Annotated in this window: 51 protein-coding genes (2 of these 51 cut by a window edge); 49 read left to right on the top strand and 2 right to left on the bottom strand. The window is 59.7% G+C overall.

Annotated elements, in window-relative coordinates; genetic code table 11:
- The 46 genes from flgK to ACYZT2_RS09540 all read left to right on the top strand — a co-directional run.
- A protein-coding gene (gene flgK, locus ACYZT2_RS09315; protein ID WP_461971567.1) for a flagellar hook-associated protein FlgK crosses the window boundary here: on the top strand, window positions 1-250 show its final stretch. It extends 1,811 nt beyond the left edge of the window; the window shows 250 of its 2,061 coding nt (coding positions 1,812-2,061); the start codon falls outside the window, past its left edge; its stop codon occupies window positions 248-250.
- 13 nt (window positions 251-263) lie between these two features.
- Window positions 264-1,829, top strand: coding sequence for a flagellar hook-associated protein 3 (locus ACYZT2_RS09320; RefSeq protein WP_461971568.1), 1,566 nt, complete (start codon window positions 264-266; stop codon window positions 1,827-1,829).
- 95 nt (window positions 1,830-1,924) lie between these two features.
- Window positions 1,925-5,497, top strand: coding sequence for a glycosyltransferase (locus tag ACYZT2_RS09325; protein WP_461971569.1), 3,573 nt, complete (start codon window positions 1,925-1,927; stop codon window positions 5,495-5,497).
- Between the two features lie 267 nt (window positions 5,498-5,764).
- Complete coding sequence (gene rfbF, locus ACYZT2_RS09330) at window positions 5,765-6,538, top strand: glucose-1-phosphate cytidylyltransferase (RefSeq protein ID WP_461971570.1); 774 nt, start codon at window positions 5,765-5,767, stop codon at window positions 6,536-6,538.
- Complete coding sequence (rfbG, locus tag ACYZT2_RS09335; protein WP_461971571.1) at window positions 6,520-7,602, top strand: CDP-glucose 4,6-dehydratase; 1,083 nt, start codon at window positions 6,520-6,522, stop codon at window positions 7,600-7,602. The genes rfbF and rfbG overlap by 19 nt, the downstream gene beginning before the upstream one ends.
- Window positions 7,599-8,159: a dTDP-4-dehydrorhamnose 3,5-epimerase family protein gene (locus ACYZT2_RS09340; protein ID WP_461971572.1), complete on the top strand. Its 561-nt coding sequence runs from the start codon at window positions 7,599-7,601 to the stop codon at window positions 8,157-8,159. The genes rfbG and ACYZT2_RS09340 overlap by 4 nt, the downstream gene beginning before the upstream one ends.
- Window positions 8,156-9,382 (top strand): methyltransferase domain-containing protein, encoded by a 1,227-nt coding sequence (locus ACYZT2_RS09345; protein WP_461971573.1) that lies wholly within the window; start codon window positions 8,156-8,158, stop codon window positions 9,380-9,382. The genes ACYZT2_RS09340 and ACYZT2_RS09345 overlap by 4 nt, the downstream gene beginning before the upstream one ends.
- Window positions 9,379-10,236, top strand: a complete 858-nt coding sequence (locus ACYZT2_RS09350) for an NAD-dependent epimerase/dehydratase family protein (protein ID WP_461971574.1) — start codon at window positions 9,379-9,381, stop codon at window positions 10,234-10,236. The genes ACYZT2_RS09345 and ACYZT2_RS09350 overlap by 4 nt, the downstream gene beginning before the upstream one ends.
- Window positions 10,226-11,296, top strand: a complete 1,071-nt coding sequence (locus ACYZT2_RS09355) for a class I SAM-dependent methyltransferase (RefSeq protein WP_461971575.1) — start codon at window positions 10,226-10,228, stop codon at window positions 11,294-11,296. The genes ACYZT2_RS09350 and ACYZT2_RS09355 overlap by 11 nt, the downstream gene beginning before the upstream one ends.
- Window positions 11,297-11,313: 17 nt before the next feature.
- A complete protein-coding gene (locus ACYZT2_RS09360) occupies window positions 11,314-12,051 on the top strand; it encodes a cephalosporin hydroxylase family protein (protein WP_461971576.1) in 738 nt (245 codons plus the stop codon).
- Between the two features lie 52 nt (window positions 12,052-12,103).
- The gene (locus tag ACYZT2_RS09365) at window positions 12,104-15,037 is read left to right on the top strand and encodes a TIGR00180 family glycosyltransferase (protein WP_461971577.1); all 2,934 of its coding nucleotides are present in this window, start codon (window positions 12,104-12,106) and stop codon (window positions 15,035-15,037) included.
- 30 nt (window positions 15,038-15,067) lie between these two features.
- Window positions 15,068-16,069, top strand: a complete 1,002-nt coding sequence (gene pseB / locus ACYZT2_RS09370) for a UDP-N-acetylglucosamine 4,6-dehydratase (inverting) (RefSeq protein ID WP_461971578.1) — start codon at window positions 15,068-15,070, stop codon at window positions 16,067-16,069.
- Complete coding sequence (gene pseC / locus ACYZT2_RS09375; protein WP_461971579.1) at window positions 16,066-17,238, top strand: UDP-4-amino-4,6-dideoxy-N-acetyl-beta-L-altrosamine transaminase; 1,173 nt, start codon at window positions 16,066-16,068, stop codon at window positions 17,236-17,238. Before pseB ends, pseC begins: the two co-directional genes overlap by 4 nt.
- 13 nt (window positions 17,239-17,251) lie before the next feature.
- Window positions 17,252-17,947, top strand: coding sequence for a pseudaminic acid cytidylyltransferase (gene pseF, locus ACYZT2_RS09380; RefSeq protein WP_461971580.1), 696 nt, complete (start codon window positions 17,252-17,254; stop codon window positions 17,945-17,947).
- Window positions 17,944-19,443: a UDP-2,4-diacetamido-2,4,6-trideoxy-beta-L-altropyranose hydrolase gene (gene pseG / locus ACYZT2_RS09385; protein WP_461971581.1), complete on the top strand. Its 1,500-nt coding sequence runs from the start codon at window positions 17,944-17,946 to the stop codon at window positions 19,441-19,443. Before pseF ends, pseG begins: the two co-directional genes overlap by 4 nt.
- Window positions 19,440-20,492 carry a pseudaminic acid synthase gene (pseI, locus tag ACYZT2_RS09390; protein WP_461971582.1) on the top strand — a complete coding sequence of 351 codons (1,053 nt, stop codon included), beginning with the start codon at window positions 19,440-19,442 and terminating at the stop codon, window positions 20,490-20,492. The genes pseG and pseI overlap by 4 nt, the downstream gene beginning before the upstream one ends.
- 228 nt (window positions 20,493-20,720) lie before the next feature.
- Complete coding sequence (locus tag ACYZT2_RS09395) at window positions 20,721-21,647, top strand: ketoacyl-ACP synthase III (protein ID WP_461971583.1); 927 nt, start codon at window positions 20,721-20,723, stop codon at window positions 21,645-21,647.
- A gap of 96 nt (window positions 21,648-21,743) precedes the next feature.
- Window positions 21,744-23,036 (top strand): motility associated factor glycosyltransferase family protein, encoded by a 1,293-nt coding sequence (locus tag ACYZT2_RS09400; protein WP_461971584.1) that lies wholly within the window; start codon window positions 21,744-21,746, stop codon window positions 23,034-23,036.
- Window positions 23,033-23,302, top strand: coding sequence for a hypothetical protein (locus ACYZT2_RS09405; protein WP_461971585.1), 270 nt, complete (start codon window positions 23,033-23,035; stop codon window positions 23,300-23,302). The genes ACYZT2_RS09400 and ACYZT2_RS09405 overlap by 4 nt, the downstream gene beginning before the upstream one ends.
- A 253-nt stretch (window positions 23,303-23,555) precedes the next feature.
- Window positions 23,556-24,407 (top strand): flagellin domain-containing protein, encoded by an 852-nt coding sequence (locus ACYZT2_RS09410; protein WP_347803248.1) that lies wholly within the window; start codon window positions 23,556-23,558, stop codon window positions 24,405-24,407.
- A gap of 72 nt (window positions 24,408-24,479) precedes the next feature.
- Complete coding sequence (locus ACYZT2_RS09415) at window positions 24,480-24,845, top strand: flagellar protein FlaG (RefSeq protein ID WP_347803249.1); 366 nt, start codon at window positions 24,480-24,482, stop codon at window positions 24,843-24,845.
- Between the two features lie 82 nt (window positions 24,846-24,927).
- Window positions 24,928-26,358, top strand: a complete 1,431-nt coding sequence (gene fliD, locus ACYZT2_RS09420) for a flagellar filament capping protein FliD (protein WP_461971586.1) — start codon at window positions 24,928-24,930, stop codon at window positions 26,356-26,358.
- Window positions 26,359-26,485: 127 nt separating this feature from the next.
- Window positions 26,486-26,881 carry a flagellar export chaperone FliS gene (gene fliS, locus ACYZT2_RS09425; RefSeq protein WP_461971587.1) on the top strand — a complete coding sequence of 132 codons (396 nt, stop codon included), beginning with the start codon at window positions 26,486-26,488 and terminating at the stop codon, window positions 26,879-26,881.
- Window positions 26,882-26,891: 10 nt separating this feature from the next.
- Window positions 26,892-27,188: a hypothetical protein gene (locus tag ACYZT2_RS09430; protein WP_052966715.1), complete on the top strand. Its 297-nt coding sequence runs from the start codon at window positions 26,892-26,894 to the stop codon at window positions 27,186-27,188.
- A gap of 172 nt (window positions 27,189-27,360) precedes the next feature.
- The gene (locus ACYZT2_RS09435) at window positions 27,361-28,836 is read left to right on the top strand and encodes a sigma-54 dependent transcriptional regulator (protein ID WP_007894189.1); all 1,476 of its coding nucleotides are present in this window, start codon (window positions 27,361-27,363) and stop codon (window positions 28,834-28,836) included.
- Window positions 28,837-28,964: 128 nt separating this feature from the next.
- Window positions 28,965-30,170 carry a sensor histidine kinase gene (locus ACYZT2_RS09440; RefSeq protein WP_461973050.1) on the top strand — a complete coding sequence of 402 codons (1,206 nt, stop codon included), beginning with the start codon at window positions 28,965-28,967 and terminating at the stop codon, window positions 30,168-30,170.
- A 5-nt stretch (window positions 30,171-30,175) separates the two neighbouring features.
- On the top strand, window positions 30,176-31,561 hold the full coding sequence (locus ACYZT2_RS09445; protein ID WP_461971588.1) for a sigma-54-dependent transcriptional regulator: 1,386 nt from the start codon (window positions 30,176-30,178) through the stop codon (window positions 31,559-31,561).
- 266 nt (window positions 31,562-31,827) lie between these two features.
- Window positions 31,828-32,157, top strand: a complete 330-nt coding sequence (fliE, locus tag ACYZT2_RS09450; protein ID WP_010456962.1) for a flagellar hook-basal body complex protein FliE — start codon at window positions 31,828-31,830, stop codon at window positions 32,155-32,157.
- 15 nt (window positions 32,158-32,172) lie between these two features.
- Entirely contained in the window at window positions 32,173-33,960 is a 1,788-nt protein-coding gene (fliF, locus tag ACYZT2_RS09455; RefSeq protein ID WP_461971589.1) for a flagellar basal-body MS-ring/collar protein FliF, read from the top strand.
- Window positions 33,953-34,972, top strand: coding sequence for a flagellar motor switch protein FliG (gene fliG, locus ACYZT2_RS09460; RefSeq protein WP_461971590.1), 1,020 nt, complete (start codon window positions 33,953-33,955; stop codon window positions 34,970-34,972). Before fliF ends, fliG begins: the two co-directional genes overlap by 8 nt.
- 7 nt (window positions 34,973-34,979) lie before the next feature.
- The gene (gene fliH / locus ACYZT2_RS09465; RefSeq protein WP_461971591.1) at window positions 34,980-35,789 is read left to right on the top strand and encodes a flagellar assembly protein FliH; all 810 of its coding nucleotides are present in this window, start codon (window positions 34,980-34,982) and stop codon (window positions 35,787-35,789) included.
- Entirely contained in the window at window positions 35,779-37,137 is a 1,359-nt protein-coding gene (fliI, locus tag ACYZT2_RS09470) for a flagellar protein export ATPase FliI (RefSeq protein ID WP_461971592.1), read from the top strand. The genes fliH and fliI overlap by 11 nt, the downstream gene beginning before the upstream one ends.
- Before the next feature lie 6 nt (window positions 37,138-37,143).
- On the top strand, window positions 37,144-37,593 hold the full coding sequence (gene fliJ / locus ACYZT2_RS09475) for a flagellar export protein FliJ (protein WP_461971593.1): 450 nt from the start codon (window positions 37,144-37,146) through the stop codon (window positions 37,591-37,593).
- Window positions 37,594-37,749: 156 nt separating this feature from the next.
- On the top strand, window positions 37,750-38,055 hold the full coding sequence (locus ACYZT2_RS09480) for an STAS domain-containing protein (RefSeq protein ID WP_461971594.1): 306 nt from the start codon (window positions 37,750-37,752) through the stop codon (window positions 38,053-38,055).
- A 2-nt stretch (window positions 38,056-38,057) separates the two neighbouring features.
- The gene (locus ACYZT2_RS09485; protein ID WP_461971595.1) at window positions 38,058-39,776 is read left to right on the top strand and encodes an ATP-binding SpoIIE family protein phosphatase; all 1,719 of its coding nucleotides are present in this window, start codon (window positions 38,058-38,060) and stop codon (window positions 39,774-39,776) included.
- A 15-nt stretch (window positions 39,777-39,791) separates the two neighbouring features.
- A complete protein-coding gene (locus tag ACYZT2_RS09490) occupies window positions 39,792-40,151 on the top strand; it encodes an Hpt domain-containing protein (RefSeq protein ID WP_461971596.1) in 360 nt (119 codons plus the stop codon).
- Window positions 40,152-40,234: 83 nt separating this feature from the next.
- Complete coding sequence (locus ACYZT2_RS09495; protein ID WP_461971597.1) at window positions 40,235-41,596, top strand: flagellar hook-length control protein FliK; 1,362 nt, start codon at window positions 40,235-40,237, stop codon at window positions 41,594-41,596.
- 227 nt (window positions 41,597-41,823) lie between these two features.
- Entirely contained in the window at window positions 41,824-42,327 is a 504-nt protein-coding gene (gene fliL, locus ACYZT2_RS09500) for a flagellar basal body-associated protein FliL (RefSeq protein WP_461971599.1), read from the top strand.
- Window positions 42,328-42,336: 9 nt separating this feature from the next.
- Entirely contained in the window at window positions 42,337-43,305 is a 969-nt protein-coding gene (gene fliM / locus ACYZT2_RS09505; protein ID WP_008072629.1) for a flagellar motor switch protein FliM, read from the top strand.
- A 67-nt stretch (window positions 43,306-43,372) separates the two neighbouring features.
- Window positions 43,373-43,831, top strand: coding sequence for a flagellar motor switch protein FliN (fliN, locus tag ACYZT2_RS09510; protein ID WP_095634473.1), 459 nt, complete (start codon window positions 43,373-43,375; stop codon window positions 43,829-43,831).
- Window positions 43,832-43,900: 69 nt separating this feature from the next.
- Complete coding sequence (gene fliO / locus ACYZT2_RS09515; protein ID WP_461973052.1) at window positions 43,901-44,305, top strand: flagellar biosynthetic protein FliO; 405 nt, start codon at window positions 43,901-43,903, stop codon at window positions 44,303-44,305.
- Window positions 44,305-45,063, top strand: a complete 759-nt coding sequence (gene fliP, locus ACYZT2_RS09520) for a flagellar type III secretion system pore protein FliP (RefSeq protein WP_030130550.1) — start codon at window positions 44,305-44,307, stop codon at window positions 45,061-45,063. Before fliO ends, fliP begins: the two co-directional genes overlap by 1 nt.
- The gene (fliQ, locus tag ACYZT2_RS09525) at window positions 45,060-45,329 is read left to right on the top strand and encodes a flagellar biosynthesis protein FliQ (protein WP_007938648.1); all 270 of its coding nucleotides are present in this window, start codon (window positions 45,060-45,062) and stop codon (window positions 45,327-45,329) included. Before fliP ends, fliQ begins: the two co-directional genes overlap by 4 nt.
- A 3-nt stretch (window positions 45,330-45,332) precedes the next feature.
- Window positions 45,333-46,115 (top strand): flagellar biosynthetic protein FliR, encoded by a 783-nt coding sequence (gene fliR / locus ACYZT2_RS09530; RefSeq protein WP_461971602.1) that lies wholly within the window; start codon window positions 45,333-45,335, stop codon window positions 46,113-46,115.
- Between the two features lie 3 nt (window positions 46,116-46,118).
- On the top strand, window positions 46,119-47,258 hold the full coding sequence (gene flhB, locus ACYZT2_RS09535; RefSeq protein ID WP_461971604.1) for a flagellar biosynthesis protein FlhB: 1,140 nt from the start codon (window positions 46,119-46,121) through the stop codon (window positions 47,256-47,258).
- A gap of 140 nt (window positions 47,259-47,398) precedes the next feature.
- Entirely contained in the window at window positions 47,399-47,635 is a 237-nt protein-coding gene (locus tag ACYZT2_RS09540) for a hypothetical protein (RefSeq protein ID WP_461971606.1), read from the top strand.
- Between the two features lie 356 nt (window positions 47,636-47,991).
- Here the strand turns inward: ACYZT2_RS09540 and ACYZT2_RS09545 are convergent, their stop codons facing one another.
- The gene (locus tag ACYZT2_RS09545; RefSeq protein ID WP_461971608.1) at window positions 47,992-52,794 is read right to left on the bottom strand and encodes a hypothetical protein; all 4,803 of its coding nucleotides are present in this window, start codon (window positions 52,792-52,794) and stop codon (window positions 47,992-47,994) included.
- Between the two features lie 315 nt (window positions 52,795-53,109).
- A complete protein-coding gene (locus ACYZT2_RS09550; protein ID WP_461971610.1) occupies window positions 53,110-53,469 on the bottom strand; it encodes a DUF6124 family protein in 360 nt (119 codons plus the stop codon).
- Between the two features lie 582 nt (window positions 53,470-54,051).
- Here ACYZT2_RS09550 and flhA point away from each other — a divergent pair.
- The 3 genes from flhA to fleN form a co-directional block, all read left to right on the top strand.
- On the top strand, window positions 54,052-56,181 hold the full coding sequence (gene flhA / locus ACYZT2_RS09555) for a flagellar biosynthesis protein FlhA (RefSeq protein WP_461971612.1): 2,130 nt from the start codon (window positions 54,052-54,054) through the stop codon (window positions 56,179-56,181).
- Window positions 56,182-56,192: 11 nt separating this feature from the next.
- Window positions 56,193-57,518, top strand: a complete 1,326-nt coding sequence (gene flhF, locus ACYZT2_RS09560) for a flagellar biosynthesis protein FlhF (RefSeq protein WP_461971614.1) — start codon at window positions 56,193-56,195, stop codon at window positions 57,516-57,518.
- A 116-nt stretch (window positions 57,519-57,634) separates the two neighbouring features.
- Window positions 57,635-57,671, top strand: partial view of a flagellar synthesis regulator FleN gene (fleN, locus tag ACYZT2_RS09565; protein WP_008001746.1) — the 5' portion only. It continues 794 nt past the right edge of the window; only the first 37 of its 831 coding nucleotides appear in the window; its start codon is at window positions 57,635-57,637; its stop codon lies beyond the right edge, outside the window.

Below are 57,671 nucleotides of genomic sequence, written 5' to 3' on the forward strand. Positions count from 1 at the left end.
TATTTCCCTGAACGACGCCTACGGCAAACTGGTCTCGGGTGTTGGCGCCAAGGCTGCCCAGGGCAAGCTCGACAGCGCTGCGACCGACGCTATCCTGGCGAACGCCAAGGGCGCGCGCGACTCGCTCTCGGGTGTCGACCTCGATGAGGAAACCGGCAACCTGGTCAAGTATCAGCAGTACTACACCGCGTCTTCGCAGATCATCAAGGCTGCGCAGGAAATCTTCAGCACACTGATCAACAGTCTTTAAGGAGTCGTAGCCCATGCGCATTTCTACCGCCCAGTTTTACGAGTCCTCTGCTGCCAACTATCAGAAGAATTTCGCCAACGTGGTCAAGAGTAGCGAAGAGGCCAGCAGCCTCATTCGCGTCAATACCGCGGCCGATGATCCGGTCGGTGCCGCGCGTTTGCTGCAATTGGGTCAGCAGGCTTCGATGCTTGATCAATTTGAAGCTAACGCCACCACCATCAAGGCGACCCTGGGTACTACCGAAGCGGTGATGACCAGCATCAATAACGTGCTGCAGCGCGCCAAGGAATTGGCCGTGGGCGCCGGTAACGCCGGTTATACCGATGCCGACCGCCAGGCCAACGCAGCGGAGCTGGGGCAGATTGAAGAGCAGTTGCTGAGCCTGATGAACAGCAAGGACGAGAACGGTAAATACATCTTCGCCGGTTCCAAGGGCGATACCGTGCCGTTCACACGCAACAACGACGGCACCTACAGCTACAACGGTGACCAGGTGACGCTTGACCTGGCGATCGGCGACACGATGTCGATGGCCACCAACAGCACCGGTTGGGATGCTTTCCAGCAGGCGATCAACACCAGCCGCAGCGAGGTCACCCGGACCGCTCCGGTCGTGGATGACGGCCGCGTAACCCTGTCCAACGGCCAAGTGTCGTCGAACGTCACCTACAACGCCAAGTTCCGCAGCGGCGAGCCGTATACCGTGGACTTCGTCAGCGGCACCCAGCTGAAAATCACTGACTCGGGCGGCAACGACGTGACTGCCGAAGCCAGTCAGGGCGGCGCTTTCAATCCTGCCAACAAGGCCGGCCAGGCCGTCACTTTCCGTGGCGTCGAGCTGACCCTGAACATCAACCTGAGCGCTGGTGACACGGCGGCGACTGTCCTGCCTGGCCACACGTTTACCCTGGCGGCCAAGCCGGACACCTTCAGCGCAACCGCCAGCCCGGGCAACCCTTCGGCGGCGCAGGTCACCAGCAGCAGCATCACCAACCCGGTGAATTACCACGCCAGTTTCCCTACCGGTTCGGCGATCCTCAAGTTCACCAGCGCCACCGCCTTCGAACTGTACGCAGCGCCTTTGACGGCCAGCAGTAAGCCAGTGTCTAGCGGCACCATGGCCGGCAGCGTCGCCACCGCATCAGGTGTGAGCTTCAACCTGACCGGTACGCCGGCTGCCAACGATCAGTTCAGCATCGCGGTCAATACACACGAAACCCAGAACATCCTGGATACCGTGAGTCAGTTGAAAACTGCATTGAATACGCCAACCAACGGTGACCCGATCGCTACTCAGAAACTGCAAGCGTCACTGGCTTCAGGCATTGCCAACCTGGCCAGCGGCACCGATCAGCTGTCCAGTGCGTTGAGTTCTGTCGGTGGTCGCGGTGCTGCTCTGGATACTCAGAGCGATACCAACCAGAGCCTGAAGCTGGCCAACGCCCAGACCCAGTCGTCGATCCGCGATTCCGATCCGGCGGAAGTGATGACCCGGCTGACCTTGCAACAAACCATGTTGCAGGCCTCGCAACTGGCCTTCAGCAAGATTGCTCAGCTGGGCCTGTTCAACAAGGTCTGAGCCTGCGCCTGCCGAGCTGCCAACCGTCTTTTTGTAAGCGGTTCCGGGGCCTCTGCCTGAAAGGGTAGAGGCCCGCCGCTCGAGAGTTTCCTGCCGTGAATCAACGCCCCCTCGTCAGCATCGTCATCCCAGCCTTCAATCCGCGCTTCTTCAGTCAGGCATTGGAAAGTGCGCTCGCCCAGACCTACGAGAACATCGAGATCGTCATCTGTGACGATTCGCCCGACGATGAAATCCAGAATATCGTTGAGAGCTTCGCCGAGCCGGCTCATCCGGTTCGCTACTTGCGTAACCCGAAGAGTCTGGGGTTGCAGAAGAACGTACTGCGTTGTGTCGAAGAAGCCCGTGGCGAATTCATCAAAGTGCTGTGCGATGACGACCGTCTGTTTGCGCCAAGCGTTGCCTTGCAGGCGCAGGTGTTGATCGACCACGCGGACGTGAATGTGGTGTTCGCCCTGCGGATGCTCAGCGACGCCGGTAACTTCATTTTGCCGCCTCGGGTCGATAACTGCCGGTTCTCGCCGAACGACGCATTGCTCAAGGGCGATGACATGCTGGCGATCTTCGAAGGCACGCCGAAGAATTTTCTTGGTAACTTCAGTTCGACCTTGATGCGTCGCACCGATGTGCTGGAGCTGTTGCCGGCCCTGATTCAGGAAGGCGCCGGTTTCGTCGCCATGCTCGATTTCGCCTTGTTCGTGTGCCTGATGCGTCGCGGTAACCTAGTGTCCCTGAGCACTGTGCTGAGCACCGAACGCCTGTACCCGGAGCGTCTGAGCAAAACCCCGGAGATGGTCAAGGCTGCGGCGGTGGAGTGGAGCTGGCTTTCGCAGATGCTCGCGGCGCGCAGCGGTGAATCGGCCCCGGCGTCGGATTGGGTGCGCTACATCGAGCTGGCCAAAATCACCGACCAGCCCCACGCCTGGGAAGAGTTGTGCGTGGTACGCATTCTGGGCAACCGCAACACGGTGGTGAATGGCCGGGTGGGCGGGGAGAGCGAGAGTTACGCCGACTTCTATCGTGAGTGGCTGGCCATCCGCAGGTTTTCCGATGTGGAGCAGCGGCTCATGCCGCAGCGCATTGACAGTTGGGCGTTCCGTCCGCAGATCGTGCCGATAGTGATCGACAGCGGCGCCGACAGTGCTGCGCTGAAAACTACATTGGAAAGCATCGGCCGTCAGCTTTACACGCCGCAAGCGGTGGTGGTGCTCTCCGATGCATTCTGCGTCGCCGACGATCACGTCGTGCAGTTACCGTTTCAGTCTGACTGGGCGCAACAGCTCAACGCCGTGGTACCGCAACTGGAAGGCACCCACTGGTTTTACCTGTTATGCGCTGGCGACACCTTGCGTGAATCGGCGCTGCTGATTCTGGCAGAGCGTATTGCCGGTTCCGCGGGCATGCTTTGTGCCTACAGCGACGAGGGTGCGCTGGTCGATGGCGAGTCGGTCGATCCGGTGTTCAAACCCGATTTCAACCTTGACCTGATGCGCGCCTATCCCTACGTCGGCCGAACCCTGGCCTTCGAACGTCAGCGCTTCATGGCGCTGGGCGGTTTCGATCCGGCTCACGGTGAGCTGGCGCCGCACGATCTGTTATGGCGCCTGGTGGAAGAAGCCGGGCCGCAAACCATCGAGCACATCGCCGAAATTCAGGTGGAGTCGAGCCAGTCTTTCGCCGCCTGGCTGTCGTTGCACGAAGTGATCGAGAGCAACGCCGGCATGGTCGGCGCGCATCTGGACCGTATCGGCGTGGCGCACGTTATCCGGCAGGAAGAATTGCCGTTGATCAATCGGGTCGACTACCACCATGAGGCGCGTCCGCTGGTGTCGATCATCATCCAGACCGGCGATTCGCTGTACGCGTTGCAGCGTTGCATCGAAGGTTTGATCGAGCGAACTTCCTACACCCAATACGAAATCCTGATCGTCGACAGCGGCACTGACGACCCTGCGATGCTCGACTGGCTGGCCGCCATGGCGCAACTGGGCGCTGCGATGCTGCGGGTGCTGCGTTACGCCGGTGACGCCAACGACGCGGCGATCCGCAACTTCGCCGCGAGCCTGGCTTATGGCGAGTATTTGCTGCTGCTCAGTGCGCAGGCGGTGATCTGCGACAGCGACTGGCTGGACGAGTTGCTCAATCACGCCCAGCGCCCCGAAGTGGGCGTGGTCGGTGCCCGCATCCTCAGCCCCGAAGGTTCGATCGTCAGTGCCGGGTTGATCCTCGGCCTGGCGGGGCCGGTCGGTTCACCGTTTTATGGTGAGGCGGCCGGTTCGCGTGGCTACATGCAGCGTTTGCACGTGACCCAGAACTGGAGCGCGGTGAGCAATCACTGCCTGATGATGCGCAAGCAAGTGTTCGATGAACTTGAGCAGTTCGATGAAGTGACTTTCACCCAGGGGCTCAGCGACGTCGATTTGTGTTTGCGGGCGAACAAGGACGGTTACCTGGTGGTCTGGACGCCTTACTCCAGCGTGGTACTGGCGCCGCACGATGTCGCACCGGCGCAGCCTTCAATGCTGGCGTTGCGCGAGGGCGAGCAGGAAGCCTTCTATCGCAAATGGCTGCCGAAGATCGCCAAGGATCCGGCCTACAGCCCGGCGCTGAGTCTTGGGGGGTCCAGCTTCAGTCTGGAACCAACGCTGCGCAATAACTGGAGTCCGTTCTGCACCCGCGCGTTGCCGTTGATTCTCGGTCTACCGGTCAACAGCAGCGCCGTCGGCCACTACCGGGTGACCGCGCCGCTGGCCGAGCTTGAAGCGGCCGGGCGGGTGATCGCGCGGGTGGCCTATGAGTCGCCCTCGACCGTGGAGATCGAGCGTCTGTCTCCGGACACGATCATTCTGCAAGGGCGTTATAGCGAAGGCGCAGCCGGCGACATTCTGCGGATGAAAAAGTATTCCAGTGCGCTACGGATTTTCGAACTCGACGATTACGTCGTCAGTGCGCCGAAGAAAAATACCCACGCCCGTAACATGCCGGTCAACACCGAGCAAATGCTGCGTGAAGGCATCGGCCTGTGCGACCGCGTGGTGGTCACCACTCAACCGCTGGCAGATGCCTTGTCGAGCATGCACGGCGAGATCCGCGTGGTACCGAACATGCTGTCGCCGGACCCATGGGCGACGCTGAGCAGTCGTCGTCGCACCTCTAGCAAACCACGAGTCGGCTGGGGTGGCGGCACCAGCCATACCGGTGACCTGGAGATCATTGCCGAGGTCGTGCGCGAGCTGGCGAACGAGGTCGAGTGGGTATTCTTCGGCATGTGCCCAGACGTCTTGCGCCCGTATGTTCACGAGTTTCACTCCACCATCGGCTTGCAGAGCTACCCGTTCAAACTGGCGAGCTTGAACCTTGACCTGGCGCTGGCACCGCTGGAATTCCACATCTTCAACGACTGCAAAAGCAACCTGCGTTTGCTGGAATATGGCGCCTGCGGTTACCCGGTGATCTGCACTGACACCGAGGCCTATCGCGGCCACTTGCCGTGCACCAAGGTCTACAGCAACAGCGCGGACGAATGGCTGCAAGCGATCCGCATGCACCTGGCCGACCCGGATGCGAGTTACCGCATGGGCGATGAATTGCGTGAAGCAGTGCATCGGGATTTCATGTTGCGCGGCGACAACCTCAATCACTGGTTGTGGGGCTGGTTGCCGGACTGATTCCGTTATTACCTTCTGAACATCAAAAGATTGCAGCCTTGGGCAGCTGCTACAGGGATGTACTGACACCTGTCGCAGCAGCCCAAGGCTGCAATCTTTTTTGTCCTGCGCAATTGGCTCACTTCCTGCAAGTCACCCATATATCGCCATAAAACCTTCATCCCCATGGGCGTGAACGGCTCAATGGCTGCGGGTAAATGATGTGCATCTGACGGTTCGCGACCCTTGCGGGGGTTGCCGAAACGCGCGAAGAGCAAGAGGACAGCGATGAAGGCAGTAATTCTGGCAGGTGGTCTCGGCACGCGGATCAGCGAAGAGTCGCACCTCAAGCCCAAGCCGATGATCGAGATCGGTGGCAAGCCAATTCTTTGGCACATCATGAAACAGTACTCCGCCCACGGGATTCATGACTTCGTGATTTGCCTTGGCTACAAGGGCTATGCGATCAAGGACTTCTTCGCCAACTACTTTCTGCACACCTCCGACGTCACCTTCGACATGCGCAACAACCGCATGGACGTGCACCAGAACTACAGCGAGCCGTGGAGCGTCACGCTCATCGACACCGGCGAGGAAACTATGACTGGTGGCCGCTTGCTGCGCGCCGGTCGTTACCTCAAGGATGAAGAGGCTTTCTGCTTTACCTACGGCGACGGCGTCTCCGATATCAATATCCATCAACTGGTGGACTTCCACACCGCCCACGGTCGTCTGGCGACCGTCACTGCCGTACAACCGCCCGGCCGATATGGTGCCCTGGAACGTCACGGCGATCAGGTGCTCGGTTTCACCGAGAAGCCCCGTGGTGACGGCGGCTGGATTAATGGCGGTTTCTTTGTGCTTTCGCCGAAAGTGCTACCGTACATCGCCGGTGATGACACCACTTGGGAAGCCGAGCCCCTGGCGCGTCTGGCCCAGGATGAACAATTGAAGGCCTTCGAGCACGAAGGTTTCTGGCATCCGATGGACACCTTGCGTGACAAGAACCACCTCGAAGCGTTGTGGCAGAGCGGGGAGGCCCCATGGAAGCAATGGGCCTGAGTCCGGAGTTCTGGCGCGGCAAAAGGGTTCTGCTGACCGGCCACACTGGTTTCAAGGGCAGCTGGCTGACGTTGTGGCTGCAAAGCCTAGGTGCCGAGGTCAGCGGGTTTTCGCTCGATCCGTCGACCGAACCGAGCTTGTTCGAACTGGCCCGGGTGCGCGAGGGCATCAACGATCAGCGCGGCGACCTGCGTGACCTTGGCGCCTTACTGGAATTGATTGCCGACACCCAGCCGGAAATCGTCCTGCACCTGGCGGCTCAGCCGCTGGTGCGCGAAGGTTATCGCGATCCGCTCGGCACCTATTCCAGCAACGTGATGGGCACCCTTAATCTGCTCGAAGCGATCCGCCAAGTCGGCGGTGTGCGCGCCTGCGTGCTGGTGACCACCGACAAGGTCTACGCCAACAGGGAATGGTTGTGGCCGTACCGCGAAGACGAAGCCCTCGGCGGTCATGACCCTTACAGCAGCAGCAAGGCTTGCTGTGAATTGCTGGCACAGTCTTACGCCGCGTCGTTTTTCCCGGCTGACAAGTACGCGGAACACGGTCTGGCGTTGGCCACCGCGCGCGCCGGTAATGTGCTGGGCGGCGGGGACTTCGCGCCTGAGCGCTTGATACCTGACGTGCTCAAGGCCTGGTCGGCAGACGAGCCCGTGACCCTGCGCTACCCGCAAGCCGTGCGCCCGTGGCAGCACGCGCTTGAGCCTTTGGCGGGTTATCTGCAATTGGCCGCCGGCCTCTACGAGCAAGGTCCCGAGTTTGCCGGCGCGTGGAACTTCGGCCCGAGCGAAGCGGACATGTGCAGCGTCGGCGAAGTGGTCGAGTTGCTCGCCAGCCGCTGGCCGCAAGCGCGCGGCTTACGCATCGAACCGAGCGATCTGCATGAAGCCGGCCTGCTGCGCCTGGACAGCAGCCGTGCCCGTCAACTGTTGGCCTGGCAACCGCGCTGGTCATTGCAGCAATGCCTGACCCAGACCCTCGATTGGCACCTGGCATGGCAGAACGGCGATGACATGCGTGAAGTCACCTTGGGCCAGTTGAACCTGTACCGAGGCGCGTTGTGAGCGAGTTTCTATTGAAAGCCTTGCCACTGGCCGGTCTGTTCAGCGTGCAGCACAAACGCGTCGAAGATGATCGCGGGCACTTCGCCCGGCTGTTCTGCGAAGGCAGCCTGAGCGCTTTCGGCCAGCCGTTTCATATCCGCCAGATCAACCATTCCTGCACCGGCGAACGGGGGAGTGTGCGCGGTCTGCATTATCAGAACGCGAGCGCGCCGGAGGCCAAGTTGATCACCTGCCTGCGCGGTGAGGTCTGGGATGTAGCGGTGGACCTGCGCCCGGATTCGGAGACCTTTTTGCATTGGCACGCCGAGCACTTGAAGGCCGGTCAGGGCCGCAGCCTGCTGATCCCGGCCGGATTCGCCCATGGTTTCCAGACCCTCACCGACGACGCCGAATTGCTCTACCTGCACAGCGCCGATTACACCCCTGCGCATGAGGGCGGGTTGTCGGTGAACGATCCACGGCTGGCGATTGCCTGGCCGTTGCCTGTCAATAATCTGTCGGCCAGGGATTCCAGCCATCCCTTGCTCGATGAATACTTCGCTGGAGTGCATCTATGAACTGCCGTGGTTGCGGTACTCCGCTGGCCTTGCCGCTGATCGATCTCGGTACCTCGCCGCCGTCCAATGCCTACGTGCGCGCCGATCAGCTGGAGCAAGCCGAGCAATGGGTGCCGTTGAAGGTTGCGGTGTGTGAACAATGCTGGTTGGTGCAGACCGAGGATTACACCAGCGCCGACAGCCTGTTCGACGCCGAGTACGCCTATTTCAGTTCGTTCTCCAGCACCTGGCTGGCCCATGCCGAGCGCTATGTGGCCGAGATGGTCGAGCGCTTCGGCCTGACCGCCGACAGTCGCGTGGTGGAAATCGCCGCCAACGACGGTTACCTGTTGCAGTACGTGGCGGGGCGCGGCATCCCATGCCTGGGCGTCGAACCGACCCGCAGCACTGCGCAAGCGGCGCGGGAAAAAGGTCTGGAAATTCGTGAGCTGTTCTTCGGTCGTGAAACCGCCGCGCAGCTGAACAGCGACGGCTGGCCCGCCGACCTGATGGCCGCCAACAATGTGTTGGCCCACGTGCCGGACATCAATGATTTCCTCGGTGGTTTCGCGACGCTGCTCAAGCCCACTGGTGTGGCGACGTTCGAGTTTCCGCAACTGCTGACGCTGATGGCCGGGCAACAGTTCGATACGCTGTATCACGAGCATTATTCCTACCTGTCCCTGACCGCCGTGCAGACCTTGTGCGAGCGCAATGGCCTGGAAGTGTTCGACGTCAGCCAATTGTCGACTCATGGCGGTTCGTTGCGGGTGTTCGTCCAGCGTGCCGACGGTGTTCGCCGTGAGGTGCAGCCAGCCGTTCAACAGCAGTTGCAGGCCGAACTTGAAGCGGGAGTGAAAACCCCCGAGTACTACGCGACCCTGGCGCGAGCGGCCGAGGGCATCAAGCACGAATTGCTGCGTTTCCTGTTGCAGGCCAAGGCTGACGGCAAGCGAGTGGTCGGTTATGGCGCGGCGGCCAAGGGCAACACCTTACTCAACTACGCCGGGGTCAAACCGGACCTGTTGGCCTGGGTGGCCGACGCCAATCCGCACAAGCAGGGCAAGTACTTGCCGGGCAGCCGCATTCCGATCGTTTCGCCGGCGCAGATCGATCTGGAAAAACCGGATTACATCCTGGTCCTGCCGTGGAACCTGCTGCATGAAGTCAGTCAGCAACTGGCCCAGGTGCGCAAGTGGGACGGCCGATTCGTAATCGCCGTGCCTGAGTTGACCGTACTGTGAGGGTTTTGGTCACCGGGGCGACCGGGTTCGTTGGCCGGCATCTGGTCGAGGCTTTGCTCGACCGTGGCTGCCAGGTACGGGCCGTGGCGCGCAACGCCGAGACCGCTGCGAACTTGCCGTGGATCAATGCAGTGGAATTCGTTGCGGCAGATATTCACGCCGCCGACCTCGATATCGCCGCGCTGACCGCTGGCATCGATGCCTTGGCGCACTTGGCCTGGCCGGGGTTGCCGAACTATCAAGCGCTGTTTCACTTCGAGCATAACTTGATGGCCGATTACCGGTTCATCAAGGGCGCGGTCGAGGCGGGTGTGTCGCAGGTGTTGGTCACCGGGACCTGTTTCGAATACGGCCTGCAGAGCGGACCGCTCAGCGAGCAGACCGCGCCGCAGCCGAGCAATCCTTACGGGTTGGCAAAAAATACGCTGCGTCTGTTCCTCAAAAATTTGCAGCGGGTTCAACCATTCACCCTGCAATGGGCGCGTCTGTTTTACCTGCACGGCGCCGGGCAAAACCCCAGCAGTTTGCTGGCGGCACTGGACCGGGCGATTGAGGCCGGAGACGACAGCTTCAACATGTCGGCCGGCGAACAGTTGCGCGATTACCTGGCGATCGACACGGCCGCCGGCTACCTCGCCGCAATCCTGCAACAGCGCGAATTCGACGGCGTGATCAATTGCTGCAGCGGCCAGCCGATATCGGTCAGAGCGCTGGTCGAACAACGGTTGCGTGAACGCGGCGCATCGATCGATTTGAATCTGGGTCATTACCCATACCCGACCCATGAACCGATGGCGTTCTGGGGCGTGGCGGACCGCTTGCAACAGCTACTGGGAGCAGAGCATGAGGCATGAGTTGTATCGGGTCGCCGACCTGCCGGTGTTGCAGAACCGTACCTTCGCCGATTCAGCGTCGGCCCGGGCTTCGGCCTGCGCCGACATGGTGTTGGTGCAAGACGACACGAGCGGGTTGATCTTCAATCAGGCCTTCGATGCCGACAAGCTCAGCTACGACGCCGACTACCAGAACGAGCAGGCACATTCGGGCCAGTTCCAGAAGCACCTGAGTGATGTCGAAGGCATCATTGCCCGCCACTTCAAGGGTCAGGAACTGATCGAAGTTGGCTGCGGCAAAGGCTACTTTCTCGAACTGCTGAAAGGCCTTGGCTACGCCATCACCGGCATCGACCCGGCTTACGAAGGCAACAACGCCGATGTGATCAAGGCACCGTTCACTCGCGGCCTGGGTCTGTCGGCGGACGCCATCATATTGCGCCATGTGCTGGAACACATTCAGGACCCGGTGAGCTTTCTGGCCGAGATGGCCGAGGCCAATCAGGGCGGGAAGATCTACATCGAAGTGCCGTGCTTTGACTGGATCCTCGAGCACCGTGCCTGGTTCGACCTGTTCTATGAGCACGTCAATTATTTCCGCCTCGACGACCTGCGCCGGATGTTCGGCACGGTGCATGAGGCCGGTCACCTGTTCGGTGGCCAATACCTGTACATCGTCGCCGACCTGACGACATTGCGTCTGACGCCGGAACAACCGGTGCCGCGCCTGGCATTGCCGGACGGTTTCACCAGCAGCCTCGACCGCGCGGTGCAGATCATCCGGGCCGCGCCTGAGCAAGGTTCGGCGATCTGGGGCGCGTCGTCCAAAGGCGTGATCTATTCGCTGTTCCTGCAACGGGCGGGCGTGGCGGTGGATCGCGTGGTGGATATCAACCCGGCCAAACAGGGCCGATATCTGCCCTTGAGCGGCGCGCGGGTGTCCTCGCCGCAAGAGGCCATGGATGCCTTGCCCGAAGGCGCCAATCTGTTTGTGATGAACTCCAACTACCTCGAAGAAATCAAGCGGATGACCGGTGGACGCTACGTCTATCACGCCGTCGATAGCGCTTCGTTCCAGTGACCATTGAGATTTTGAAAATGACCGACGACAGCATCAACAAAGCCTTCGAAGCCGAATGCCGGGAACAGATCGCCCAGCAAGGTGACGACCAGAAACTCACTGGCCTGGCCCAGGAGTTCTTCAACGAATCGGCGAAGCACAAATACAGCTACCACTTCTCGTGGATGGGCCGTCCAATCATCCAGCTGCCGCAAGACATGATGGCGATGCAAGAGATCATCTGGCAGGTCAAGCCGGATCTGGTCATCGAGTGCGGCATCGCCCACGGCGGTTCGATCATTTACTACGCCTCCTTACTGGAGCTGCAAGGCCACGGCGAAGTGCTGGGCATCGACCTCGACATCCGTGCGCACAACCGCGAAGCGATCGAAAGCCACCCGATGAGCAAGCGCATCAAGATGATCGAAGGTTCGAGCATTGATCCTGCGATCGCCGCACAAGTGCGCGCCGCCGCCGAAGGCAAGAAAGTCATTCTGGTGCTGGACTCCAACCACACCCACGATCACGTGCTCGAAGAGCTGCGTCTCTACGCACCGCTGGTGTCGGTGGACAGTTACTGCGTGGTCATGGATACCGTGGTTGAAGACATGCCGGCCGATTTCTTCCCGGATCGTCCATGGGGCCCGGGTGACAACCCGAAGACCGCCGTGTGGAAGTACCTGGAAGAAAACCAGGACTTCGAGATTGACCAGCAGTTGCAGAACAAGCTGCTGATCACCGTGGCGCCGGACGGTTATCTGCGTCGCGTTCGTTAATCAAAAAACAGTTTCAGGTTCTTGGCGATTGGCCGGTTGTGGGGATAGAAAGATGCAGGTTCAAAACAGTGCTCAAAACAACGTTGCGCCGCTGAACGAGCGGTTTACGGTGGTGGTGATTTCCCACAACCGGAACGCGTTCCTGCGGCGCACCTTGCAGTACTACAGCAGCTATCCCTGCACGGTTCTGGTTCTGGACTCGTCCGTCGAGGGTGATGAAAACATGGCCCGGGACTTCCCGTCGGTCGACTATCGCCACTTGCCGCAGTACACCTACAAGGGCTTGCAGGAAAAACTCACTTACGGTGTCAATCAGGTCACCACGCCGTACATGGTGTTCGCCGCCGATGACGACTTCCTGCTGCACCGCGCACTGACCGAGTCGGTGGAGTTTCTTGAAGCCAATCCCGACTACGGCCTGTGCCATGGCTACGGGATCATGTACCTGAGCCGCGCCACTGAAGTGAACTATTTCCGTCGCGATCGCAAGGTGCATGAGGACTACAACTCAGAGCTGGCCGAGGACCGGGTCGTGCGGTTCATGGACAATTTCCTGCCGCCGTTCTATGCGGTGACCCGTACCGATTTGCTGCAACAGTGGTACAGCCTGCTACCACCAGGCACCGGTTTCGAATGGCAGGAAATTGGCCACACCTTCTACCTGCTAGCCTGCGCCAAGGCGCGGATTCTGCCGATTCCGTTCGCCGTGCGGGAAATGAATTACGGCGCTTCGGACCACAACACCAACGTGTTGACGGTGCTGACGTTCAAGGATGCGAAAACCGTCGCCGAGCGCGAGCAGTTTGCCGAGTTCCTGGCCTCTATCCCGACGCCGCTCAGCGACAAGGGGCCGGTCCAGGCCAAGCAGATCGCCCTGGACAGTTTTGCCGCCATGGCCGATTGTCTGATCGAAGGTCGCTCGCTCAAAGGCACCATGATTATTCGCTCGGCCTGGCGCGGGGCGGGGGAAGAGCCGATTCGCTCGTTCGGCCCTGAGCAATTCGTCGAAATGCCGTTCTACAACAAACGGGTGTTCGATCTGCTGACCGAGTTCGAATTCCTGCTGCACGCCATGCCTGCCGGTCGCCTGCAAATTCAGGAGCTGGAAGGCATCCTGCTCAAGCAGCATGAGCTGATGCGCGTTCACCCCAACGACACCGATCGCACCCTGCGCAGCCGGTTGTGGGAGGCCTTGAGCCTGAACGTGTTCAATCGGGCTGTGGTCAAGCGCCTGGCGGAGTCGTTGAAGGACAGCGAAGAGCCGGAAGAAGGCCTCAAGCTGCAAGCCTGGGCCGAGCGACTGGACGCTGTACCGGGTCAGCAAGACCGCCGGCTGTTCGAAAACATGCCGTCCGGCCGGTTGCTGAACTGGCTCGACGCGCGCAACCCGGATGCTGCGCAGCTCAAGGCGATTGCCGCGCATTTGGCCAAACACAACGGTGGTCCGCAGTTCGGCATTCTGTTGCTGGATCTGGACGCCGACATGGTCAAGTTGCAGGCGACCTTCGACAGCCTGGTCGGTGGCCACTGCAAGGCGTTCAACCTGGTGGTGTTCACCACCGGTGATTTACCGGCGACCACCACCGTGCGTGACACCGTGCACTTCGTCAAAGTCACCAGCACCAATTACGTCGAGCGCATCAACCAGATCGTCGCTCAGTCCGCTGCCGACTGGCTGCTGCTGGCCGAGGCCGGTGACCAGTTCATCGCTAGCGGGTTGCTGCGCACCAGCCTTGAACTGACCGGCGCCGAGGGTGTGCGTGCGGTGGCGATGGACGAAATTCAGCGTCAAGCCAACGGTGCTCTGGTGGATGTGTTCCGCCCCGGGGTCAACTTCGACCTGCTGCAAACCGTGCCGTCGCTGATGGCGCGGCACTGGTTGATTCAGCGTGATGTGTTGGCTCAGGCCAAAGGTTTCTCGACCGAGTACCCTCAGGCTCTGGAGTTCGATCTGTTGCTGCGTCTGATCAAGGACGGTGGCCTGGCAGGGCTGGCGCATCTGGCTGAGCCCTTGCTGATTTGCGAGGCCCCGGTGGAGCAGGAAAATGTTCAGGAACGCCAGGTGCTGACCCGCTCTCTGGGCGCGCGGGGTTATCGCGCTCAGGTCAGTTCGGCACTGCCGCTGACTTACCAGATCGACTATCAACACGCCGGGCGACCGCTGGTGTCGATCATCCTCCAGAGCCAGGACAACCTTGAGTCTCTGCAACGAGCATTGGTCAGCGTGCTGCAACGCACCCGCTACCAGCGCCATGAAGTGCTGATCGCCGACAACCACAGCCAGTCTGAAGAACTGGCAACCTGGTTGAGCAGCCTTGAAGGCAAGGGCGATCGTATCCGCGTCCTGCGTAGCGGTCATCGCTTGAGTACATCGGCACTGAACAACTTCGCGTGCGCCGAAGCCAAGGGTGATTACCTGGTGCTGTTGTCGGCCGAATCCGAAGTGGTCAATGCCAACTGGCTCGAGAGCCTGGTCAACCAGGCCCAGCGCCCGGAAGTCGGCATCGTTGGCGCCAAACTGATGGACATTCGTGGCGTCACCACCCACGCCGGGTTGGTCCTCGGTTTGAATGGCGATATCGGCTCGGTCTTTGTCGGCGAACGTAAAGACGCCAAGGGCTACCTCAATGGCCATCAAGTGGAGCAGAACTATTCGGCGGTTTCCGGTGCATGCCTGATGATTCGCAAGGATTTGTATGAGGCGGTCGGAGGCCTGGACGAAGAGCATTTCGACGAGGACTTCGCTGATGTCGACCTGTGCCTGAAAGTCGCCGATGCCGGTTACCTCGTTGTCTGGACGCCACAAGCGCAACTGCTGCACCCGGGCGTGCTGCCTGAGGCAACCCAGGCTCGTGCCGCCCTGCGTGACAAGTGGCAGGCGCGCTTCGAGCAGGACCCGGCCTACAACCAGAACCTGGCCTTGACCGGCAAGGGCTTTACTCTCAGCGAACCGACCAGCGTGAACTGGGCGCAGTTGCTCGCATAAGCCTGGCTGACAGGTAAAAGGACTCAAGGCATGTTCAACGGTAAATCGATTTTCATCTCCGGCGGCACCGGCTCGTTCGGGCGCAACTTCATCCGCCGGCTGCTGGAGCAATACCAGCCCAAGCGCGTGGTGGTGTTTTCCCGCGATGAGCTCAAGCAGTACGAGATGCAGCAGACGTTCAACGCACCGTGCATGCGTTACTTCATCGGTGATGTGCGCGACGCCGAGCGTTTGCGCCAGGCCATGCGCGGTATCGATTACGTGGTGCATGCCGCAGCCTTGAAACAAGTGCCGGCGGCGGAATACAACCCCACCGAATGCATTCGCACCAACGTCAACGGCGCGGAAAATATCATTGCCGCGGCCATCGATAACGGCGTGAAAAAAGTCGTCGCGCTGTCCACCGACAAGGCCGCCAGCCCGATCAACCTGTACGGCGCGACCAAGCTGCTGTCAGACAAACTGTTCGTGGCCGCCAACAACATTGCCGGCGAACAGCAGACCCGTTTTGCCGTGGTGCGCTACGGCAACGTCGCCGGCTCACGGGGTTCGGTGGTGCCGTTCTTCAGCAAACTGATTGCCGAGGGCGCCAAAGAGCTGCCGATCACCGATGAGCGCATGACGCGCTTCTGGATCACCCTCGATCACGGTGTGAAGTTTGTGCTCGACAGTTTCGCCCGCATGCACGGCGGTGAAGTGTTTGTGCCGAAGATCCCGTCGATTCGCATCGTCGATCTGGCACTGGGCATGGCTGAACATTTGCCGCACAAGAACGTCGGCATTCGTCCGGGGGAAAAACTCCATGAACTGATGGTGCCGCTGGACGACGCGCGCATGACCCTGGAATTCGATGATCACTACACCATTCAGCCGTCGATTCGTTTCACCAGCGTCGACGTGGATTTTGCCGTGGACAAACTGGGCGAGCAGGGTCGGCCGGTGAGCGAAGATTTCGAGTACCGCTCCGACACCAACCCGCACTTCCTGTCGGTCGGCCAGATCGCTGACCTGCACGCGGAGCTGTCGGCATGATTCCGTATGGTCGGCAAAGCCTCGATCAGGCAGACATCGACGCGGTGGTTGCCGTGTTGCAGTCCGACTGGCTGACGCAAGGGCCGACCATCGAGCGTTTCGAACAGGCCATGGCCGAGCGTTGCCAGGCCGATTTCGCGGTGGCGGTGTGCAATGCCACGGCGGCGTTGCACATTGCCTGTCTCGCCGCCGGCCTCGGGCCGGGCGATCGGTTATGGACCACGCCGAACACCTTTTTGGCCTCGGCTAATTGCGGTCGCTACTGCGGTGCCGAGGTCGATTTTGTCGACATCGATCCGCTGACCTGGAACCTCGACGCCTACACCTTGGCGTCGAAGCTTGAGATCGCCGAGCGCGACGGCAAACTACCGAAAGTGTTGGTGGCGGTGGCGTTCTCCGGGCAGAGCTGCGATATGCGCATGATCGCCGAATTGGCCGAGCGCTATGGTTTTACGGTGATCGAGGATGCCTCCCACGCGGTCGGCGCGTCCTATGCCGGGCGTCCTGTGGGTTGCGGCGAATTCGCCGCCATGACGGTGTTCAGTTTCCACCCGGTGAAGATTATCACCAGCGCCGAAGGCGGCATGGTGCTGACCAATCGCCCGGAACTGGCCGAACGCTTGCAGCGCCTGCGCAGCCACGGCATGACCCGTGACCCCGAGCAGATGACTGAACCCAGCCATGGTCCCTGGTACTACCAGCAAGTGGAGCTGGGCTTCAATTACCGGATCACCGACCTGCAAGCGGCTCTCGGTCTGTCACAGCTGAACAAGCTCGATGGTTTCACCGAGCGTCGGCGTGAGCTGGCGGCGCGTTATGAGCGGTTGCTGGCGTACTTGCCGCTGACCTTGCCCGGCGCGCAGCCGGAGGCCGAGTCGGCGTGGCATCTGTACGTGGTGCGCTTGCAGCCGGAGCGAATCAACCTCAGCCATCGACAGGTGTTCGAAGGCTTGCGAGCGGCCGGGGTGGGTGTGAACCTGCACTATATTCCGCTGCACTTGCAGCCGTACTATCGCGACTTGGGTTTTGCCGAGGGGGATTTCCCCCAGGCCGAACGTTATTACGCCGAGGCCATCAGCCTGCCGCTGTTTCCTCTGCTGAGCGATGAACAACAGGATTATGTGGTCGAGCAATTGCGACGGCTGATCCTTGAGGGCGTAGCGACTTGAGGAGTAGTGACTCTTGAGCAGTGTTGCGATCATTCCGGCCCGCGGTGGCAGCAAGCGAATCCCGCGCAAGAACCTCAAGCCGTTCGACGGTGTGCCGATGATCGTCCGTTCGATTCGCACGGCGCTGGAGTCGAACCTGTTCGACCAGGTGATCGTCAGCACCGACGATGAAGAGATCGCCGAGGTCGCACGGGCCCATGGGGCTCAAGTGCCGTTCATGCGCCCCGCGGCGCTTGCCGACGATTTCACCGGGACCGCAGCGGTGATCGTGCATGCCTTGAAGCAATTGCCAGCGTTCGACTATGCGTGCTGCATCTACGCGACGGCGCCGTTGTTGCAGGCACGTTATCTGCGTCAGGGGCATGAGTTGCTCGTGCAGCATCCAGAAAAGTCTTTTGCGTTTTCAGTCGCCGGTTTTGGCTTCCCGTTACAACGGGCCTTGACCCTGGACGAGCAGGGCGCCTTGACTTCGCTCTACCCGGAATTTCGCGAGACCCGTTCCCAGGACTTGCCCGAAGCCTTTCAAGACGCCGGCCAGTTCTACTGGGGGCGCAGCGAGGCCTGGTTGCGTGGCGATGTGCTGTTCTCGCCGGCAAGCCTGCCGGTGATTCTGCCGCGGCATCTGGTGCAGGACATCGACACGCTTGAGGACTGGACGCGTGCCGAATACCTTTACGCCGCTCTCAAGGCCGGTGGAGAACTGCAATGAGAGTGCTGATCCGCGCCGACGCGTCGCCGACCATCGGCAGCGGCCATATTGCCCGTTGCCTGACCCTGGCCAGGGTGTTGCGCAAGCAGGGCGCGCACGTTGCTTTCGCCTGTCGTCTGTTGCCCGGGCATCGACTGGACAGCCTGCAAGCCGAGGGTTTCGCGACGTTCGCGCTGGCGCAGCGTTATCCCGATGAAGACCCACAGCAGGCCATCGAGTCGATGCTGCCGTGGCAGGCGGACATTGCAGCGCTGGGGCAAGCATTGGAAAGTCATCCGGCTTTCGACTGGATCATCGTCGACCACTATGGACTCGACCATCATTGGCAGACCGCCGCGCGCCGCTGGGCTCCACGAATCGCGGCGGTGGACGATTTGGCCACTCGGCAATACAGCGTCGATCTGCTGCTCAATCAAAATCTGTCGGGCACACCAGAGGCTTATGCCTCACTGCTGACGCCCGATTGCCAGACTTTGCTCGGCCCACGGTTTGCCTTGCTGCGCGATGAGTTCTGTTGCCCGGCGATCGAGATCAAACCTCGAGCCAGGCGCGTGCTGGTGAACTTCGGCGGTTTCGATGCGGCCATGCAGACCCACCACGCGATGTTGGCGCTGGCGGACTTCCATGAGCTGGAAATCGATTTCGTGGCGGGGGCCGACAATCCGGCCCTGGAGCAGATGCAGAGTCTGGTGGACTATCGCCCGAACTGGCGCCTGCACAGTTTTGTCAGCGATTTCTACCAGTTGATGACCGAGGCCGACCTGTTTATCGGTGCCGGTGGCGGTACCAGTTGGGAGCGGGCGGCGATGGGGCTGCCGACGATCTGCATTGCGGTCTCGAATAATCAGCAGGCCAACGGCGAGGTGATGGCGGCCTCGGGTGCTCATGTGTTCATGGGCAACCGCGAGCAGGTCAGCGTCGAGCATTTGCGCCAGGCCATCGTTTTTGTCATGGGCAATCAGGGGATTCGTCAGAGTCTGGCCGAGCGCTCGCGGCAGTTGGTCGATGGCCGTGGGGCGCAGCGGGTGGCGGCAGCGCTGGCAGGGGCGGTGTTGCAGGTTCGTCAGACCACTCAGGATGATGCGCAGTTGTTGTTCGACGGGCGCAATGCCGAAGCGGTACGGCGTTGGTCGCTGGACACGCACGTCATCGACTGGCAACGGCATCAAGCCTGGCTGGCCGCGAGCCTGAACGATCCGCGGCGGTTGCTGTTGATCGCCGAGACGGATGACGGCCCGGTCGGTGTGCTGCGTTATGACCTCGACGAGGCTCGGGCCGAAGTCTCGATTTATCTATTCGAAGGCCGATTTGGCCTGGGCTGGGGCAGGGCGCTGCTGGCGCGGGGCGAAGCCTTCGTCACCGCTCATTGGCCGCGACTGGAAACGATCACCGCTCAGGTGCTGCCGGCCAACCAAGCGTCGCTGAAAGTTTTCCGCGAGGCAGGCTTCACTCAGAGTGCTTGTGCGTTCACACGCGTTTTAAAGGATCACCCATGACGAGTTTCAAGATCGGCAACCGCTCCATCGGTGCCGATGCGCCGCCGTTCATCATTGCCGAGATGAGCGGCAACCATAACCAGTCGCTGGACGTTGCGCTGCAAATCGTCGAAGCCGCGGCCAAGGCCGGCGCGCATGCCTTGAAGCTGCAAACCTATACCGCCGAGACCATGACCCTGGACCTGTCCGAAGGCGAGTTCTTCATCAAGGACCCTAACAGCCTGTGGGCCGGTTCTTCGCTGTACGCGCTGTACGAGAAGGCCCATACGCCATGGGAATGGCACGCGCCGATTTTCGCCCGGGCCAAAGAGCTGGGCATGCTGGCGTTCTCCACACCGTTCGACGACACCGCGGTCGACTTCCTCGAAAGCCTGGACGTGCCGGCCTACAAAATCGCCAGTTTCGAGAACACCGATCTGCCGTTGATCCGACGAGTCGCTGCCACCGGCAAGCCGCTGATCATCTCCACTGGCATGGCCAACATCGCCGAACTCGACGAAACCGTGCGCGCCGCCCGTGAGGCCGGTTGCAAGGACCTGGTGTTGCTCAAGTGCACCAGCACGTACCCGGCGACACCAGCTAATAGCAATGTGCGCACCATCCCTCATCTGCGCGAGTTGTTTGGCTGTGAAGTCGGTTTGTCCGATCATTCGATGGGCGTCGGAGTGTCCGTCGCCGCGGTAGCGCTGGGGGCGACGGTGGTGGAAAAACATTTCACCCTCGACCGTGCTGCCGGTGGTGTGGACGCCAGTTTCTCCCTGGAGCCGGCTGAACTCGCCAGCCTGGTGATTGAAACCGAACGCGCCTGGCAGGCGATGGGCCAGGTGCATTACGGCGTGACCGAGGCCGAGCGCAAGTCTCTGGTATACCGCCGTTCGCTGTATGTCACTCAGGACATGGCCGCCGGTGAGCCATTCACCGTCGCCAATCTGCGGGCCATCCGTCCTGGCCTGGGGCTGGCCCCCAAACACGCTGAAACCCTTCTGGGCCGCCGCGCCCGCCAGGCCATCAAGCGCGGAACGCCGCTGGACTGGTCGCTGGTCGAATAACGCTTGGGGGGCTGATTCGGCGAAATAGCGTGACCTGCGAGTCATAACGCGCATCTTCACTGTATTGTATAAAAAGGGGAGATGGCGCCTGGACTGTTTTTAGCCCAGTGATGGCCTTTTATTCTTCCCGCTGTCACCCCGTTGAGGGCGACGTTATTCGTTGTTTGTCGGCGCCCCTCGATTCCTTGCGAGCGGTGGTATTGGGCTGTTTATTATTGGGAAGCCGTAATGATTGGCATAAAGAGCATTGCGAGCTACGTTCCTGTAGCCGGCGTGGACAATTACGCACAAGGTGCAAAATTCGAAAAGGATGAAGAATTCATCCTGGGCAAGATCGGTTCGGCCTTCCTGCCGCGCAAAGATGCCGGGCAAGAAACTTCGGACCTGTGTGTCGAAGCAGTCAACGCGCTGTTCGCCAACAATCCCGAATTGAAGCGTGAAGCCATCGACGTGCTGATCGTCGTTACCCAGAACGGTGACGAAGAAGGCCTGCCACACACCGCCGCCATCGTTCAGGACAAACTGGGCCTGCCGACCACCGTGGCCGCGTTCGATATTTCCCTGGGCTGCTCCGGTTACGTCTACGGCATTTACGCCATCAAGGGTTTCATGGAAGCCGCGGGCCTGAAGAATGGCTTGCTGGTGACTGCTGATCCGTACTCGAAGATCGTCGACCCGGAAGACCGCAACACCACGATGCTCTTCGGCGATGCCGCCACCGCCACGTGGATGGGCGAAAACGCGCCATGGCAGCTGGGCAAGGCCAAGTTCGGCACCGACGGTTCCGGCGCGCCGCACCTGAAGGTTTCCGACGGGGTGTTCTTCATGAACGGCCGTCAGGTCTTCAACTTCGCGCTGCTCAAAGTGCCGGCGCATTTGCACGAGTTGCTCGCTGACTCGGGTCTGAAGGCTGACGATATCGATGCCTTCTGCATTCACCAGGGCAGCGCGGCCATTGTCGACGCCGTGGCGCGGCGTTTCGAGGGCGAGCCCGAGAAGTTCATCAAGGACATGGTCGAGACCGGCAATACCGTGTCGTCGAGCATTCCGCTGCTGCTGGAAAAACACGTGCTGGACTCGAAGTGGAAGCGCGTTGCGCTGAGTGGTTTTGGGGTAGGACTGTCCTGGGGTTCGGCGATCATCTATCGCCCTTGAATCTCGCCTCTTGGTCAAAGAAAGCCAGGCACAAAAAAAGCGTTCAAGGTGTAACCTTGAGCGCTATTTTTTTGCCCGAATGAAAAGCGAGGCTCCATGAGTGAGTTCTTTGAGCGCAACGTCGACATCATACAGCGCCGCTGGCCGCAGCTGTCGGCGCGCGTGCTGGTTGAAGACGCGAGCCTGTTGCAGGCCGATCTGGTCGAGGGCTTGGGCTCGACGTTGAGCATCAACGGCATCCAGCTGACCAGTCGCCACGACCGCAGCCACGAAGCCATGTTTCAGGCCGACAGCTTGCCCATCGACAGCCCGGTGGTGCATGTCTACGGTACCGGGCTTGGCGATCTGCAAATGGAGTTGCTGCAGCGCGCTGGACTTGAACGGTTGTACGTACACATCCTCAACGGCGCGGTGTTTGCCTTGGTGCTGCAACTGCTTGATCAGCAGCAGTGGCTGAACGATCCACGAGTCGAGCTGCTGTATGCCGGCGATCTTGCGGAAATCCAGTTGCCGTTCTTCGCGTTGCCGTCCGAGTTGGTCCTGGCCGATGACTTCAATGCGAAGATCCGTGATCGTCTGATCAGCGAAACCCACTTGACCTTCAATAACCGTGAATTCGATCCGCAGGCCCCGGACATCGCCGAGCGTTTGCAGGCGAGTCTGGAGCTTGTGCAAACCGATCGCGATGTGGCCGAGTTGTTCGGTTCGCGCAGGGGGCAGGAGGTGTTCGTCATTGCCACAGGCCCGAGCCTTGAACTGCACTTCGAGACCTTGCGCGCGATTCGCAATCAGGTCGAGCGACCGTTGTTCATCTGTGTTGATACCGCCTACCGACCGCTGCTTGATCACGGAATTCGCCCCGACGTCGTGGTCAGCATCGACCAACGCATCTCGGCCCGGCACCTGCCACCTGAAGGCACGGCCGACATCACCCTGGCGTACATGCCCATGGTCGATCCCCGGGTGCTTGAAGCCTGGCAGGGACCGCGTTATGCCGGTTACTCCGCCAGCCCGATTTACCAACAGCTGCGTCGGCAATGGCCCAAGGGCGAGCTGTATGTTGGCGGCAGCGTGATTCATCCGGCGGTAGACCTGGCGGTGAAGATGGGCGCGGCGCAGATCACCTTGTTCGGTGCCGACTTCGCCTTCCCCAATGACAAGACCCATGCCGGCTGGAACGATGGCGACCTGGGACCACAACTTGGGGCAGCCAAACAGTGGGTGCTCGATGGTCATGGTCAACGCGTCAAAACCCAGCTCAACTTCCGCAGTTATCTGTGTGAGCTGGAGCGATTTATCGCCGGGCATCCACAGGTGCGCTTCTATAACAGCAGTCGGGCAGGGGCGTTGATCGCCGGTACGGCTTTTCATCCGGAGTTGGCGCCATGAGCGGCCTTGAATCCTTTGTCGTCGACTCACAGCACTGTGCCGCCTTGTTCCGTTTGGGGTGTGATGTAGAAGCGGGACTGGCAATGATCGAGTTGATCGGAGCGGCGCAGCCCTCCTTTGATCGGCTGCCGCAGGCTATTCAGCAGCAGTGGGTGCTGTTGCTCGGCCAAATGCTCGAGTGTCAGGAGGCGCAGAACTGGCTGGCGCTGGCGGACTACCTGGAATACGAACTGGTCCGGTTGCTGCGCGGCAGTCTGTCCATTTAAGCAATTTCTCTTCTGCCGGTGCAGGCGAGCCCTCGCCAATTCGTCACCGGCATTTCCCTGACGTCATTTTTTCGCTGCGCTCACGCTGGCGAACCCTTGAATTACGGGGGGTGGCAACGTGATGGCAAATTTTTTTGAAAATCCCCTAAAGCAAGTTGCAATCCCGACGATAACTATTACGAAGGTTCTCTAGGCCATACCCGGCGGTTGCCAGGGCCGGAAGCCGCAGTACCCAACCAACGAGGAATTCGTCATGGCTTTAACAGTAAACACTAACGTTACATCGTTGAACGTTCAGAAAAACCTGAACCGTGCTTCCGACGCTTTGTCGACTTCGATGACTCGCCTGTCTTCCGGTCTGAAAATCAACAGCGCTAAAGACGACGCCGCGGGCCTGCAAATCGCTACCCGTATGACTTCGCAGATCCGTGGTCAGACCATGGCTATAAAAAACGCCAACGACGGTATCTCGATCGCTCAGACCGCTGAAGGCGCGATGCAAGAATCGACCAACATTCTGCAGCGTATGCGTGAACTGGCTGTTCAATCGCGAAACGACTCGAACGGCACTGCTGACCGTGCTGCTCTGAACAAAGAATTCGCTTCGATGTCGGACGAGCTGACTCGTATCGCCAAGTCGACCAACCTGAACGGCAAAAACCTGATCGACGGCACCGCTGGCACCATGACCTTCCAGGTGGGTTCCAACACCGGCGCTACCAACCAGATCACTCTGACCTTGGCCAGCGGCTTCGACGCAGTGACCCTCTCGGTTGACAAGGCTACCGTTCAGATCACTGGTGACAGCTCGGGTACCGCTGAAGCTTCGATGAACAACGCGCTGACCAAAATCGACGCCGCTCTGGCCACGATCAACTCCAGCCGTGCTGACCTCGGTGCTGCACAAAACCGTCTGACCAGCACCATCTCCAACCTGCAGAACATCAACGAAAACGCCAGTGCTGCACTGGGTCGCGTACAAGATACCGACTTCGCTTCTGAAACTGCGCAGCTGACCAAGCAACAAACTCTGCAGCAAGCTTCCACCGCAATTCTGGCCCAGGCCAACCAACTGCCATCCGCTGTACTGAAACTGCTTCAGTAATAGCTGGATGAGTTTTGGCGAGGGAGTGCGCACGTCGCGCTCCTTTGCTTTTTACTTTAAGAGGTGATGGACATGGATATGAGCGTCAAGCTGAACTTGTCTTATCCTGCGGCCAAGCAGGCGACGACTGTTGCCGATAAGCATGCGGAAAAGCCTCGAGCGGTAGTTGCTCCAGTAACTGCCGTCAAGGACGAAGGTAAGAGCGAACAGACCGAGCAGGACAAACTGAAGGTAGCTGTTCAGGAAATTGAAAAGTTCGTTCAGTCGGTCAAGCGCAATCTGGAATTCTCGATCGACGAGCCTTCGGGCAAAGTGGTCGTCAAAGTCATTGCCAGCGAATCCGGTGAGGTGATCCGTCAGATCCCCAACGAAGAAGTCCTGAAGCTGGCCAATAGTTTGAATGATGCAAGCAGCCTGTTGTTCAGCGCTAAAGTCTGACAGCTGGCACGAATTTTGTTGCTATGTTCTTTTGGGCGTTGTAGTGGTCAAAAGACCGGCGACACACTGAAGGGAGTTCCACATGGCAAGTCCAATTCTACCGGGCACGGGTTTAGGCTCCGGCCTTGATACCGGTGCTATCGTCAAAGCCTTGGTGAACGCTGACAAAGCGGCCAAGCAAGGTCAGATCGACCGTGGGACCACCACCAATACGGCGAGCATTTCCGGGATTGGTACCTTGAAGTCGCTGTTGACCACGTTCCAGAAAGCGCTGACCAATCTGGGTAGTACGACAACCCCTCAGTTCACGGGTTTTGCCGCGACGTCGTCTGATGTAAAAGTGCTGACCGCTACGTCCAGTAATGCGGCTGTCGCCGGTAACTACGTGGTCGACGTCACCAAGCTGGCCACCTCCTCGAAAGTAGCCTCTGCTGCGTTTGCCGGTGGTACAACCAGCGCGATCCCTGTGGGCACGCTGACCATCACCCAAAATGGCAAGAGCTATCCGGTTACTGTGGGCGCGGGCGCCACGCTGCAATCGGTGCGTGATTCGATCAACACCCAATATCAGTCCAGTGGTCTGAGCGCCAATATCGTGACCGACAGTTTCGGCTCGCGTCTGGTGCTGGGTTCTACTACTACTGGTGCGGGTTCCGATATTTCCGCCAGCGGTATTGCCGGTCTGGAAATCGATGGGACCGCCCCGATGGGCAGCCCTCCGACTGCCGCTTCTTCGGGGGCTATTGGCGATCCGGCCCAGGATGCGGTGTTCAGCGTCGACGGTCTGGCGATGACCAGCAAGTCCAACACCATCGACAAGACGATCTCCGGGTTGAGCCTGAGTTTGCTCACCGCCGGCAAGTCGACCGTCACCGTTGCGTCTAACAACGATGGTCTGAAGGCGTCGATCCAGAAGTTCGTCGATGCGTACAACGCCATCGCCAACGCTGTGACTTCTTTGACCAAGCCGTCCCTGGACGACGATGGCAAGCTGACTGTTGCCGCAGCATTGACTGGTGACCCGCTGCCGCGTTCGATTCTGGATTCCTTGCGTGGCCCTCTGTCCCAGACCGGTGCCGGCGACAAGCTGACCGTGCTCTCTCAGTTGGGTATCACCACCAACCAGAAGACCGGCGCACTGGATTTCGATAGCACCAAGTTCAACACCGCCATGAACGACAAGAAGCTGGGCGGTGAGGTTCAGACACTGTTCACTGGCACCAATGGTCTGATTGAGCGTATGAACAATGCGATCAAGCCTTACACCGAAGGTAAAACGGTCAATGGCAAAGCAGTCGACTCTATCCTGGACGCCCGCGCCAAGAGTCTCGATTCAACCAAGAAAAAGCTGAGCAACGACCAGGCTGCCCTGGACCGCCGAATCGAGACCTTGACTGCGGTACTGACCAAAAAGTACAACGACATGGACACCCTCGTCGGCAAGTTGAAAGCGACAGCCAGCAACATCACTTCGATGTTCGAAGCCATGGCTGCGCAGCAGAAGAACTCGTAACACTCAGAGTGCCAAAAGCCCGGCAGCGTTTTCACGCTCCGGGCTTTTGGTTTTTTGAATCTAAAGTTTTTTGGCGCGTCGTCGATACACTGGTTATACGAACCACAGAACTCTGATGAGGTACAACATGAATCCAATGTTAGCCCTTCGCCAATACCAGAAAATTGGCGCTCAGGCGCAAACCTCCGAAGCCAGCCCACATCGTCTGGTGCAGATGCTGATGGAAGGCGGCCTGGATCGTATTGCCCAGGCCAAAGGTGCGATGGAGCGCAAGGACATTCCGAACAAAGGTGTTCTGATCGGCAAGGCCATCGGCATCATCGGTGGTCTGCGTGAAGGTCTGGACCTGGAAAACCAGGCCGAATCTGTAGGTGAGCTGGATAACCTCTACACCTACATGATGAAACGCCTGGCTGAAGCCAATCTCAAGACCGATCCAAAAATCCTCGACGAAGTCGCCGATTTGCTTCGCACGGTCAAAGACGGTTGGGATGCCATTGCCGCGCCGGGTCCGCAGTTTTAAGGAGATCACCATGAGTCTTGTCTTGCAGCGAATCGAACAAACCCGCGATGCCCTCGTCGGTGCATTGGCCGAGCGCAACTGGGAAGCCATTGGTGAATTGGACCTGGCTTGCCGTTCCTGCATGGAAGACGTTTTGAGTGAAGCTTCGGTGGACGAGGCCGCGTTGCGTGACAACCTTGAGGAGTTGCTGGGGGTGTATAAACAGCTTCTGGAGGCGGCGACGGGGGAGAGGCAAGCGATAGTCGACGAGATGTCGCAGATCCACCAAGCACAGAACGCGGCAAAGGTTTACCATCTGTTTGGTTAGTTAACCCTCAGTTAATCCAAACATAGTGCGCCATAAATTTGACTGTGCACGGTTTTTTGACTTAACTAGTGGCTGGTTCCAGATTTCAGGCGTCTACAGGCATAACGTGTCTGCAAGCGTCTAGCTTGCCCCTCATTTTGGGCATTGAGTTGACTAGGGAAGTTGCTATTGCATGTGGCGTGAAACCAAAATTCTGCTGATTGATGACGATAGCGTCCGCCGCCGCGATTTGGCGGTGATTTTAAATTTTCTTGGCGAAGAAAATTTACCCTGTGGCAGCCACGACTGGCAGCAGGCGGTCGGCTCTTTGTCATCAAGTCGTGAAGTAATCTGTGTCCTCATCGGGACGGTAAATGCTCCTGGTGCACTTTTGGGCTTGTTAAAGACACTCTCAACCTGGGATGAGTTCCTTCCGGTTTTGTTAATGGGCGATAATTCTTCCATTGACTTGCCGGAAGACCAGCGTCGTCGAGTGCTTTCGACCCTCGAAATGCCACCCAGCTACAGCAAATTGCTCGACTCGTTGCACCGGGCCCAGGTCTATCGCGAAATGTATGACCAGGCGCGTGAGCGCGGTCGTCACCGTGAACCCAATCTTTTCCGCAGCCTCGTCGGCACCAGCCGGGCGATTCAACACGTCCGGCAGATGATGCAGCAAGTCGCCGACACTGATGCCAGCGTGCTGATCCTCGGCGAGTCCGGGACCGGCAAGGAAGTGGTTGCGCGTAATCTGCACTACCACTCCAAGCGTCGTGACGCGCCGTTCGTGCCGGTCAACTGCGGCGCTATCCCGGCCGAGTTGCTGGAAAGCGAATTGTTCGGCCACGAGAAGGGCGCCTTCACCGGAGCGATCACCAGTCGCGCCGGGCGTTTCGAGCTGGCCAACGGCGGTACCCTGTTCCTCGACGAAATCGGCGACATGCCGCTGCCGATGCAGGTCAAGCTGCTGCGTGTCTTGCAGGAACGCACCTTCGAGCGCGTGGGCAGCAACAAGACCCAAAGCGTCGATGTGCGGATCATTGCAGCGACCCACAAGAATCTCGAAAGCATGATCGAGATCGGCACCTTCCGCGAAGACCTCTACTATCGCTTGAATGTGTTCCCGATCGAGATGGCGCCATTGCGTGAGCGCGTCGAAGATATTCCGCTGCTGATGAACGAGTTGATCTCGCGCATGGAGCACGAGAAGCGCGGTTCGATCCGTTTCAATTCGGCGGCGATCATGTCGCTGTGCCGTCACGGCTGGCCGGGCAACGTTCGTGAGCTGGCCAACCTGGTGGAGCGCATGGCGATCATGCACCCGTACGGGGTGATCGGCGTGGTCGAGTTGCCGAAGAAATTCCGCTACGTTGATGACGAAGACGAGCAACTGGTCGACAGCCTGCGCAGCGATCTTGAAGAACGGGTGGCCATCAACGGTCATACCCCGGACTTCACCGCCAATGCGCTGCTGCCGCCGGAAGGTCTGGACCTGAAGGACTACCTTGGCGGTCTGGAACAAGGGCTGATTCAGCAGGCGCTGGATGATGCCAATGGCATCGTGGCGCGGGCGGCCGAACGGCTGCGGATTCGTCGTACCACGTTGGTGGAGAAGATGCGCAAGTACGGCATGAGTCGTCGTGACGGTGATGAACAGGCGGATGATTGACGCCTGTTTTTCAACTCCTTCATTTATAGGCGGTTTTTTTTAGGCACGGGTATTGCTACATCCCTCGCAACGTTCCGTTTAACTGACGGTCAGCCACGCGAGAGAGCACGATGCCCCCAGCCGCCCAGATGTCTCCTGCCCTTGATGCTTCGGGGCAACCGTCGTCCGTAGAGCAGGCAAGCCGGCTTGGTCTTGAGCAGGCGTTTGCGCTGTTCAACCAGATGTCGAGCCAATTGACCGACTCCTACAGCATGCTCGAAGCTCGGGTCACCGAGCTCAAGGGCGAGCTGGCGGTGGTCAGTGCTCAGCGCATGCAGGAGCTGGCGGAAAAAGAACGTCTGGCCAACCGTCTGCAAAATCTCCTCGATCTGTTGCCTGGCGGCGTCATCGTCATCGACGCCCAGGGCATCGTGCGCGAAGCCAATCCCGCCGCGAGTGAACTGCTCGGCCTGCCCCTCGAAGGCGAGCTGTGGCGTCATGTGATTGCCCGATGCTTTGCTCCGCGCGAAGACGACGGTCACGAAATCTCCCTCAAGGACGGTCGACGTCTCTCGATCGCCACGCGCTCGCTGGATGCCGAGCCCGGTCAATTGGTGCTGCTCAACGACCTGACTGAAACCCGCCATCTGCAAGATCAATTGGCTCGTCATGAGCGCCTGTCGTCTCTGGGTCGTATGGTCGCCTCGTTGGCTCATCAGATTCGCACGCCGTTGTCTGCAGCGTTGCTCTATGCCAGTCATTTGACTGAGCAGGAGTTGCCGGTCGAGACCCAGCAACGTTTTGCCGGGCGCCTGAAAGAGCGTTTGCATGAGCTGGAGCACCAGGTTCGCGACATGCTGGTGTTCGCCCGCGGCGAGCTGCCGCTGACCGATCGCCTCACCCCCAAGATGCTGATGCAGTCGCTGCAAGCGGCAGCGCTGACTCACGTTCAGGACTTGCCGATTCGCTGGCAGTGCGACAGTCATGCCGGTGAGTTGTTGTGCAATCGCGACACCCTGGTCGGGGCAATTCTCAATCTGATCGAGAATGCTGTTCAGGCCAGTTCCGGTGACGTTCGTTTGAAGGTTCACCTGTATACCCGCGGCAACAACCTGCGCCTGTGTGTCAGTGATAGCGGCAGTGGCATCGATACGAAGGTACTGGCGCGACTGGGTGAGCCATTTTTCACCACTAAAACCACCGGCACCGGCCTGGGCCTGACCGTGGTCAAGGCGGTGGCCCGCGCCCATCAGGGAGAATTGCAGTTGCGCTCGCGGCCGGGTCGCGGCACTTGTGCGCAGGTGGTCTTGCCGCTTTTTTCTGGTGAACAGCCCAGCGTTCAGGGAGTGAAGTGAAGGACATGGCCATCAAGGTTTTACTGGTCGAGGATGACCGCGCGCTACGCGAAGCATTGGCCGATACGCTGTTGCTTGCCGGGCACGATTACACGGCGGTCGGTTCGGCGGAAGAGGCGCTGGCTGCGGTCGGCGCCGAGGCGTTTAACCTGGTGCTTAGTGACGTCAACATGCCGGGCATGGACGGTCATCAACTGCTGGGATTGCTGCGGGCTCGTCAGCCGCAGTTGCCAGTGTTGCTGATGACCGCTCACGGCGCTGTCGAGCGCGCGGTCGACGCCATGCGTCAGGGCGCGGTGGATTATCTGGTCAAGCCGTTCGAGCCTAAAGCCTTGCTCGAGCTGGTGGCGCGTCATGCACTGGGCAATCTGGGCGCGACCGAGAGTGAAGGGCCTGTGGCGTTCGAGCCGGCCAGTGCGCAATTGCTGGAATTGGCCGCGCGAGTGGCGCGCAGTGACTCCACGGTGTTGATCTCCGGTGAGTCCGGAACTGGCAAGGAAGTGCTGGCGCGTTACATCCATCAGCACTCTCATCGCGCCAGTCAGCCATTCATTGCGATTAACTGCGCAGCAATCCCGGACAACATGCTCGAAGCCACCTTGTTCGGTCACGAAAAGGGTTCGTTCACTGGCGCCATCGCGGCGCAGGCCGGCAAGTTCGAGCAGGCCGATGGCGGCACGATCCTGCTCGATGAAATCTCCGAAATGCCCCTCGGCCTTCAAGCCAAATTACTGCGCGTATTGCAAGAACGAGAAGTCGAGCGAGTCGGCGCACGCAAACCGATCACGCTGGACATTCGAGTGGTCGCCACCACCAACCGTGACCTGGCCGGTGAAGTGGCGGCGGGGCGTTTTCGTGAAGACCTTTACTATCGCCTGTCGGTGTTCCCACTGGCCTGGCGTCCGCTACGCGAGCGCACCGCCGACATCCTGCCGCTGGCTGAGCGTCTGTTGGCCAAGTACGTCAATAAAATGAAGCATGCCGCGGCGAAGCTCTCGCCCGAGGCGCAGGCGTGCCTGATTGGTTATCCGTGGCCGGGCAACGTGCGTGAACTGGATAACGCAATCCAGCGTGCCTTGATTCTGCAGCAGGGCGGTTTGATCCAGCCGCAGGATTTCTGCCTGGCCGGGCCGGTGGCGTGTGCGCCGTTGCCGCCATTGGCGCCGACGCCCGTGCGCGCGCTAGAAGTCGAAGCCGAATCGGCGGGCGCCCTCGGCGACGATCTGCGGCGCCGTGAATTCCAGATGATCATCGATACCTTGCGCGCCGAGCGCGGCCGTCGCAAAGAAGCCGCCGAGCGACTGGGCATCAGCCCGCGCACCTTGCGCTACAAGTTGGCGCAGATGCGCGACGCCGGAATGGACGTGGAAGCGTACTTGTTCGCTACCTGATTCGATCTTGGTAGCAGATGGCGAAGCCTGCGTCCGGCTGCGCAGCAGTCGTGAAATCACTCGGCGCGGTGGTTCAGAAAGACCGAGTGTTCAGGTTTACGACTGCTTCGCAGTCGGACGCAGGCTGCTACAGAGTGCGTTATGAGAGCTTTTGTTTAGAGCCGCCACAGAGCTGGCACCCTTGTTGCTAACACCTCACTACCCGCCGAGTGAGTGTCAAAAAATTGCGGGTAGCCAAAGACGTAGCTTCGTCAAAGAGAGAAACCATGAGCCAAGGTATTGAATTCAATCGGTTGATGCTGGACATGCGCTCCATGCAAATGGATGCCATGTCTGCGCCGAAGTCGACTGCCGCAGTCCCTGAATTGGGTGGCAGCAGCTTTTCCGACATGCTCGGCCAAGCCGTCAATAAAGTGAACGACACCCAGCAGGCGTCCAGTCAGTTGGCCAGTGCCTTCGAGATCGGTAAAAGCGGCGTCGACCTGACGGACGTGATGATTTCCTCACAGAAGGCCAGCGTGTCTTTTCAGGCACTGACCCAAGTGCGTAACAAGCTGGTTCAGGCTTACCAAGACATCATGCAGATGCCGGTTTAAGGACGAGATTGAGTCATGGCAGAAGCAATCGCCGATAATGTTCCGGCCAAGGCCACTCCAATAGACGGCAAGCCGCCGCTGTTCGGGTTGTCCTTCCTGGAAAACCTCTCCGAGATGACCATGTTGCGTCAGGTGGGCCTGTTGGTCGGCCTGGCTGCGAGCGTGGCGATTGGCTTTGCCGTGGTGTTGTGGTCCCAGCAGCCAGACTACCGGCCTCTGTACGGCAGCCTTGCCGGCATGGACGCCAAGCAGGTCATGGAAACCCTGGCCACAGCCGATATCCCCTATACCGTTGAACCGAACTCCGGTGCCTTGCTGGTCAAGGCCGATGACCTGTCCCGTGCGCGGCTCAAGCTCGCGGGCGCTGGTGTCACTCCCAGCGACGGCAACATCGGTTTCGAGATACTCGACAAGGAACAGGGGCTGGGCACGAGCCAGTTCATGGAAGCGACCCGTTATCGTCGCGGCCTCGAAGGCGAACTGGCCCGGACCATTTCCAGCCTGAACAACGTCAAAGGTGCCCGCGTGCACTTGGCGATTCCCAAAAGCTCGGTGTTCGTGCGTGACGAACGCAAGCCCAGCGCTTCGGTTCTGGTTGAACTCTATTCCGGTCGCTCGCTGGAGCCGGGCCAGGTCGTCGCTATCATCAATCTGGTGGCGACCAGCGTTCCCGAGCTGAGCAAATCGCAGATCACCGTGGTCGATCAGAAGGGCAACTTGCTGTCGGATCAGGCGGAAAACTCCGAACTGACCATGGCCGGCAAGCAATTCGATTACAGCCGTCGTATGGAAAGCATGCTCACCCAGCGTGTGCACAACATTCTGCAACCGGTGTTGGGCAATGACCGCTATAAAGCCGAAGTCTCGGCTGATGTGGATTTCAGTGCCGTCGAGTCGACTTCCGAGCAGTTCAACCCGGATCAGCCGGCGTTGCGCAGTGAGCAATCGGTCAACGAACAACGCACCGCCAGCAATGGCCCGCAAGGTGTGCCGGGTGCCCTGAGCAACCAGCCGCCATCGCCAGCCTCGGCGCCACAAACCACCGGTGGCGCCACCGCGTCGGCCGGCATGGTGCAGCCAGGCCAGCCGTTGCTCGATGCCAACGGGCAGCAAATCATGGACCCGGCCACCGGTCAGCCGATGCTGGCGCCGTACCCGGCGGACAAGCGTCAACAATCCACCAAGAACTTCGAACTCGACCGTTCCATCAGCCACACCAAACAACAGCAGGGCCGTTTGAATCGCCTGTCGGTGTCGGTGGTGGTGGATGACCAAGTCAAGGTCAACGCGGCCAACGGCGAAACGACTCGCGCGCCGTGGAGCGCCGATGAATTGGCGCGCTTCACTCGTCTGGTGCAAGACGCGGTCGGTTTCGACGCCAGCCGTGGCGACAGCGTCAGTGTGATCAACATGCCGTTCTCCGCCGAGCGCGGTGAAGTGATTGCCGAGATTCCGTTCTATTCCCAGCCGTGGTTCTGGGACATCGTCAAGCAAGTGCTGGGTGTGTTGTTCATCCTGGTGCTGGTGTTCGGTGTGCTGCGTCCGGTGCTCAACAACATCACCGGTGGCGGCAAAGACAAGCAACTCGCGGGCCTGGGCAGCGACCTCGAACTCGGTGGCATGGGAGGTCTGGATGGCGAACTGGCCAACGACCGCGTCAGCCTCGGCGGCCCGACCAGCATTTTGCTGCCGAGCCCGAGCGAGGGCTATGACGCACAGTTGAACGCAATCAAGAGTCTGGTGGCAGAAGATCCGGGTCGCGTGGCCCAGGTCGTGAAAGAGTGGATTAACGCAGATGAGTGATAACCGAGCCGTTGCCGCCAAACTGACCAAGGTCGACAAAGCCGCGATTCTGCTGCTGTCCCTCGGTTCCACCGATGCTGCGCAAGTGCTGCGCCACATGGGGCCCAAAGAGGTCCAGCGTGTGGGTGTGGCGATGGCCCAGATGGGCAACGTGCACCGCGAGCAGGTCGAACAGGTGATGAGCGAGTTCGTCGACATCGTCGGCGACCAGACCAGCCTGGGCGTCGGCTCCGATGACTACGTGCGCAATATGCTTACCCAGGCCTTGGGCGAAGACAAGGCCAACGGCCTGATCGACCGGATCCTGTTGGGCGGCAACACCAGTGGCCTCGACAGCCTGAAGTGGATGGAGCCGCGCGCCGTCGCCGACGTGATCCGTTACGAGCACCCGCAGATCCAGGCAATCGTGGTGGCGTACCTCGACCCGGATCAGGCCGGTGAAGTGCTGGGCAACTTCGACCACAAGGTCCGGTTGGACATCATCCTGCGGGTGTCTTCATTGAACACCGTGCAACCGGCAGCCCTGAAAGAACTCAACCAGATTCTCGAGAAGCAGTTCTCCGGCAACTCGAATGCCTCGCGCACCACCCTGGGTGGCATCAAGCGTGCGGCCGACATCATGAACTTCCTCGACAGCTCGATCGAAGGTCAGTTGATGGACTCGATCCGCGAAGTCGACGAAGACCTGTCCGGTCAGATCGAAGACCTCATGTTCGTGTTCAACAACCTGTCCGATGTCGACGACCGCGGCATTCAGGCGCTGTTGCGCGAAGTGTCCTCGGACGTCCTGGTACTGGCCCTCAAGGGCTCGGACGAAGGCGTCAAGGAAAAGATCTTCAAGAACATGTCCAAACGGGCGGCCGAACTGTTGCGCGACGACCTCGAGGCCAAAGGCCCGGTGCGCGTCAGCGACGTGGAAACCGCGCAGAAAGAAATCCTCACCATTGCCCGCCGTATGGCCGAAGCCGGAGAAATCGTTCTCGGCGGGAAGGGCGGCGAAGAGATGATCTAAGGTCACTATGTCGTCCAAACATGATGAGTCCAACACCGACCTGATCCGTGGCAAGGACGTCGGTGGTTTCGATGTCTGGTCGCTGCCCAGTTTCGATCCGTTCGTGCCGGAACCCGAGCCTGAGCCGGAACCCGAGCCGCCGGAAATGGAAGAAGTGCCACTGGATGAAGTCCAGCCACTGACCCTCGAAGAACTCGAAAGCATTCGCCAGGAGGCCTACAACGAAGGCTTCGCCACGGGCGAAAAAGAAGGTTTCCACAGCACCACGCTCAAGGTCCGTCAGGAAGCCGAAGTGGCCCTCACGGCCAAGATCGCTGGCCTGGAACAGCTGATGGCCAACCTGTTCGAGCCGATTGCCGAGCAGGACACGCAGATCGAAAAGTCGCTGGTCGACCTCGTGCAGCACATCACCAAACAAGTGATTCAGCGCGAACTGGCCATCGACTCGACGCAGATCGAACACGTCATGCGCGAAGCGCTCAAGCTCTTGCCGCTGGGCGTGGGCAACGTGCGGCTGTACATCAATCCGCAGGATTTCGAACAGGTCAAAGCCCTGCGCGAGCGCCATGAAGAAACCTGGCGCATCGTCGAGGACGAGGCCTTGTTGCCGGGCGGCTGCCGGGTCGAGACTGAACACAGTCGCATCGACGCCACCGTCGAAACCCGTATTACCCAAGTCATGGCCAAGCTGTTTGATCAGTTGCACGATCAAGCGCTGCACCCGGCCGCGCCGGACCTGAGCCTGGAACTGCCAATCGACGAAAAACCTGCGGTTACCCCGGTCGACCCGGAACTGGACGACCCCGATGCGCCTTGATCGCACCAGCTTCGCCAAACGCCTCGGTAGCTATGCCGAGGCCACGGAGCTGGCAGGTGCGCCAATCCTCGAAGGTCGCTTGCTGCGCATGGTCGGCCTGACACTCGAAGCCGAAGGTTTGCGCGCCGCCATGGGCAGCCGCTGCATGGTCATCAACGATGACAGCTATCACCCGGTACAGGTCGAAGCCGAGGTCATGGGCTTCTCTGGCAGCAAAGTCTTTCTGATGCCGGTCGGCAGCGTCGCCGGCATCGCCCCCGGTGCCCGTGTGGTTCCTCTGGCGGATACCGGTCGTTTGCCCATGGGTATGAGCATGCTCGGGCGGGTGCTCGATGGCGCCGGTCGCGCGCTGGACGGCAAGGGCGGCATGAAAGCCGAAGACTGGGTGCCAATGGACGGCCCGACCATCAACCCGCTCAAGCGCGAACCGATCAGCGAGCCGCTGGACGTCGGTATTCGTTGCATCAACGGTTTGTTGACGGTCGGTCGCGGCCAGCGGCTCGGGCTGTTCGCCGGTACCGGCGTGGGCAAGAGTGTGCTGCTGGGCATGATGACCCGTTTCACCGAGGCCGACATTATCGTCGTCGGGCTGATCGGCGAGCGGGGTCGTGAAGTTAAAGAATTCATCGAGCACATCCTCGGTGAAGAAGGGCTCAAGCGTTCGGTAGTGGTGGCGTCGCCGGCGGACGATGCGCCGCTGATGCGTCTGCGCGCGGCCATGTACTGCACGCGGATCGCCGAGTACTTCCGCGACAAGGGCAAGAATGTTCTGTTGCTCATGGATTCCCTGACCCGTTTCGCCCAGGCCCAGCGGGAAATCGCCCTGGCCATCGGCGAGCCGCCAGCGACCAAGGGCTATCCGCCGTCGGTATTCGCCAAGCTGCCGAAACTGGTGGAGCGGGCCGGTAACGCCGAAAAAGGCGGCGGTTCGATCACTGCGTTTTACACCGTATTGTCTGAAGGCGACGATCAGCAAGATCCGATCGCCGACGCGGCGCGGGGCGTGCTCGATGGGCACATTGTGCTGTCCCGGCGTCTGGCCGAGGAAGGGCATTACCCGGCCATCGATATCGAAGCGTCCATCAGTCGGGTCATGCCGTCGGTGGTGACGCCGGAGCACATGGCTCGCGCCCAGTATTTCAAACAGTTGTGGTCACGTTATCAGCAGAGTCGCGACCTTATCAGCGTCGGCGCCTACGTCGCCGGCGGTGACCGGGAAACCGACCTGGCGATTTCGCTGCAACCGCAGTTGGTCAAGTACCAGCGTCAGGGCCTGAACGACAGCATCAGCCTGGGTGAAAGCGAAGCGTATCTCGGCACGATTTTCGCTCCCGCGGCCGGCGGCTAACCGGCCATGGCCCAGAGCCGCGCAGCACGCTTGGCGCCCGTGGTGGAAATGGCTGAAAAGGCCGAGAAAACCGCCGTCCAGCGCCTGGGGCACTTCCAGGGCCAGGTCCGTCTGGCGGAAAGCAAACTCGCCGATCTGGAAAACTTCCGTCTGGAATACCAGGAACAATGGATCGTGCGCGGCAGTAGCGGCGTTTCGGGCCAGTGGTTGTTGGGTTATCAGGGCTTTCTCGCACAGCTGGGCACAGCCATCGACCAGCAGCGTCAGAGCCTGAACTGGCACCAAAACAATCTGGACAAGTCCCGGGAAGCCTGGCAGCAGGCATTTGCCCGGGTCGAAGGTTTGCGCAAACTGGTTCAGCGCTACAGGGATGAGGCGCGGCAACTGGAAGACAAGCGCGAGCAGAAACTGCTGGATGAACTGTCCCAGCGGTTGCCGCGTCAGAATCCGTATTGAGTCAGGTGGCCCGCGTTATCGTTCTTCGCGGGCAAGCCTCGCTCCTACAAGCGAAGGCGATTTCATAAACCGTACAATTTTTTCAACCTTGCTCCAGCCCCCATCAGGTGCTAAACCTTCTACACGTACGTTCGCCAATGACAAGGAAGCCGTGAAATGTCAGTCGTTACAGAAGTATCTCAGGATGGGCAAAAGCTGACGATTTCGATTAAGGGACGGTTCGATTTCGGTCGACATCAGGAATTTCGTGAGTCCTACGAAAAACTCAACAAGAAACCCGATTCCATCGTAGTGGATCTGAAGGAAGCCACGTATCTCGATAGCTCGGCGCTGGGCATGCTGCTCTTGCTGCGTGATCACGCCGGTGGCGACAGTGCCGATATTCGCGTCGTCAACAGCAGCTCCGACGTGAAGAAAATTCTCGCCATTTCCAACTTCGACAAGTTGTTTGACATCAGTTGATCATGCAGCAGCTCGAACCGCTGACGATACTGATCGCTGAAGACAGCGCGGCCGATCGCATGCTGCTGTCGACTATCGTCCGGCGTCAGGGCCATGAAGTGCTGACGGCCGCCAACGGCGCCGAGGCAGTCGAAGCGTTTCGCTCGCAGCGACCACACCTGGTGCTGATGGACGCCATGATGCCGGTGATGGACGGTTTCGAGGCCGCGCAGCGGATCAAGGCGCTGGCCGGCGAAACCTTGGTGCCGATCATCTTTTTGACGTCGCTGACCGAAAGCGAAGCCTTGGCCCGTTGTCTGGAGGCCGGGGGCGACGATTTTCTGGCAAAGCCATACAACCAGGTGATCCTCGCCGCCAAGGTCAAGGCGATGGACCGCTTGCGGCGTTTGCAGGCCACTGTGCTGGAGCAGCGCGACCTGATTGCCAGGCACCACGATTACCTGCTCAATGAACAGCGGGTGGCCAAAGCCGTGTTCGACAAGGTCGCCCACTCCGGTTGCCTGAACGCACCGAACATCCGTTATCTGCAATCGCCCTATGCGCTGTTCAATGGCGATCTGTTGCTGGCCGCGTTCACCCCGGCCGGCGACATGCGCGTGCTGCTCGGCGATTTCACTGGCCATGGTTTGCCGGCCGCAGTGGGTGCCATGCCCTTGGCTGAAGTCTTCTACGGCATGACCGCCAAGGGCTACGGCTTGTCCGAAACCCTGCGCGAAATGAACGCCAAGCTCAAACGTATTCTGCCGGTGGACATGTTCTGCTGTGCGACCCTGCTGTGCCTGAGCTTTCAGCGAGGATCGGTGGAGGTGTGGAACGGCGGAATGCCAGACGGTTACTTGCACAGCACCGCCAGCGGCGAACGTATCGCGCTGACGGCACGGCACTTGCCGCTGGGCGTGCTGAGCCCGCAAACCTTCGATGACCGCACCGAGGTGTTCCCGATGGCCGTCGGGGATCGGGTCTTTCTGTTGTCCGACGGGGTGATCGATACCTGCGATGCCAATGAACAATTGTTTGGCGTAGAGCGATTGGAGCAGGTGTTTGCAGCCAATCGTCAGCCTGATGCGCTGTTCGAAGAGATCGAACAGGCACTGCGGGACTTTCGCGGGGAGGCCCGCGATGACGTGAGCATGGTCGAGGTCAGTCTGCTGGAGGCTGCGCAACTGAATCCGCCAGCGCCGGTGTACTCTGACAGCGGCCAATCCAGCCCGCTGGACTGGTCGGTGAGTTTCGAGTTCCGCGCCGCCACGCTCAAACGCTTCAATCCGCTGCCGTACTTGTTGCAGTTACTGCTTGAGGTGCATGGCCTGCGGGGCCAGAGTGGCGCACTCTACAGCGTGCTGGCGGAACTCTATTCCAACGCCCTGGAGCATGGCGTGCTGGGCCTGGATTCGAGTCTGAAACGCGATGCTTCGGGTTTTGCGCGTTATTATCAGCAGCGCAATGCGCGCCTGGACGAATTGCGGGATGGCTATGTGCGGGTGCATTTGCAGGTGACGCCAAAAGGCGAGGGCGGTTGTTTGGCGATTCGGGTCGAAGACAGTGGCAAGGGTTTCGATGTGGCGCGGGTGATGGAGCGTCCTGTCGATGGTGTCCGTCTGTCGGGACGTGGCGTCAGTTTGATCCGTCAGTTGAGCCATCATGCGCGCTGGACCGATAATGGTCGAAGTGCTCACGTGGAGTTCTTTTGGGAGGCTCTGGCTCAATCCCAACATTCTTGATCAAGGAGTGAACAAGTGGCTGACACACATCTGGACCGTGACGTGCTGAGCGCGTTGCAGGAAGTTATGGAAGACGGGTATCCAGAATTGCTTGATACCTTTCTCGCCGATTCCGAAGAGCGTTTGACTCTGCTGCGAAAAGCTGAAAACGCCGAGCAACTCATGAATGCTGCCCATAGTTTCAAAGGCAGCAGCATCAATATGGGCGCTATCCGGTTGGCCGAGCTGTGCAATGAGCTGGAGCAGCGAGCCAAGCAAAAAAGCCTTGAAGGCATTGAAACGTTGGTCGGAGAAATTGACGGCGAGTTCGCCATTGTCCGACCACTCTACGAAGCGGAGCGTCAGCGTTCCTTGGCAACCGTCCGGCGCTTTTAGCTGCCGGCGAACAAAGCTGGCTCGACCCTTGCTAATAACTTACTCAACTGTACCTACGATCCCAGTGCAGCGGAGACCGTTTTATGCCCGTTACCCCAAACACTCTTCTTCAGGCCGCCACGACGGCCAAGGCTCAAGCCGCATCCGCCAATACGCCGGCGCTGACGGCTGAGCCCGGGGACAAGGCCTCCAGCTTCGCTCAGGTCTATGCCAATCAGGCCCAGAATAAATCCTCCGCCCTGGCGGATGGCTCGGCTAAACCCGCACGCGACAAAGTGCCGGACAGTGCCGGCAAAAAAGACGTGATCAACGACAAGTCTGCCGCCCCTGAACCGACGGTTGCCGATAGCGGCAAATCCTTGCCCGCCGATAAACCGGCGCAGGCGGATGACAAGACGGCCGCGGACGAAACGTCCGCAGCTGCCGAAACACCGGTAGTCGATGCCGCGCCAATGGACCCGAGCCTCGATCCAGCCTTGATGCAGGTCATCGCGCCGGTTGTACAGGTTCCCGCGCCGGAAACTCCACCGGTGGTGGCCGCTGTGCAGTCATCCGTTGAAGTCCCTGCCGCAGCCTCCGTTACTGCGGCTGCCGCGCAAGTTGCAGCGGTCGCTGATCCGGATTTCGACCCCGAAGCCGATCCTCTCGATGCGCTGCCAGCCGTGCGCATGGCCATGGAGCAGGGCGGACACGTTTCGGCCGCCAGCCAGGCCCAGCCAAAAGCGTCGCCGACCCCGGCTCAAGTCGATGGTGAGCCAACTTCGGCACAAAACTTTGCCGCGGGCATGGCGAGCATGCTCGATGTAAAAGCCGATCAGGACAGCACTAGTCAGGGTGGCGAAAAGGCTTTCAGTGGCCTGATCGATGACGGCCTCAAGGACCTCAAGTCCGCCAGCAGTGATACCCGTGTCGATGACTTCGCCAACCGTCTGGCGGCACTGACCCAGGCGGCAACCCCGAAGACGGCCAATGCATTGCCGGTGAATCAGCCAATCGCCATGCATCAGAGCGGTTGGACCGAAGAGGTGGTCAATCGGGTCATGTACCTGTCCAGCGCCAATCTCAAGGCGGCTGATATTCAATTACAACCGGCCGAGCTCGGACGCCTCGATATTCGGGTGAACATGGTTCCGGATCAGCAGACCCAGGTGACCTTCATGAGCGCCCACCCCAGCGTTCGCGAAGCGCTCGACGGGCAAATGCATCGTCTGCGCGATATGTTCGCGCAACAAGGCATGGGCCAGGTGGACGTCAACGTATCCGATCAGTCCCGTGGTTGGCAGGGGCAGGGTCAGGAGCAGGCTCAACAGGGGCAGGGTGGGCGTGCCAACGCCAGTGGTGGTCGCCTCGACTCTGTCGATGAAGAACTCCCTGCGACTGTCGCTGAAGTAGCCGCCAACACCACCAGCGTGATTGGCTCCAGCGCCGTCGACTACTACGCCTGATCAAACGCAATACCCCCTGTGTGGGAGCGAGCCTGCTCGCGATAGCGGTGGAACAATCAACGGAGATGTTGAATGTTACTGCCTCATCGCGAGCAGGCTCGCTCCCACATTTGTTTTGTGGTGGCTGATGATCCCTTGCCTCAACACCCTCCCGACACTTCTGGCATAACACTTGCTCTTGCCTTGCGGTGCGACTGTGAAAACCTGAATAGTGACGGATTATTGGCATGGCTAAGAGCGACGCAGCACCAGTGAAAGACCCCGCAACCAAAGGCAAAATCAAGCTGATCATTGTGATCGTCGTAGCCCTGTTGCTGGCGATCGGCTTGTCCGTGGGGGCGACCTGGTTCTTCATGCACAGCGCCCAGAGCAAGCCTGCCCCCGCGGCTGAAACCGCTGTGGTCGGCAAGCAGCCGGCGATCTTCGAGCCCATGGCGCCGGCCTTCGTGGCCAACTACACCCAGAACGGCCGCCAGCGCTACATGCAGGTGAGCATCACTCTGCAGGGCCGCAATCAGGCCGATCTGGACGCGCTCAAAGTCCACATGCCGGTGATCCGCAATAATCTGGTCATGCTGTTTTCCGGTCAGGATTTCGCCACGCTGGCGACGCCTGTCGGCCAGGAAATGTTGCGTCAGAAAGCCACGGCCAGCGTCCAGGAAGTGGCGCAGAAAGAGCTGGGCAAAGTGGTGATCGAACAGTTGCTTTTCACTAATTTCGTACTGCAGTAGGAACACGACATGGCCGTGCAGGACCTGCTGTCCCAGGATGAGATCGATGCGCTGTTGCATGGCGTCGACGATGGTCTGGTACAGACCGATAACGCTGCCGAACCCGGCAGTGTCAAAAGCTACGACCTGACCAGCCAGGATCGCATCGTCCGTGGACGCATGCCGACCCTGGAAATGATCAACGAGCGTTTTGCCCGCTACACCCGCATCAGCATGTTCAACATGCTGCGCCGCTCGGCGGACGTTGCCGTCGGTGGCGTGCAGGTGATGAAGTTCGGCGAATACGTGCACTCGCTGTACGTGCCGACCAGTCTCAACCTGGTCAAGATCAAACCGCTGCGCGGCACCGCGCTGTTCATCCTCGACGCCAAACTGGTGTTCAAACTGGTGGACAACTTCTTCGGCGGCGACGGCCGTCACGCAAAGATCGAAGGGCGTGAATTCACCCCTACCGAACTGCGTGTGGTGCGCATGGTGCTGGAACAGGCCTTCGTCGATTTGAAGGAAGCCTGGCAGGCGATCATGGAAGTGAACTTCGAGTACATCAACTCGGAAGTGAACCCGGCCATGGCAAACATCGTCGGCCCGAGCGAGGCCGTTGTGGTGTCGACGTTCCACATCGAACTCGATGGCGGTGGCGGCGACCTGCACGTAACCATGCCGTACTCGATGATCGAGCCGGTGCGCGAAATGCTCGACGCCGGCTTCCAGTCGGACCTCGACGATCAGGACGAGCGCTGGATCAACGCCTTGCGCCAGGATGTGCTGGACGTTGATGTACCGATCGGTGCCACCGTGGCCCGCCGCCAGCTGCGTCTTCGCGACATCTTGCACATGCAGCCGGGGGACATTATTCCGGTCGAGATGCCGGAAGAAATGATCATGCGCGCCAATGGCGTACCGGCCTTCAAGGTCAAGATGGGCTCGCACAAAGGCAACCTCGCGTTGCAGGTGATCGAGCCGATCGAGCGCCGCTGACCGGCGCTCCACTCCCCCCTTTTAATTGACTGCTCTTGATTGAGCAGGTGCCCGCCGAGGACAAATGATGAACGACGATATGAACGCCCAGGACGACCAGGCGCTGGCCGATGAGTGGGCTGCGGCCCTGGAAGAAACCGGTGACGCCGGTCAGGATGATATCGATGCTTTGCTGGCCGCCGACGCCAGCGGTTCCTCGTCCAACCGCCTGCCAATGGAAGAGTTCGGCAGCGTGCCGAGGAACAACGATCCGGTGACGCTGGACGGTCCGAACCTGGACGTGATCCTCGATATCCCGGTGTCGATTTCCATGGAAGTCGGCAGCACCGATATCAACATCCGCAACCTGCTGCAACTCAACCAGGGTTCGGTGATCGAGCTCGATCGTCTGGCCGGCGAGCCGCTGGACGTGCTGGTCAACGGCACGCTCATCGCCCACGGTGAAGTGGTGGTGGTCAACGAGAAGTTCGGCATCCGCCTGACCGACGTGATCAGCCCAAGCGAACGCATCAAGAAGCTGCGCTGAGTGAAAAAGGTTCTGGGAGGGGGGCTTGGGTTAGCGCTTGGGTTAGCGCTGGCCTTGCCGTTCAGCGTAATGGCTGCCGAGCCGGTGACGACGGTTGCGACAGCGGCCGCTGCGCCGGCCGTCAGCAGCGGTGTGGCCGGGCAATTGACGCAATTGGTATTCGGCTTAGTGCTGGTGCTGGGGTTGATTTTCTTCCTTGCCTGGCTGCTGCGCCGGGTCCAACAGGCCGGGCCGGCCGGCAAGGGGCAAGTGATCGAACTGATCGGTTCCCGCGCGCTTGGCCCTCGTGATCGTTTGATGCTGGTCCAGGTCGGCAACGAACAGATTCTGCTCGGCCTGAGCCCTGGCACCATCACCGCGCTGCATGTGCTCAAGGAGCCGGTGCAAGTGCCCGCCACTACCGAGAAAGCGACCCCCGAGTTTGCTCAGCATCTGTTGAAGATGCTCGGCAAGGATCAGAAGGATAAGAAGTAATGGGTGCGCTACGCATCGTCTTGACGCTGGCCCTGATGCTGGCCGCGCCGCTGGCGTTCGCCGCTGATCCGTTGTCGATCCCGGCGATCACCCTGGGCACCAACGCCGAAGGCGCTCAGGAATACTCGGTCAGCCTGCAAATCCTGCTGATCATGACCGCGCTGAGTTTCATCCCGGCGTTCGTCATGCTGATGACCAGTTTCACCCGGATCATCATCGTTTTCTCGATCCTGCGTCAGGCCCTGGGCCTGCAGCAGACACCGTCGAACCAGATCCTCACCGGCATGGCGTTGTTCCTGACCATGTTCATCATGGCGCCGGTGTTCGATCGCGTGAATCAGGATGCCTTGCAGCCGTATCTGGCGGAAAAACTCACCGCTCAGGATGCCGTGACCAAGGCGCAAGTGCCGATCAAGGACTTCATGCTCGCCCAGACTCGCAGCAGCGATCTGGAGTTGTTCATGCGCCTGTCCAAGCGCACCGACATTGCTTCGCCGGATCAGGCACCGCTGACGATTCTGGTGCCGGCGTTCGTGACTTCGGAGCTTAAAACCGCGTTCCAGATCGGCTTCATGATCTTTATCCCGTTCCTGATCATCGACCTGGTGGTGGCCAGTGTGCTGATGGCGATGGGTATGATGATGCTCTCGCCACTGATCATTTCCCTGCCGTTCAAGATCATGCTGTTCGTGCTGGTGGATGGCTGGGCCTTGATCATCGGCACGTTGGCGAGCAGCTTCGGCGGCGTTTCACCATGACGCCGGAAGTTGCCGTAGACATCTTTCGCGAAGCGCTGTGGCTGACCACCATGATGGTCGCCGTGTTGGTGATTCCGAGCTTGTTGGTGGGGTTGTTGGTGGCGATGTTCCAGGCGGCGACCCAGATCAACGAACAGACCCTGAGCTTCCTGCCGCGCCTGCTGGTGATGCTGGTGACGCTGATCGTTGCCGGACCGTGGCTGGTGCAGACTTTCATGGAATACATCCTCCAGCTGTACCACAGCATTCCTCAGGTCATCGGCTGAATCATGTCGCTGCTGCAGCTGACCGATACCCAGATCAGTACCTGGGTGGCAACGTTCATGTTGCCGCTGTTTCGCATCGGTTCGTTGCTGATGGTCATGCCGATTTTCGGCACGACCCTGGTGCCCATGCGCATCCGTCTGTACTTCGCCCTGGCGATCACCTTCGTCATCGCCCCCGGCCTGCCGCCGATGCCGCCGATCAATGCGCTCGACCTCAGCGCACTGCTGCTGATCGCCGAGCAAATCATCATTGGCGCGGTGTTGGGTTTCTCCTTGCAGTTGTTCTTCCAGGCTTTCGTGGTCGCCGGGCAGATTGTCGCGATCCAGATGGGGATGGGCTTCGCCTCGATGGTCGATCCTACGAACGGGGTATCGGTGGCGGTGATCGGGCAGTTTTTCACCATGCTGGTGACGCTGCTGTTCCTGTCGATGAACGGCCATCTGGTGGTGTTCGAAGTCCTCACCGAAAGCTTCACCACGCTGCCGGTCGGCGGCGGGTTGATGGTCCATCATTTTTGGGAATTGGCCGGGAAGCTCGGCTGGGTACTCGGTGCGGCGCTGTTGCTGGTGTTGCCAGCGATCACGGCGTTGCTGGTGGTCAACATTGCGTTTGGCGTGATGACCCGGGCGGCGCCGCAGCTGAACATCTTCTCGATCGGCTTCCCGCTGACTCTGGTGCTCGGGCTGTTCATTGTCTGGGTCGGCCTGGCGGACATTCTCAATCAGTATCAACCGCTGGCCTCCGAAGCCTTGCAGTTGTTACGCGAACTGGCACGGGCGCGCTGAGTCATGGCTGAGAGCGAAAGCGGTCAGGACAAAACAGAAGACCCCACGGAGAAACGTAAAAAGGACTCCCGTGAGAAGGGCGAGATTGCGCGCTCCAAGGAACTCAATACTCTGGCGGTCATGCTCGCCGGCGCGGGTGCGCTGCTGATTTTTGGCGGCGCATTGGCGCAGGACATGATGGAGCTGATGCGCATGAACTTCTCGCTGTCGCGGGAAGTGATTCTGGATCAGCGCTCCATGGGCACGTACCTGCTGCATTCGGGGCAGATTGCCCTTTTTGCGATTCAGCCGGTGATGATCACCATGCTGCTGGCTGCGCTGATCGGTCCGATTTCCCTGGGTGGCTGGCTGTTCGCGGCCGGCTCCATGGCGCCCAAGTTCAGTCGCATGAACCCCGGCGCGGGACTGAAACGGATGTTCTCGGCCAAGGCGCTGGTGGAGTTGCTCAAGGCTCTGGCGAAGTTTTTTATCGTGTTATTCGTGGCGTTGGCGGTCTTGTCGGCGGACATCGACGATCTGCTGCGCATCGCCCACGAGCCATTGGACATGGCGATAATTCACAGCCTGCAATTGGTCGGCTGGAGCACCTTGTGGATGGCTTGCGGGCTGATCCTCATTGCTGCGGTCGACGTGCCGGTGCAGCTCTGGGAAAGCCACAAGAAACTGCTGATGACCAAGCAGGAAGTGCGCGACGAGCACAAGGATCAGGAAGGTAAACCAGAGGTCAAGCAGCGCATTCGCCAGTTGCAGCGCGAGATGTCGCAGCGGCGGATGATGGCGGCGATTCCCGAGGCGGATGTGGTCATCACTAACCCGACCCATTACGCCGTAGCACTCAAGTACGATCCAGACAAAGGCAATGCGCCAGTGCTGTTGGCCAAGGGTAGCGACTTCCTCGCTTTGAAAATCCGCGAAATCGCCGTGGCCAACAATGTGCTGCTGCTCGAATCGCCGGCGCTGGCGCGTTCGATCTACTACTCCACGGAGCTGGAGCAGGAAATTCCAGGTGGGCTGTATCTGGCGGTTGCCCAAGTACTGGCCTACGTTTACCAGATTCGCCAGTACCGCGCTGGCAAGGGCAAGCGTCCGGATCCGCTCCAGGAAGATTTGCCGATTCCGCCGGATCTGCGGCGCGATTCCTGACGTTGCCGCGCAGCCATTTGTCCGGGACCGCCCCTTGCTGTCAACTCTGACAGGTGCAGTCGTCGCGATTTTGCAGTTTGATGCAAGGTGCTGCCGCGCACTTGGCGCGGTCAGGCGAGCGAGTGCAAGGGAGCAAGGCAATGAAAGGTATCTTCAACAGCTACGATGAAAAAACCGGAAGGGGCACCATCACGCCGAAGCAATCGGGACGATCCCTTTCCTTTGCCGAAGCCACGGGTTTTTTTCTGACGGCGAAAGAATACCGATTCAGCATTCCATTGGCTGATGCCCTGCAGGCGAACGTCAAGGTGGGCGGCGAGGTTGAGTTTGAGTTGCCCAGGAACAAGAATGGGAAAGTGAAAATCCTCCGGTATTGAGCAGTAAATCGCACAACAGCCGAAAAGAAAAAACCGCCACCCTGATCAACCGGGTGACGGTTTTTTTATGCGTGAAACATGGGGTTGCTGTGAGGCCGCCTTCGTAGGATCGCCGTCAGGAGCAAGCGCACTCCCACAACTCGGCGTGTAGATAACAGGTCTGTGTCGACACCGATCCCTGTGGGAGCGGGCTTGCCCGCGAAGGCGTCAGCAGCCACGACGCCTCATTCAGCGCTTGTCACGGGGTCCTGTTACTGCGTCAACTCCAGTTCATCCAGCATCCGATCCACTGCCTTCGATAAATAAATGCGTCCCCTTTTTCCCGTCCCATTTTTTCCTCAGGGCAAAAAATCTGCCTATGGCACCTTGCCAAACTCAAATTGATCAACATTAACTTGACCGGTTACAGTTATCCTGACCGACGCAATCCCAGGTAGTCTTCCTGAATCAATATGATGCGTCTCCGCCGGTTTAACAGGCGTACTTGTGGTCTTCAATGTTGCTCCGGATGAATTAAGATAAGCAATGGTGATAGTCGTTGGTCCAGTAAGGTTCCCCGGGTAGGCCCTAAGATTTACTCGATCTGTCGTTTGGCCAATCAAGTCGGCTTGATACGTGATTGATGATGGGCTGTAGGGCGCATACGGAAAAATGTTCCCCTTGCTTTCTATATAACAGTTCCCTTGATTTTGAGTCAAAAACGTAATCCTACACGTTTCAGTACTTATAGACCGGCCGATTAATAGCCTTCCCTGTGGAATATGTATGGCTTTTAGAACTGTAAAGTTCCAAGGCGCTGACTCTGGCCTCGTTCCATATAGTGCTTTTACTTTGAAACTGTGTTCTACCCTGCCGAGATAACCCACGTTAAAGGTCCACTCACCACTGGCACCATCGGCGGTTGCTTCACCTTGGGACACTCCATGATCGAAAACCTCGACTTTTAGTCCGTTGGCAGCGATGCCTCTGAGGGTCACCGCCGTTTCGGCTGTTGTCCCGCCCTGCGGAATTTCCCTGCCGCTGAGAGTGCCTTTGACAGAGGCTATGGTCGGGGCCGTCGCCACTGCCACGGTAAAGGTCCGTGCTGCCGACACAGGATTGCTCCCATACAAAGCTTTGGCGGTGAAGCTGTGTGCGGCCACGGTCAGGGCACTGATCAGCAGCGTCCAGACGCCGGTGGTGGCATGTGCAGTTGCCTGACCTTTGGAGACAGCGCCATCAAAGACTTCGACCTTCTGGCCGTTGGCCGCGACGCCGCTCAGGGTGACGGCCGTTTCCACGGTGACCCCGCCTTGAGGGATTTCGACACCGCTGGGAGAGCCTTTTACGGAGGTCAAAGTCGGTGCGGTGGCGGCTGTGACGGTCAGTGTTCTGGCGGCCGATACGGCACCGGAACCGTACAGCGCCTTGGCGGTAAAGCTGTGTGCTGCCACAGCCAGGGCAGTGACGAGCAACGTCCAGACGCCGGTGGTGGCATGTGCAGTCGCCTGACCTTTGGAGACAGCGCCGTCAAAGACTTCGACCTTCTGGCCGTTGGCCGCGACGCCGCTCAGGGTTACGGCCGTTTCCACGGTGACCCCGCCTTGAGGGATTTCGACACCGCTGGGAGAGCCTTTGACCGATGTCAACGTCGGTGCGGTGGCGGCGGTCACGGTCAATGTGCGCACATTCGAGTACACCGGAGAAGGGTGATACAGCGATTGTGCGGCAAACCGCCGTGGCCCCACGGCGACAGAGACCGAAAGCTCCCATTCGCCTGTGGTCACCGAGGCAGTGGCCCTGCCCTTGGAAACCGCGCTCGGGCCGGTTCCTTCGAAAATCTCGACCTCCTGTCCCTTGCTCGCGGTGCCTTTGAGCTTCAGGGTGGTACTGACGGTGGTTTGACCCTCGGGAACTTCAACGTTTTTGTCATCAAGCACGTTGCTCAGCGTTGGCGCGGCGGCCGCTGTCACGGTCAGTGTGCGCACATTTGACCATTCCGGGGACGGGTGATAAAGCGATTGTGCGTATAACCTCCGGGCACCCACTGCAACAGTGATCGACAGCTCCCATTTGCCTGTCGCCGTCGAGGCTGTAGCCACACCCTTGGAGGTGTGGCTCGGGCCGTTTCCTTCAAAAATCTCGACGCTCTGGCCCAGGCTCGCTGTGCCTTTGAGTGTCAGAGCTGTGCTGACGGTGGTTTGGCCTTCGAGAACTTCAGCCCCTTTGTCGTCCAGCACATTGCTCAATGTTGGCTTGAGAACAGCCGTCACGGTCAGGGTTCTGGCCGCCGATGCGGCACCATTGCCATACAGCGCCTTGGCAGTAAAACTGTGTGCTGCCACAGCCAGGGCACTGACGAGTAACGTCCAGACGCCGGTGGTGGCATGTGCAGTCGCCTGACCTTTGGAGACAGCGCCGTCAAAGACTTCGACCTTCTGACCGTTGGCCGCGACGCCGCTCAGGGTTACGGCCGTTTCCACGGTGACCCCGCCTTGAGGGATTTCGACACCGCTGGGAGAGCCTTTGACCGATGTCAACGTCGGTGCGGTGGCGGCTGTGACGGTCAGTGTTCTGGCGGCTGATACGGCACCGGAACCGTACAGCGCCTTCGCGGTAAAGCTGTGTGCTGCCACAGCCAGGGCAGTGACGAGTAACGTCCAGACGCCGGTGGTGGCATGTGCAGTTGCCTGACCTTTGGAGACAGCGCCGTCAAAGACTTCGACCTTCTGGCCGTTGGCCGCGACGCCGCTCAGGGTTACGGCGGTTTCCACGGTGACCCCGCCTTGAGGGATTTCGATACCGCTGGGAGAGCCTTTGACCGATGTCAACGTCGGTGCGGTGGCGGCGGTCACGGTCAATGTGCGCACATTCGAGTACACCGGAGAAGGGTGATACAGCGATTGTGCGGCAAACCGCCGTGGCCCCACGGCGACAGAGACCGAAAGCTCCCAATCGCCTGTTGCCGAGGCTGTGGCCACGCCCTTGGAAACTGCGCTCGGGCCGGTTCCTTCGAAAATCTCGACCTTCTGGCCCCTGCTCGCGGTGCCTTTGAGCTTCAGGGCGGTGCTGACGGTGGTTTGACCCTCGGGGATTTCAACGTTTTTGTCGTCAAGCACTTCGCTCAGCGTTGGCGCGATAACCGCTGTCACGGTCAGTGTTCTGGCGGCTGATGCGGCACCGGAACCGTACAGCGCCTTGGCGGTAAAGCTGTGTGCTGCCACAGCCAGGGCAGTGACGAGTAACGTCCAGACGCCGGTGGTGGCATGTGCAGTTGCCTGACCTTTGGAGACAGCGCCATCAAAGACTTCGACCTTCTGGCCGTTGGCCGCGACGCCGCTCAGGGTGACGGCCGTTTCCACGGTGACCCCGCCTTGAGGGATTTCGACACCGCTGGGAGAGCCTTTTACGGAGGTCAAAGTCGGTGCGGTGGCGGCTGTGACGGTCAGTGTTCTGGCGGCCGATACGGCACCGGAACCGTACAGCGCCTTGGCGGTAAAGCTGTGTGCTGCCACAGCCAGGGCAGTGACGAGCAACGTCCAGACGCCGGTGGTGGCATGTGCAGTTGCCTGACCTTTCGAGACAGCTCCATCAAAAATTTCGACTTCCAGGCGCGGTGTGGCGGTGCCGCTCAATTTGATGGAGGTATCGGTTGTGACTCCATTGTTGGGTATTTCCACGCCTCCAGAGTCCTCAACCGAGGTGATGGCAGGCGTCAGTGCATCCGAAAGGGTAAACGTTCTGTCGGCTGAGACCTGACCGGTGCCGTACTTCGCTTTGGCTGTGAATGTGCGAGTGCCGATCCCGTTTAGCGTTGTGTCATAGGTCCAGATGCCCCTGGCATTGACCGCGCGATCACCTTTTGTGACTGCCCCCTCGAAAATCTCGACCTGCTGCAGCGGTGTCGCAGTTCCGGTCAACCTCACCTGCGGATCGATGGTGCCGCCGTTATGCGGAATTTCTTTGTTCAGGGAGTCTGTCACCGAGGTGATTTCCGGTTGCAGATCAATCGGGGCCGCGTCGGTCACCGTTGCGTTAGCCGTGTTGGAACTCCCCACCGGTTCGCCATTGGGCCTGCGCAGTTCATAAGTCGCAGTCACTTTGCTGCCAGCGAAAACCTTCTCATTGGGCACTTCAAGAAAGCAAGGCAGTTTCCCAATGAAGGGGTCTCCTTCAACTTTACCGCTGACTACCACGGGCTCGGTTTGCCCTGTAGTGATATACGTCGCCAGAATCTCGTCGCCCACTTCAAAGCGGTTGTCCTGGGTTATCACAACCAGCAGCAATGGCCCGCCCGCCAGTTTTTCCAGATCGATGATGCTCGCGTCGTCACCGGGATAGTCCTCTTTGCGTTCCAGCAGAATCGGCATCGGCAGCAGAACGCCATCCAGATCCTCATCCACGGTCTGCACTGGCGACCAGGGTGCATCGGTGTCCGGGCCGTTGCCGATCTGGTCGGTGACGGTGTAGGAAAAATGCAGCTTTTTATCCTGGCGTTTCGCCTTGTCCAGATAGGCACGGGTGATGGTGAAGCAAATGGTGATCGGATCTTCGGAGCCGGGACTTGGTGGCTGCGGCGCCTGGTTCGGATTCACCCTGGGCTTTGGCTCCAGCAGTTCGCCGTTGCATTTGAGGGTGATGAGGTCATACGCCCGGCAATACGGAAAGGCCACGCACACTTCGGCGCTGACGAAATCCGGGCCGACGCCGTTCTTGATCACGTCCGGTAGAAGCAGCTTGAGTTCGGAGTGGCCGCCGGGATCCGTCAGGCGGTCCTTCAGACCGGGGCGAATCCGGTTGTAGAGCACTTCGAGCGACGGTGTGGAGGTGCCGATATTGCTGCTGCCGCGCCTGACGGTGTAGTACAGCTTGTTGACCTTGTCCGGATGCAGTCGGCCCTTGGGAATGCGCAACGTGGTGCGCACGTGCGGATCGACAATGGTTTCGCTGTCCAGTGCAGCCGACTCATCCTCGAGCCAAAGCTCCATGACATCGCCGGGATCCATGGCGCCCGACAACGGTGGATCGACGAGGACAACGGCGCCTTCACCGTCGGTGACCAGATCATAGGCCACCAAGGGCACGCCGATGTGCGCACCTTCCACAGGTGTGGTCTGGCCGTTGACAATGGGCGGGCTTAATACGAGGACGGTATTGTCCGGTGGGGTTGAGGTGGTCATGAGTGAGGTTCCTATGCGATGGGAGCGGACAGGTCTCATCAGAGCGCCTAGTTGCAGATTGCGCACCTGTCAGATCTGACAGGTACCGTCGGATTTCAGACGAATGGTCGCGCTGATCGAATCAACAACAAGGCCCGCCGTCCCTCTTTTAGGGGCGGCGGGCTTTTTCTGTCTGGTGTTGCCCGCAAGTCAGCCTTCGCCAGCAAGCCCGCCCACAGTGATCTCCAGTGGTTGTGTCCGACAAAGATCAACTGTGGGGGCGGGCTTGCTCGCGAAGAGGCCAGCATGAATACCGAACAACTCAGCCGGCCGGCATCACCCCGGCAACTCCAGATTATCCAGCACCCGATTCACCGCCAGCTCGCCCAGCATGATCAGTTGCGCAATGCCCTGCAGCGTCCGGCGCTGCGACGCGGGCACCAGCCCGGCAAAATCCTGGGCGATGGTTTTGGCCGAAGCCAGCGATTCGCAGGCATTGGCCAGCAGTTCCTCGTTTTTGAAGTCTGCGGTGACGGCGTACATCGCATGGGGTCTGCGTGGTGGCGGGGTTGAGCCGGGCGGGCAGATATAGTGATCGAGGGCGCGGTCGGCGGCGTCGTCGAGTTTTTTGGAATCGAGGGATTCGTAGGGGGATGCCGGATCGGTTTCCGGTGGGTTGGGTGTTGGTTTGAACATAGATGAATCTCCAAATCGGAAAAGAGGAGCCATCATCCTTCGCTACCAAACGAAGGGGTGGTGGCCATACGAAGGTTGGTAGACCGGTGACTTGGAAAACCGGCGCGCCCGAAGGCGCCCTGCGCATGGCCACCATAAACGCAGGCCGAAAAGGCTCTGCATCAGGTGCGCTATGCACGCAAGTCAAACCGGGCTACCAAACCCGATCGCTGTTTTTCAGCGACAGGGAAACGATAGAGCCCGGCCCTTAGGCGCACAAGCCGGCGGATTCTGGCGTAGTCGTAGGCAACGACGCAAGAATGTGTAGCCTGGGTGAGTGTCTGGAGATGTCGATTAAACATGTCTGTTTAAAATCAAAAGATCGCAGCCTTCGGCAGCTCCTGCACGGATCGTGCGTTACTCGCGATGTTGCGGTGTAAACCCAATCCGTAGGAGCTGCCGAAGGCTGCGATCTTTTGATCTTCCGTGACTCGCGCAACCCTCTATTTCCCACCCCGCCAAAAGTTGGAAGGCTTCTTGCAGTACCCGCCCTGCGCCTGCTTCAGGCGTCAAAAGTTTGCTTTAAAGGAACGGGGAAAACCGGTGGATCGCTCTCAGTTAATCAACACTGCACGCACAAACGTTGCCGACCTCAGTCGAGGCAATCTGGGTGTGCCGCTGTTGCTGCTGGTCATGCTGGCGATGATGATGTTGCCGGTGCCGCCGTTCCTGCTGGACGTGTTTTTCACGTTCAACATTGCTTTGTCCATCGTCGTATTGCTGGTCTGCGTGTACGCCTTGCGGCCGCTGGATTTTGCGGTGTTCCCGACCATTCTGCTGGTGGCGACGTTGCTGCGACTGGCGCTGAACGTGGCCTCGACACGAGTGGTGATGCTCCACGGTCAGGACGGCCATGCCGCCGCCGGTAAGGTGATCCAGGCCTTCGGTGAAGTGGTGATCGGCGGTAACTACGTGGTTGGTATCGTGGTCTTCGCGATTCTGATGATCATCAACTTCGTCGTGGTGACCAAGGGCGCCGGGCGGATTTCCGAGGTGAGCGCGCGTTTCACCCTCGATGCGATGCCCGGCAAACAAATGGCCATCGACGCCGACTTGAACGCCGGCCTGATCGATCAGAACCAGGCGAAACTGCGCCGGACGGAAGTGGCTCAGGAAGCCGAGTTTTACGGTTCGATGGACGGTGCCAGCAAGTTCGTGCGCGGTGACGCCATCGCTGGCCTGCTGATTCTGTTCATCAACCTGATCGGCGGCATGGCGGTCGGTATCTTCCAGCACGGCATGACCTTTGGCGATGCCGGTCGGGTGTACGCCTTGTTGACCATCGGTGACGGTTTGGTGGCGCAATTGCCATCACTGCTGTTGTCGACTGCCGCCGCGATCATGGTGACCCGTGCTTCCGGTTCGGAAGACATGGGCAAGCAGATCAATCGTCAGATGTTCGCCTCGCCGAAAGCCTTGGCAGTGGCCGCTGGCTTGATGGCGGTGATGGGCCTGGTGCCGGGCATGCCGCACTTCTCCTTTCTGAGCATGGCAGCTGTGGCGGCTGGCGGCGCTTACCTGTTCTGGAAGAAGCAGAACGCGGTCAAGGTTCATGCCCTGCAAGAGGTCAAGCGTCAGCAGGAACTGCTGCCATCGCCGGCCCGCGCCCAGGAAACCAAGGAGCTTGGCTGGGATGATGTGACGCCGATCGACATGATCGGCCTGGAAGTCGGCTACCGCCTGATCCCGCTGGTGGACCGCAACCAGGGTGGTCAGTTGCTGGCGCGGATCAAGGGTGTGCGTAAAAAGCTCTCCCAGGACCTGGGCTTCTTGATGCCGACGGTGCATATCCGTGACAACCTCGACCTGGCGCCAAGCGCCTACCGTCTGACCCTGATGGGCGTGATCCTGGCCGAGGCCGAGATTTACCCGGACCGCGAACTGGCGATCAACCCGGGGCAGGTCTACGGCACGCTCAACGGTATTACCGCCAAAGATCCGGCTTTTGGTCTGGAGGCGGTCTGGATCGAAATCAGCCAGCGTGCCCAGGCGCAATCCCTGGGCTACACCGTGGTCGATGCCAGTACGGTAGTGGCAACCCACTTGAACCAGATTTTGTACAAGCACTCCAGCGAGCTGATTGGCCACGAAGAAGTCCAGCAACTCATGCAATTGCTGGCCAAAAGCTCGCCGAAACTGGCTGAAGAGCTGGTGCCGGGGGTGGTTTCGCTGTCGCAATTGCTCAAAGTCTTGCAAGCATTGTTGGCCGAACAGGTGCCGGTACGGGACATTCGCAGCATTGCCGAAGCCATCGCGAACAACGCCGCCAAGAGTCAAGATACTGCCGCTTTGGTGGCGGCGGTGCGCGTCGGCGTATCCCGTGCAATCGTGCAAAGCATTGTAGGCACTGAGTCGCAGCTGCCTGTGATCACCTTGGAGCCAAGGTTGGAACAAATATTGCTCAATAGTCTTCAGAAGGCAGGACAAGGCTCGGAAGAGGGTGTTCTGCTGGAGCCAAGCATGGCAGAGAAACTGCAACGCTCGTTGATCGAAGCGGCGCAGCGTCAGGAAATGCAAGGTCAACCGGTGATTCTGCTGGTGGCCGGTCCGGTTCGCGCGATGCTCTCGCGATTCGGCCGACTGGCAGTCCCGGGTTTGCATGTGTTGGCTTACCAGGAAATCCCTGACAACAAGCAAGTGACCATCGTTGCGACAGTAGGGCCCAACGGCTGAGGTAGTGGTTTATGCAAGTTAAGCGTTTTTTCGCCGCCGATATGCGTCAGGCCATGAAACTGGTTCGTGATGAGCTGGGCGCTGATGCCGCCATCATTGGCAATCGCCGGATCGCCGGCGGTGTCGAGCTGACGGCTGCCCTGGATTACAAATTGTCGGCGCTGGCCCCGCGTGTTCCGAACATGGAACTCGAGGACGAGCTGCGCAAGACCCAGTCGCGGATCGTCACCGCCCAGGCCGAACTGAGCCTGCGTAGCGATGGCGAGAGCGACAAGACCACCAATCGCCAATTGTTCGCCGGCCTGCCGTTGACCGCCGCCGAGCCGCTGATCGAACCGACGCTGGCCGAGCCTCGGCGTTCGGCGCCTGCTCCTGCCACAGCGACCGGCGTTGACCCGCGTGCATTCGACTCGATGCGTTTCGAACTCAACAGCCTGCGTGAACTGATGGAAGTGCAGCTTGGTTCTTTAGCGTGGAATCAGTTGCAAGGCAGCCGTCCGGCCCAGGCCAACCTCTGGCGTCGCCTGCAACGCATCGGTCTGTCCGGGCCGTTGTCGCGCGATCTGCTGGCACTGATTACCGATATTGAAGAACCCCGTCAGGCCTGGCGCATGTTGCTCGCGCATCTGGCGCGGATGATTGCCACCCCGGAAGTCGAGCCACTGGAAGAGGGCGGTGTGATTGCGATGGTCGGCCCGGCCGGCATGGGCAAGACCACCACACTGGCCAAACTCGCCGCCCGTTATGTGCTCAAGTACGGCGCGCAAAACATCGCGTTGGTGAGCATGGACAGCTACCGCATCGGCGCTCAGGAACAGCTCAAGACTCTGGGCCGCATCCTCAATGTGTCGGTCACCCATGTCGACCCGGGTCAATCACTGGTGCAGGCGCTGGAACCTTTGCTGCGCAAACGCGTGGTGCTGATCGATACCGCTGGCCTGCAGGCCAGCGATCCGGCACTGCGCATGCAGCTCGAAAGCCTGGCCGGACGCGGCATCAAATCAAAAAATTATCTGGTATTGGCAACCACCAGCCAGAAACAGGTTCTAACCGCCGCTTATCACAGTTACAAACGTTGCGGCCTTGCCGGCTGCATCCTGACTAAACTGGATGAAACGGCAAGCTTGGGCGAGGTGTTGAGCCTGGCCATCAGTCATGAACTGCCGGTGGCTTACCTGACCGACGGCCCGCGGATTCCGGATGATTTGCATCTGCCGCGTCGTCATCAGTTGGTCAGCCGCGCCGTTAGCGTGCAAATGCAGGAAGAACCCAGCGAAGAAGCCATGGCTGATATGTTCGCTGACCTTTACCACAGTCCGACCAAGCGGGTTGGCTGAGGTATTAATGAACGGTTTTTGTACCTACATCGATGGTCTGCCATGCATTGTTCAGTTGGTGAACGCGCAGCCAGTAATGTGGCCTCCGTCTAAGAAAGACAAGGTAAAGAAATAACATGGGCAGCATGCATCCCGTACAGGTGATCGCGGTGA

The organism is Pseudomonas sp. MDT1-85, assembly GCF_054898065.1.

Bases quoted from the DNA above. Each gene is read 5' to 3' on its own strand.
- ACYZT2_RS09320 (WP_461971568.1), top strand. From the start codon at position 264: ATGCGCATTTCTACCGCCCAGTTTTACGAGTCCTCTGCTGCCAACTAT.
- rfbF (WP_461971570.1), top strand. From the start codon at position 5,765: ATGAAGGCAGTAATTCTGGCAGGTGGTCTCGGCACGCGGATCAGCGAA.
- rfbG (WP_461971571.1), top strand. From the start codon at position 6,520: ATGGAAGCAATGGGCCTGAGTCCGGAGTTCTGGCGCGGCAAAAGGGTT.
- ACYZT2_RS09345 (WP_461971573.1), top strand. From the start codon at position 8,156: ATGAACTGCCGTGGTTGCGGTACTCCGCTGGCCTTGCCGCTGATCGAT.
- ACYZT2_RS09355 (WP_461971575.1), top strand. From the start codon at position 10,226: ATGAGGCATGAGTTGTATCGGGTCGCCGACCTGCCGGTGTTGCAGAAC.
- ACYZT2_RS09360 (WP_461971576.1), top strand. From the start codon at position 11,314: ATGACCGACGACAGCATCAACAAAGCCTTCGAAGCCGAATGCCGGGAA.
- ACYZT2_RS09365 (WP_461971577.1), top strand. From the start codon at position 12,104: ATGCAGGTTCAAAACAGTGCTCAAAACAACGTTGCGCCGCTGAACGAG.
- pseB (WP_461971578.1), top strand. From the start codon at position 15,068: ATGTTCAACGGTAAATCGATTTTCATCTCCGGCGGCACCGGCTCGTTC.
- pseC (WP_461971579.1), top strand. From the start codon at position 16,066: ATGATTCCGTATGGTCGGCAAAGCCTCGATCAGGCAGACATCGACGCG.
- pseG (WP_461971581.1), top strand. From the start codon at position 17,944: ATGAGAGTGCTGATCCGCGCCGACGCGTCGCCGACCATCGGCAGCGGC.
- pseI (WP_461971582.1), top strand. From the start codon at position 19,440: ATGACGAGTTTCAAGATCGGCAACCGCTCCATCGGTGCCGATGCGCCG.
- ACYZT2_RS09395 (WP_461971583.1), top strand. From the start codon at position 20,721: ATGATTGGCATAAAGAGCATTGCGAGCTACGTTCCTGTAGCCGGCGTG.
- ACYZT2_RS09400 (WP_461971584.1), top strand. From the start codon at position 21,744: ATGAGTGAGTTCTTTGAGCGCAACGTCGACATCATACAGCGCCGCTGG.
- ACYZT2_RS09405 (WP_461971585.1), top strand. From the start codon at position 23,033: ATGAGCGGCCTTGAATCCTTTGTCGTCGACTCACAGCACTGTGCCGCC.
- ACYZT2_RS09410 (WP_347803248.1), top strand. From the start codon at position 23,556: ATGGCTTTAACAGTAAACACTAACGTTACATCGTTGAACGTTCAGAAA.
- ACYZT2_RS09415 (WP_347803249.1), top strand. From the start codon at position 24,480: ATGGATATGAGCGTCAAGCTGAACTTGTCTTATCCTGCGGCCAAGCAG.
- fliD (WP_461971586.1), top strand. From the start codon at position 24,928: ATGGCAAGTCCAATTCTACCGGGCACGGGTTTAGGCTCCGGCCTTGAT.
- fliS (WP_461971587.1), top strand. From the start codon at position 26,486: ATGAATCCAATGTTAGCCCTTCGCCAATACCAGAAAATTGGCGCTCAG.
- ACYZT2_RS09430 (WP_052966715.1), top strand. From the start codon at position 26,892: ATGAGTCTTGTCTTGCAGCGAATCGAACAAACCCGCGATGCCCTCGTC.
- ACYZT2_RS09435 (WP_007894189.1), top strand. From the start codon at position 27,361: ATGTGGCGTGAAACCAAAATTCTGCTGATTGATGACGATAGCGTCCGC.
- ACYZT2_RS09440 (WP_461973050.1), top strand. From the start codon at position 28,965: ATGTCTCCTGCCCTTGATGCTTCGGGGCAACCGTCGTCCGTAGAGCAG.
- ACYZT2_RS09445 (WP_461971588.1), top strand. From the start codon at position 30,176: ATGGCCATCAAGGTTTTACTGGTCGAGGATGACCGCGCGCTACGCGAA.
- fliE (WP_010456962.1), top strand. From the start codon at position 31,828: ATGAGCCAAGGTATTGAATTCAATCGGTTGATGCTGGACATGCGCTCC.
- fliF (WP_461971589.1), top strand. From the start codon at position 32,173: ATGGCAGAAGCAATCGCCGATAATGTTCCGGCCAAGGCCACTCCAATA.
- fliG (WP_461971590.1), top strand. From the start codon at position 33,953: ATGAGTGATAACCGAGCCGTTGCCGCCAAACTGACCAAGGTCGACAAA.
- fliH (WP_461971591.1), top strand. From the start codon at position 34,980: ATGTCGTCCAAACATGATGAGTCCAACACCGACCTGATCCGTGGCAAG.
- fliI (WP_461971592.1), top strand. From the start codon at position 35,779: ATGCGCCTTGATCGCACCAGCTTCGCCAAACGCCTCGGTAGCTATGCC.
- fliJ (WP_461971593.1), top strand. From the start codon at position 37,144: ATGGCCCAGAGCCGCGCAGCACGCTTGGCGCCCGTGGTGGAAATGGCT.
- ACYZT2_RS09480 (WP_461971594.1), top strand. From the start codon at position 37,750: ATGTCAGTCGTTACAGAAGTATCTCAGGATGGGCAAAAGCTGACGATT.
- ACYZT2_RS09485 (WP_461971595.1), top strand. From the start codon at position 38,058: ATGCAGCAGCTCGAACCGCTGACGATACTGATCGCTGAAGACAGCGCG.
- ACYZT2_RS09495 (WP_461971597.1), top strand. From the start codon at position 40,235: ATGCCCGTTACCCCAAACACTCTTCTTCAGGCCGCCACGACGGCCAAG.
- fliL (WP_461971599.1), top strand. From the start codon at position 41,824: ATGGCTAAGAGCGACGCAGCACCAGTGAAAGACCCCGCAACCAAAGGC.
- fliM (WP_008072629.1), top strand. From the start codon at position 42,337: ATGGCCGTGCAGGACCTGCTGTCCCAGGATGAGATCGATGCGCTGTTG.
- fliN (WP_095634473.1), top strand. From the start codon at position 43,373: ATGAACGACGATATGAACGCCCAGGACGACCAGGCGCTGGCCGATGAG.
- fliO (WP_461973052.1), top strand. From the start codon at position 43,901: ATGGCTGCCGAGCCGGTGACGACGGTTGCGACAGCGGCCGCTGCGCCG.
- fliP (WP_030130550.1), top strand. From the start codon at position 44,305: ATGGGTGCGCTACGCATCGTCTTGACGCTGGCCCTGATGCTGGCCGCG.
- fliQ (WP_007938648.1), top strand. From the start codon at position 45,060: ATGACGCCGGAAGTTGCCGTAGACATCTTTCGCGAAGCGCTGTGGCTG.
- fliR (WP_461971602.1), top strand. From the start codon at position 45,333: ATGTCGCTGCTGCAGCTGACCGATACCCAGATCAGTACCTGGGTGGCA.
- flhB (WP_461971604.1), top strand. From the start codon at position 46,119: ATGGCTGAGAGCGAAAGCGGTCAGGACAAAACAGAAGACCCCACGGAG.
- ACYZT2_RS09540 (WP_461971606.1), top strand. From the start codon at position 47,399: ATGAAAGGTATCTTCAACAGCTACGATGAAAAAACCGGAAGGGGCACC.
- ACYZT2_RS09545 (WP_461971608.1), bottom strand. From the start codon at position 52,794: ATGACCACCTCAACCCCACCGGACAATACCGTCCTCGTATTAAGCCCG.
- ACYZT2_RS09550 (WP_461971610.1), bottom strand. From the start codon at position 53,469: ATGTTCAAACCAACACCCAACCCACCGGAAACCGATCCGGCATCCCCC.
- flhF (WP_461971614.1), top strand. From the start codon at position 56,193: ATGCAAGTTAAGCGTTTTTTCGCCGCCGATATGCGTCAGGCCATGAAA.